The organism is Pseudomonas sp. B21-040, assembly GCF_024748695.1.
Taxonomy (GTDB): domain Bacteria; phylum Pseudomonadota; class Gammaproteobacteria; order Pseudomonadales; family Pseudomonadaceae; genus Aquipseudomonas.
In genome coordinates this window covers 175,172-232,181 of record NZ_CP087176.1, presented here as the reverse complement: position 1 = coordinate 232,181, position 57,010 = coordinate 175,172, and the positions used below count along the sequence as shown (strand labels likewise).

General features: G+C 58.7%; 52 protein-coding genes, 1 tRNA gene and 2 rRNA genes (2 of these 55 cut by a window edge). 23 read left to right on the top strand and 32 right to left on the bottom strand.

The features are described 5' to 3' along the window. Positions 1–505, top strand: partial view of a taurine ABC transporter permease TauC gene (gene tauC / locus LOY55_RS01070; RefSeq protein WP_077432247.1) — the 3' portion only. 329 nt of this gene lie to the left of the window's left edge; the window shows 505 of its 834 coding nt (coding positions 330–834); its start codon lies beyond the left edge, outside the window; its stop codon occupies positions 503–505. A 144-nt stretch (positions 506–649) separates the two neighbouring features. Further along, positions 650–1,492, top strand: coding sequence for a taurine dioxygenase (tauD, locus tag LOY55_RS01065; RefSeq protein ID WP_109785294.1), 843 nt, complete (start codon positions 650–652; stop codon positions 1,490–1,492). A gap of 132 nt (positions 1,493–1,624) precedes the next feature. Here tauD and mgrA read toward each other — a convergent pair whose 3' ends face one another. The 4 genes from mgrA to LOY55_RS01045 all read right to left on the bottom strand — a co-directional run bounded on the left by mgrA (position 1,625) and on the right by LOY55_RS01045 (position 4,460). Beyond that, entirely contained in the window at positions 1,625–2,662 is a 1,038-nt protein-coding gene (mgrA, locus tag LOY55_RS01060) for an L-glyceraldehyde 3-phosphate reductase (RefSeq protein ID WP_223523135.1), read from the bottom strand. A 135-nt stretch (positions 2,663–2,797) separates the two neighbouring features. Further along, on the bottom strand, positions 2,798–3,262 hold the full coding sequence (locus LOY55_RS01055; RefSeq protein WP_177412223.1) for a type II toxin-antitoxin system HicB family antitoxin: 465 nt from the start codon (positions 3,260–3,262) through the stop codon (positions 2,798–2,800). Further along, the gene (locus LOY55_RS01050) at positions 3,259–3,441 is read right to left on the bottom strand and encodes a type II toxin-antitoxin system HicA family toxin (RefSeq protein ID WP_046031318.1); all 183 of its coding nucleotides are present in this window, start codon (positions 3,439–3,441) and stop codon (positions 3,259–3,261) included. The genes LOY55_RS01055 and LOY55_RS01050 overlap by 4 nt, the downstream gene beginning before the upstream one ends. 128 nt (positions 3,442–3,569) lie before the next feature. Continuing rightward, positions 3,570–4,460, bottom strand: coding sequence for a LysR family transcriptional regulator (locus LOY55_RS01045; protein WP_223523133.1), 891 nt, complete (start codon positions 4,458–4,460; stop codon positions 3,570–3,572). Positions 4,461–4,582: 122 nt separating this feature from the next. Here LOY55_RS01045 and LOY55_RS01040 point away from each other — a divergent pair, with 122 nt between their 5' ends. Continuing rightward, positions 4,583–5,317, top strand: coding sequence for an SDR family oxidoreductase (locus tag LOY55_RS01040; protein WP_223523131.1), 735 nt, complete (start codon positions 4,583–4,585; stop codon positions 5,315–5,317). 73 nt (positions 5,318–5,390) lie between these two features. Next, on the top strand, positions 5,391–5,651 hold the full coding sequence (locus LOY55_RS01035) for a hypothetical protein (protein ID WP_046031321.1): 261 nt from the start codon (positions 5,391–5,393) through the stop codon (positions 5,649–5,651). A gap of 27 nt (positions 5,652–5,678) precedes the next feature. Here LOY55_RS01035 and betT read toward each other — a convergent pair whose 3' ends face one another. Beyond that, positions 5,679–7,640, bottom strand: coding sequence for a choline transporter BetT (gene betT / locus LOY55_RS01030; protein WP_223523169.1), 1,962 nt, complete (start codon positions 7,638–7,640; stop codon positions 5,679–5,681). Between the two features lie 373 nt (positions 7,641–8,013). Further along, positions 8,014–8,940 carry a serine O-acetyltransferase EpsC gene (gene epsC, locus LOY55_RS01025; RefSeq protein WP_046031323.1) on the bottom strand — a complete coding sequence of 309 codons (927 nt, stop codon included), beginning with the start codon at positions 8,938–8,940 and terminating at the stop codon, positions 8,014–8,016. Positions 8,941–9,132: 192 nt separating this feature from the next. Between epsC and LOY55_RS01020 the strand changes: the two genes are divergently transcribed. From LOY55_RS01020 to LOY55_RS00960, 13 genes are all read left to right on the top strand, one after another. Beyond that, the gene (locus tag LOY55_RS01020; RefSeq protein ID WP_046031324.1) at positions 9,133–10,125 is read left to right on the top strand and encodes a D-cysteine desulfhydrase; all 993 of its coding nucleotides are present in this window, start codon (positions 9,133–9,135) and stop codon (positions 10,123–10,125) included. Positions 10,126–10,440: 315 nt separating this feature from the next. Then, positions 10,441–11,241, top strand: a complete 801-nt coding sequence (gene tcyJ, locus LOY55_RS01015; RefSeq protein WP_223523127.1) for a cystine ABC transporter substrate-binding protein — start codon at positions 10,441–10,443, stop codon at positions 11,239–11,241. Further along, positions 11,241–11,906: a cystine ABC transporter permease gene (tcyL, locus tag LOY55_RS01010; protein WP_046031326.1), complete on the top strand. Its 666-nt coding sequence runs from the start codon at positions 11,241–11,243 to the stop codon at positions 11,904–11,906. Before tcyJ ends, tcyL begins: the two co-directional genes overlap by 1 nt. Positions 11,907–11,910: 4 nt before the next feature. Then, positions 11,911–12,666 (top strand): L-cystine ABC transporter ATP-binding protein TcyN, encoded by a 756-nt coding sequence (gene tcyN / locus LOY55_RS01005; RefSeq protein ID WP_077432246.1) that lies wholly within the window; start codon positions 11,911–11,913, stop codon positions 12,664–12,666. 480 nt (positions 12,667–13,146) lie between these two features. Next, positions 13,147–13,911, top strand: a complete 765-nt coding sequence (locus LOY55_RS01000) for a hypothetical protein (RefSeq protein ID WP_077432245.1) — start codon at positions 13,147–13,149, stop codon at positions 13,909–13,911. Positions 13,912–14,336: 425 nt separating this feature from the next. Continuing rightward, on the top strand, positions 14,337–15,578 hold the full coding sequence (locus tag LOY55_RS00995; RefSeq protein WP_046031329.1) for an SfnB family sulfur acquisition oxidoreductase: 1,242 nt from the start codon (positions 14,337–14,339) through the stop codon (positions 15,576–15,578). 40 nt (positions 15,579–15,618) lie between these two features. Next, positions 15,619–16,812 carry an SfnB family sulfur acquisition oxidoreductase gene (locus tag LOY55_RS00990; RefSeq protein WP_223523125.1) on the top strand — a complete coding sequence of 398 codons (1,194 nt, stop codon included), beginning with the start codon at positions 15,619–15,621 and terminating at the stop codon, positions 16,810–16,812. Further along, positions 16,812–18,170: an LLM class flavin-dependent oxidoreductase gene (locus LOY55_RS00985; protein WP_223523123.1), complete on the top strand. Its 1,359-nt coding sequence runs from the start codon at positions 16,812–16,814 to the stop codon at positions 18,168–18,170. Before LOY55_RS00990 ends, LOY55_RS00985 begins: the two co-directional genes overlap by 1 nt. Positions 18,171–18,312: 142 nt before the next feature. After that, positions 18,313–19,122 carry a MetQ/NlpA family ABC transporter substrate-binding protein gene (locus tag LOY55_RS00980; protein WP_109785287.1) on the top strand — a complete coding sequence of 270 codons (810 nt, stop codon included), beginning with the start codon at positions 18,313–18,315 and terminating at the stop codon, positions 19,120–19,122. Positions 19,123–19,124: 2 nt separating this feature from the next. Beyond that, on the top strand, positions 19,125–20,246 hold the full coding sequence (locus LOY55_RS00975) for a methionine ABC transporter ATP-binding protein (protein ID WP_223523121.1): 1,122 nt from the start codon (positions 19,125–19,127) through the stop codon (positions 20,244–20,246). Then, positions 20,236–20,880, top strand: a complete 645-nt coding sequence (locus LOY55_RS00970; protein ID WP_046031334.1) for a methionine ABC transporter permease — start codon at positions 20,236–20,238, stop codon at positions 20,878–20,880. Before LOY55_RS00975 ends, LOY55_RS00970 begins: the two co-directional genes overlap by 11 nt. Before the next feature lie 520 nt (positions 20,881–21,400). After that, positions 21,401–21,757, top strand: coding sequence for a DUF6124 family protein (locus LOY55_RS00965; protein ID WP_046031335.1), 357 nt, complete (start codon positions 21,401–21,403; stop codon positions 21,755–21,757). 114 nt (positions 21,758–21,871) lie between these two features. After that, positions 21,872–22,501, top strand: a complete 630-nt coding sequence (locus LOY55_RS00960; RefSeq protein ID WP_223523119.1) for a bifunctional 2-polyprenyl-6-hydroxyphenol methylase/3-demethylubiquinol 3-O-methyltransferase UbiG — start codon at positions 21,872–21,874, stop codon at positions 22,499–22,501. A 112-nt stretch (positions 22,502–22,613) separates the two neighbouring features. On the opposite strand, the gene LOY55_RS00955 is transcribed toward LOY55_RS00960, so the two are convergent. Genes LOY55_RS00955 through LOY55_RS00945 form a run of 3 tightly spaced genes read right to left on the bottom strand, consistent with a single transcriptional unit; the run spans position 22,614 to position 27,837 of the window. Further along, the gene (locus LOY55_RS00955; RefSeq protein WP_046031337.1) at positions 22,614–25,664 is read right to left on the bottom strand and encodes an efflux RND transporter permease subunit; all 3,051 of its coding nucleotides are present in this window, start codon (positions 25,662–25,664) and stop codon (positions 22,614–22,616) included. After that, the gene (locus tag LOY55_RS00950) at positions 25,661–26,737 is read right to left on the bottom strand and encodes an efflux RND transporter periplasmic adaptor subunit (protein ID WP_109785284.1); all 1,077 of its coding nucleotides are present in this window, start codon (positions 26,735–26,737) and stop codon (positions 25,661–25,663) included. Before LOY55_RS00950 ends, LOY55_RS00955 begins: the two co-directional genes overlap by 4 nt. After that, the gene (locus LOY55_RS00945) at positions 26,734–27,837 is read right to left on the bottom strand and encodes an efflux RND transporter periplasmic adaptor subunit (protein ID WP_046031339.1); all 1,104 of its coding nucleotides are present in this window, start codon (positions 27,835–27,837) and stop codon (positions 26,734–26,736) included. Before LOY55_RS00945 ends, LOY55_RS00950 begins: the two co-directional genes overlap by 4 nt. Positions 27,838–28,015: 178 nt before the next feature. Between LOY55_RS00945 and LOY55_RS00940 the strand changes: the two genes are divergently transcribed. Further along, complete coding sequence (locus LOY55_RS00940; protein WP_223523117.1) at positions 28,016–29,212, top strand: AAA family ATPase; 1,197 nt, start codon at positions 28,016–28,018, stop codon at positions 29,210–29,212. A 97-nt stretch (positions 29,213–29,309) separates the two neighbouring features. Here LOY55_RS00940 and LOY55_RS00935 read toward each other — a convergent pair whose 3' ends face one another. The 8 genes from LOY55_RS00935 to LOY55_RS00900 form a co-directional block, all read right to left on the bottom strand. Continuing rightward, positions 29,310–30,176, bottom strand: coding sequence for a transporter substrate-binding domain-containing protein (locus LOY55_RS00935; protein WP_223523115.1), 867 nt, complete (start codon positions 30,174–30,176; stop codon positions 29,310–29,312). Next, the gene (locus LOY55_RS00930) at positions 30,173–30,955 is read right to left on the bottom strand and encodes an amino acid ABC transporter ATP-binding protein (protein WP_046031342.1); all 783 of its coding nucleotides are present in this window, start codon (positions 30,953–30,955) and stop codon (positions 30,173–30,175) included. The genes LOY55_RS00935 and LOY55_RS00930 overlap by 4 nt, the downstream gene beginning before the upstream one ends. Next, complete coding sequence (locus tag LOY55_RS00925; RefSeq protein WP_046031343.1) at positions 30,952–31,611, bottom strand: amino acid ABC transporter permease; 660 nt, start codon at positions 31,609–31,611, stop codon at positions 30,952–30,954. Before LOY55_RS00925 ends, LOY55_RS00930 begins: the two co-directional genes overlap by 4 nt. Then, the gene (locus LOY55_RS00920; protein ID WP_046031344.1) at positions 31,592–32,257 is read right to left on the bottom strand and encodes an amino acid ABC transporter permease; all 666 of its coding nucleotides are present in this window, start codon (positions 32,255–32,257) and stop codon (positions 31,592–31,594) included. Before LOY55_RS00920 ends, LOY55_RS00925 begins: the two co-directional genes overlap by 20 nt. 560 nt (positions 32,258–32,817) lie before the next feature. Further along, a complete protein-coding gene (locus LOY55_RS00915) occupies positions 32,818–33,615 on the bottom strand; it encodes a MetQ/NlpA family ABC transporter substrate-binding protein (RefSeq protein WP_109785280.1) in 798 nt (265 codons plus the stop codon). A gap of 147 nt (positions 33,616–33,762) precedes the next feature. Then, positions 33,763–34,707, bottom strand: a complete 945-nt coding sequence (locus LOY55_RS00910) for a sigma 54-interacting transcriptional regulator (RefSeq protein WP_109785279.1) — start codon at positions 34,705–34,707, stop codon at positions 33,763–33,765. Positions 34,708–34,766: 59 nt separating this feature from the next. After that, complete coding sequence (locus LOY55_RS00905; protein ID WP_046031347.1) at positions 34,767–35,348, bottom strand: alpha/beta hydrolase; 582 nt, start codon at positions 35,346–35,348, stop codon at positions 34,767–34,769. A gap of 394 nt (positions 35,349–35,742) precedes the next feature. Further along, on the bottom strand, positions 35,743–36,816 hold the full coding sequence (locus LOY55_RS00900) for a fatty acid desaturase (protein WP_223523113.1): 1,074 nt from the start codon (positions 36,814–36,816) through the stop codon (positions 35,743–35,745). Positions 36,817–36,916: 100 nt separating this feature from the next. On the opposite strand from LOY55_RS00900, the gene LOY55_RS00895 reads away from it, so the two are divergent. After that, positions 36,917–37,921: an AraC family transcriptional regulator gene (locus LOY55_RS00895; protein ID WP_046031349.1), complete on the top strand. Its 1,005-nt coding sequence runs from the start codon at positions 36,917–36,919 to the stop codon at positions 37,919–37,921. On the opposite strand, the gene LOY55_RS00890 is transcribed toward LOY55_RS00895, so the two are convergent. From LOY55_RS00890 to LOY55_RS00875, 4 genes are all read right to left on the bottom strand, one after another. Continuing rightward, entirely contained in the window at positions 37,922–38,593 is a 672-nt protein-coding gene (locus LOY55_RS00890) for a HipA N-terminal domain-containing protein (protein ID WP_223523111.1), read from the bottom strand. Then, complete coding sequence (locus LOY55_RS00885; protein WP_109785276.1) at positions 38,586–38,834, bottom strand: helix-turn-helix domain-containing protein; 249 nt, start codon at positions 38,832–38,834, stop codon at positions 38,586–38,588. Before LOY55_RS00885 ends, LOY55_RS00890 begins: the two co-directional genes overlap by 8 nt. A 111-nt stretch (positions 38,835–38,945) precedes the next feature. Further along, positions 38,946–39,311 carry a response regulator gene (locus LOY55_RS00880; protein ID WP_046031352.1) on the bottom strand — a complete coding sequence of 122 codons (366 nt, stop codon included), beginning with the start codon at positions 39,309–39,311 and terminating at the stop codon, positions 38,946–38,948. 70 nt (positions 39,312–39,381) lie between these two features. Further along, positions 39,382–40,068, bottom strand: coding sequence for a Crp/Fnr family transcriptional regulator (locus LOY55_RS00875; protein ID WP_223523109.1), 687 nt, complete (start codon positions 40,066–40,068; stop codon positions 39,382–39,384). Positions 40,069–40,149: 81 nt separating this feature from the next. Between LOY55_RS00875 and LOY55_RS00870 the strand changes: the two genes are divergently transcribed. Next, positions 40,150–40,668 (top strand): DUF962 domain-containing protein, encoded by a 519-nt coding sequence (locus LOY55_RS00870; protein WP_046031354.1) that lies wholly within the window; start codon positions 40,150–40,152, stop codon positions 40,666–40,668. A gap of 104 nt (positions 40,669–40,772) precedes the next feature. Here the strand turns inward: LOY55_RS00870 and LOY55_RS00865 are convergent, their stop codons facing one another. The 6 genes from LOY55_RS00865 to dibA form a co-directional block, all read right to left on the bottom strand. Continuing rightward, positions 40,773–41,762 (bottom strand): sulfate/molybdate ABC transporter ATP-binding protein, encoded by a 990-nt coding sequence (locus LOY55_RS00865; protein WP_046031355.1) that lies wholly within the window; start codon positions 41,760–41,762, stop codon positions 40,773–40,775. 3 nt (positions 41,763–41,765) lie between these two features. After that, the gene (cysW, locus tag LOY55_RS00860) at positions 41,766–42,638 is read right to left on the bottom strand and encodes a sulfate ABC transporter permease subunit CysW (RefSeq protein WP_046031356.1); all 873 of its coding nucleotides are present in this window, start codon (positions 42,636–42,638) and stop codon (positions 41,766–41,768) included. A 13-nt stretch (positions 42,639–42,651) separates the two neighbouring features. Beyond that, entirely contained in the window at positions 42,652–43,470 is an 819-nt protein-coding gene (gene cysT / locus LOY55_RS00855) for a sulfate ABC transporter permease subunit CysT (RefSeq protein WP_033058556.1), read from the bottom strand. A 69-nt stretch (positions 43,471–43,539) separates the two neighbouring features. Further along, entirely contained in the window at positions 43,540–44,553 is a 1,014-nt protein-coding gene (locus LOY55_RS00850; RefSeq protein ID WP_109785274.1) for a sulfate ABC transporter substrate-binding protein, read from the bottom strand. 69 nt (positions 44,554–44,622) lie between these two features. Beyond that, positions 44,623–44,802 carry a sulfur starvation response protein OscA gene (gene oscA / locus LOY55_RS00845; RefSeq protein WP_046031358.1) on the bottom strand — a complete coding sequence of 60 codons (180 nt, stop codon included), beginning with the start codon at positions 44,800–44,802 and terminating at the stop codon, positions 44,623–44,625. Positions 44,803–45,078: 276 nt separating this feature from the next. Further along, positions 45,079–46,998, bottom strand: a complete 1,920-nt coding sequence (gene dibA / locus LOY55_RS00840) for a phosphodiesterase DibA (RefSeq protein WP_223523107.1) — start codon at positions 46,996–46,998, stop codon at positions 45,079–45,081. 147 nt (positions 46,999–47,145) lie between these two features. On the opposite strand from dibA, the gene desA reads away from it, so the two are divergent. Both desA and LOY55_RS00830 read left to right on the top strand, forming a co-directional pair. After that, on the top strand, positions 47,146–48,330 hold the full coding sequence (gene desA / locus LOY55_RS00835; RefSeq protein ID WP_046031360.1) for a delta-9 fatty acid desaturase DesA: 1,185 nt from the start codon (positions 47,146–47,148) through the stop codon (positions 48,328–48,330). A gap of 148 nt (positions 48,331–48,478) precedes the next feature. Continuing rightward, a complete protein-coding gene (locus LOY55_RS00830; protein ID WP_046031361.1) occupies positions 48,479–49,468 on the top strand; it encodes a sensor domain-containing diguanylate cyclase in 990 nt (329 codons plus the stop codon). 32 nt (positions 49,469–49,500) lie between these two features. Here the strand turns inward: LOY55_RS00830 and LOY55_RS00825 are convergent, their stop codons facing one another. The 3 genes from LOY55_RS00825 to gabD all read right to left on the bottom strand — a co-directional run bounded on the left by LOY55_RS00825 (position 49,501) and on the right by gabD (position 53,757). Next, entirely contained in the window at positions 49,501–50,715 is a 1,215-nt protein-coding gene (locus tag LOY55_RS00825) for a response regulator (RefSeq protein ID WP_223523106.1), read from the bottom strand. 138 nt (positions 50,716–50,853) lie between these two features. Beyond that, on the bottom strand, positions 50,854–52,131 hold the full coding sequence (gabT, locus tag LOY55_RS00820; protein ID WP_046031363.1) for a 4-aminobutyrate--2-oxoglutarate transaminase: 1,278 nt from the start codon (positions 52,129–52,131) through the stop codon (positions 50,854–50,856). A gap of 183 nt (positions 52,132–52,314) precedes the next feature. Next, positions 52,315–53,757 (bottom strand): NADP-dependent succinate-semialdehyde dehydrogenase, encoded by a 1,443-nt coding sequence (gabD, locus tag LOY55_RS00815; protein WP_109785271.1) that lies wholly within the window; start codon positions 53,755–53,757, stop codon positions 52,315–52,317. Positions 53,758–54,104: 347 nt separating this feature from the next. Between gabD and LOY55_RS00810 the strand changes: the two genes are divergently transcribed. Next, positions 54,105–54,181, top strand: a tRNA-Arg gene (locus tag LOY55_RS00810). A 406-nt stretch (positions 54,182–54,587) separates the two neighbouring features. Here LOY55_RS00810 and rrf read toward each other — a convergent pair. Then, a 5S ribosomal RNA gene (gene rrf / locus LOY55_RS00805) occupies positions 54,588–54,703 on the bottom strand. A 152-nt stretch (positions 54,704–54,855) separates the two neighbouring features. Next, positions 54,856–57,010 (bottom strand): 23S ribosomal RNA (locus LOY55_RS00800) (it continues 737 nt past the right edge of the window).

Here is a 57,010-nt window from a genome sequence, read left to right as displayed (position 1 = left end):
CCGCATCGCTCGCGGCATTCTCGATCCGCTGATCGAGTTCTACCGCCCGATTCCACCGTTGGCGTATCTGCCGCTGATCGTGATCTGGTGCGGCATCGGTGAGTTGTCGAAAGTCTTGCTGATCTACCTGGCGATTTTCGCCCCGATTGCCATCGCTACCGCGACCGGTGTGCGCACTGTCGACCCAGCCAAGTTGCGTGCAGCGCAGTCGCTGGGTGCAACCCGCGCGCAGTTGATTCGTCATGTGATTCTGCCGAGTGCCTTGCCGGATATTCTGACCGGCGTGCGCATTGGCCTGGGCGTGGGTTGGTCGACCCTGGTCGCCGCCGAATTGATCGCCGCCACTAGCGGTTTGGGCTTCATGGTGCAGTCGGCCGCGCAGTTCCTGGTCACCGATGTGGTGGTGCTGGGGATTCTGGTGATTGCCCTGATCGCCTTCGCCATGGAAATGGGCCTGCGCGCCCTGCAACGCAAACTGGTGCCGTGGCATGGCCAGGCCCATTGAAAATCGCCTTTTGAAAACCCTTGCAGGAGTGAGCCTGCTCGCGATTGCAGAGTGTCAGACAACGATGTTGTGAATGACACACCGCTATCGCGAGCAGGCTCACTCCTACAAATGCTCGACACCACGAATTTGAAGAGAACCACCATGAGCTACCTGACCATCGTCCCCCTCAGTTCTGCCCTCGGTGCGCAAATCAGCGGCGTCGATACCAGCCAGCCACTGAACCTGGAACAGCGCGATGCCATTGAGCAAGCGCTGCTCAAGCATCAAGTGCTGTTCTTCCGCGACCAGCCGATCACGCCGCAGCAGCAGGCACGATTCGCCGCCCATTTCGGCGACCTGCACATTCACCCGATCTACCCCAACGTACCGGAACAACCGGAAGTGTTGATCCTCGACACTGCCGTCACCGACGTGCGCGACAACGCGATCTGGCACACCGATGTGACCTTCCTGCCGACCCCGGCCATGGGCGCAGTACTCAGCGCCAAGTTGCTGCCGGAGTTTGGCGGTGACACGTTGTGGGCCAGTGGGATTGCGGCGTATGAAGCATTGTCCGCGCCGATGAAGTCCTTGCTCGAAGGGCTGACCGCCACCCACGATTTCACCCGTTCGTTCCCGCTTGAGCGTTATGGCAATACGCCCGAAGCGCTGGCCCAGTGGGAAGAGGCACGACGCAAGAATCCGCCCTTGTCGCACCCGGTCATTCGTACACACCCGGTGAGCGGGCGGCGCTCGTTGTTCGTCAATGAAGGGTTCACGTCGAAGATCAACGAACTGTCGGACACCGAGAGCGAAGCGGTTCTGAAGTTCTTGTTCGCCCATGCCACACGGCCGGAATTTACCATTCGCTGGCGCTGGCAGAAGGATGATGTGGCGTTCTGGGATAACCGCGTGACCCAGCATTACGCGGTGGATGACTACCGCCCGGCGCGGCGGGTGATGCAGCGGGCGACGGTGTTGGGGGATGTGCCGTTTTTCCGGTAACCCCTGAAACCCGATCATTCCCACGCTCTGCGTGGGAATGCAGCCCGGGACGCTCCGCGTCCCCTCCAAAGCCGAACGCGGAGCGTCCGCTGAGACATTCCCACGCGGAGCGTGGGAACGATCAGTGCTCGCTCACTCAGCAGTTGAAGGCTTCTCCCAAAGATTGATCCCACCCTCTTGGGCGAACCGATCAATCTCCGCCAGTTCTTCCGCGCTGAAGCTCAACTTTTTCAACGCCCCGACGTTCTCGATAATCTGCTCCGGCCGGCTAGCACCGATCAACGCCGAGGTCACCCGAGGGTCGCGCAATGTCCAGGCCAACGCCAATTGCGCCAGACTTTGCCCACGACGCCTGGCGATTTCATTGAGCCCACGCACATGGGCGATGTTGGCTTCGGACAGGTGCGACGACTGCAACGAACCACCCCCCGGACGATTGACCCGCGCATCCTTCGGAATGCCGTTGAGGTATTTGTCGGTCAACAGGCCCTGCGCCAATGGGGTGAAAGCAATCACGCCGGTGCCGAGTTCGTCGGTGACTTCCAGCAGGTCCTTTTCCACCCAACGGTTGAGCAGGTTGTACGCCGGCTGATGAATCAGCAGCGGCACTTTCCACTCTTTCAACAGCGCCGCCATCTCACGGGTTTTCACCCCGGAATAGGACGAGATGCCGATGTACAACGCCTTGCCTTGTTGTACAGCGGTCGCCAGTGCACTGGCGGTTTCTTCCAGTGGTGTGTCCGGGTCAAAGCGGTGCGAGTAGAAAATGTCCACATAGTCCAGGCCCAGCCGTTGCAGGCTCTGATCCAGGCTGGCCAGCACGTATTTGCGCGAACCACCGCCCTGCCCGTAAGGACCGGGCCACATGTCCCAGCCAGCCTTGCTGGAGATGATCAGCTCATCGCGATACTGCTTGAAGTCTTCACGTAGCAATCGGCCGAAATTGATCTCGGCACTGCCGTACGGCGGGCCGTAGTTGTTGGCCAGGTCGAAGTGATTGATGCCCAGGTCGAACGCCGTGCGCAACAACGAACGCTGGGTGTCGATCGGCGTACTGTCGCCGAAGTTGTGCCACAGTCCCAGGGACAACGCCGGCAGCACCAGACCGCTGCGCCCCACGCGGCGGTAAGGGATGGAGTCGTAGCGGTTTTCGGCAGCGGTGTAGGTCATCGAATCCTCTCTTGTCGGTCTTGAATGTGGTATCGACTGCTTCGCAAGCGGCCAAGCATACGCCCGGACAAGCGCCGATAAACCTCGGACTCGAGAAAATGCTGAAACGTTTCACATATTTCGATTCATAAACGTTTACGCCGACAATTCTCTCAGCGCAGCAGCCGCCAAAAATCCCGATCTTGAGCTATATCGCCGGTCGCGGCTGACTGTCTGGTCGATACGCTCAAGCAACTGTTCAGGCAACGTGGCATTGAAGCGCACTGATTTGCCGAAATAAGGCGTGATATCAAACTCGACCACTCCCCACACACCGCCCGCGTAATCCGGGTTATCGAGGTGAGCATCGATTTCACGCACCTGCGGCAGCGGATCACCATCGGCCACCAGACCTTCATAGTGCAAAGACAACGCTTCTTTTACGTTTTCAAATGCCTGCGCCACAGTACCGCCTGCGGAGAAGCAGCCCGGTACGTCCGGGATAATCACTCCGTATTCTGAGTCGGCATCCTTATGCAGAACGACCGGGAATTTCATTTCGGTAAGTCCTTCCTGTGATGTGGCCTCATCGAGGCTCGCGTTTCCGACGTCGGGCCTCATTTCAGACCCGCCTGTTTCAATATGCTGTTGATCGTCCCTTTTGGAAGATCCGAATCAGGGTGCTTGATCGTTACCCTGCCTGACTTATACAAATGCTTGTACTGATGGTGGCTGCCTTTTACGGCCACCAGATACCAACCATCCTCCTCGATCATCCTGATCATTTCCCGACTTCGCATCACCTTCGTCCTTGTGGGCAGCATCTGCCGAGCACATTACGCGATGACCGCAAGACTTATACACACGATACACACTCTGATAAATATTAGCGGAATGCAAGCCGGTCAGAGTGGCCGTAGACCACCGGCTACCCCGCCCCCGCAAACACCTCCCCCAACCAATCCACAAACACCCGGACCCGTGGCGACATGTGTCGGTTGTGCGGATACAACACGGAGACCGGCATCGCCGGTGGCGGCATGTCGGTGAGGACTTCCTGTATCAGTCCTTGGGCAATCTGCGTTTCCATCCGGTAATGCGGGCACTGGATCAATCCCAATCCGGCAATCGCCGAGGCGGCGTAGATTTCCGCGCCGAACACTGAAAGCGCGCCGTCAATGGCGACTTCCTTGATCTCGCCGTCCACTCTGAATTCGAACGGAAACAGCTTGCCCGTGGTGCGCGAAACGTAGTTCACCGCACGGTGATGCTTGAGGTCTTCGAGGGTTTTCGGTTCGCCGTATTTGCGTAAGTACGCGGGGCTGGCGCAGGTGATCTGGCGCAGGTTGGCGATGCGTTTACCGACCAGCGCCGAATCCGTCAGCGTACCCGCGCGCAGCACGCAGTCGACGCCTTCGGCAATCAAGTCGACAAAGCGGTCGGATTCGCTGATGGACAGGTCGATGTCCGGGTAGCGCTCCATGAATTGCGGCAAGGCGGGGATCACAAAATTTTTAGCCAGCGTGCCGTGCAGGTCGACCCGTAATCGGCCTTTCGGCGCGCAACCGCGAAACGCCAGCTCGGCCTCTTCCAGCTCCGCCAACAGTTGCACGCAGCGCAAGTAGTACGCCTCGCCGTCCAGGGTCGCACGCACCTTGCGCGTACTGCGCTCCAGCAACCGTGTGCCGAGCCAGGCTTCGAACTGGTTCAGGGTGTGAGTCAACGTTGCGCGGGGCAGGTTCAAGTCTTCGGCCGCCAGGGTGAAGCTGCCGCGCTCGTAGATCCGCACGAACACCTTCATCGCTTTGACTTGATCCACGTGAGCCTCCGATTGTTGGCGATTATTGAACAGTCAAGGCAACTCTCGTGCATTTATCGGCCTGAGTAAACATGTGAAATTGGCCTCACACCCAGCAACCCACCTCATCAGGATTCAACGCCATGACTCACCAAAAAGTTGCCATCGTCACCGGCGCCTCGCGCGGCATCGGCGCAGTGATCGCCAAACAACTGGCCAGCGACGGTTTTGCCGTCGCCATCAATTACGCCAGCAGCGCCACTGAAGCCTCAAGGCTGGTTGTGGAATTGCGTCAGGCCGGTCATCAAGCCATAGCGATCAAGGCTGATGTAGCCAGCGCCGACGACGTGCGCCGGATGTTCGACGAGACTGAAGCGCAATTGGGCAAGGTCGATGTGCTGATCAACAACGCTGGCATCCTCAAGGTCATGCCCTTGGCGCAGCACACGGATGAACTGTTCGAGCAGACCTTCAACATCCACGCGCGCGGCACGTTCAACACCTTGCGCGAAGCGGCGACGCGCCTGAACGGTGGCGGACGGATCATCAACTTTTCCAGCAGCACCGTCGGCCTTAACTTGCCGGGTTACGCGGTGTACATCGCCAGCAAAGCGGCGGTGGAGTCGCTGACCCAAGTGTTTGCCAAGGAAATGCGCGGGCGCAACATCACCGTCAATGCCGTGGCACCGGGACCGGTGGCCACCGAGTTGTTTTTGCAGGGCAAGAGTGAGGAACAGATTCAGAGCTTCGCCAAGATGCCGCCGCTGGAGCGCTTGGGTCAGCCGGAGGACATTGCCCGGGTGGTGTCGTTTCTGGCGGGGCCGGATTCGGGCTGGGTCAACGGGCAGATTTTGCGGGCCAATGGTGGGTTGGTTTAACTAAGCTCACACTGACACTACTGCTCGCGATAGCGGTTTATCAGGCGACACACAACGACCAGGTGAGCTCACCATGCACACAGCAATCATCATCACCTTCGGCCTGGCCCTCCTCGCCCTGATGCTGTTCATCGGCGAAAAAATCGGCTTCAGCCGCCAGACACTGATCTACAGCTTTGTGATCCTGTGGCTGGCGCTGACGGTGATCAACGGTGCCGTTGGCGTGGTCACGGCCGGCCAGCCCTTGAGTTCAGAGCTGGTGATCGGCACGGTGGTGTTCAGTGTGCCGGTGGCGGCGTTAGTGCTGTTCATGGTGATGAGCGCCGAGGCCTGATAAAGCCCCGGCGCCTGTCCGTCTGGATCAACGCACCAAGTGCAGGAATTGCAGGTGCCGTTCGTACTGATCGAGGATGTCGTTGATGATCTGGTCCTTGGTGTAACCCACCAGATCGTAGTCCTGGCTGCCCTCGCTCAAATGCACTTCGGCCCGGTAATAACGCCGGTTGTTGATTTGCTTGGACCCCATGCCGCCTCGGGCGAAAGACGGTGTGAAATAACCGCGCATCTGCACCTGATAGATAAACGGATGCTGTTCACCGTGACCGATTTCCAGGCTGACGCTGTCGTTGACCGGGTCCGGTTGCGTAATCACGTTCAAACCCTTTTCGACAAACACCGCCGACACTTCCTCGATCGCCGGCCGCACCGTCGTATCCAGAAAACGATACACCTCATCGCGCGACGGGAAGTGCACCGCCTGGCTCAAACGCTGTCGCCAGCCACCCTTGCCACGCCTTGACCCGGAAACCGGTGCCAGCGAATGCAGTTGCGCGATCTGCTTCTGGGATTCCAGGTAGAACGCCTTGTGCAGCCCCCACATCATCAATAGCAAGATCAACGAAAACGGCAGCGAGGTCAGCACCACTGCTGACTTCAACGCATCGATGCTGCCGGAGAACAACAGCGCGCTGGTCACCAATGCCGTCATCGCGCCCCAGAACACCCGCAGCCATTTCGGCCCGTCTTCATCCGGGTTGCCGCCCTTGGCGGACAACGTCGACAGCACCACGGTGCCGGAGTCGGCCGAGGTGACGAAGAATACGAAGCTGATGAACACCGTGACGGCAATCACGGTTTTGCTCCACGGGTAGGTTTCCAGTAGCAAATAAAGCGTCATTGACGGGTTGTCGATGGCCGACATGCCGAGCGCGCTCATGCCGTGGTTGAGCACTTGATCGATGGCACTGTTGCCGAAGATCGACATCCACGCCAGGGTGAAACCAAGCGGAATCAGCAGCACGCCGAAGACAAATTCACGGATGGTGCGGCCACGGGAAATCCGCGCGATGAACAGGCCCACGAACGGCGACCATGCGATCCACCAGGCCCAGTAAAACACCGTCCAGCCACCGAGCCAGTCGCTGGGTTTGTCGTAGGCGTACAGGTCGAAACTCTTCATCGGCAAGGCGCCGAGGTAGTCGCCCAGGTTCTGGATCAGCGTGTTGAGCAAGTGCTGCGTGGGGCCGGCGAACAACACGAACAGCAGCAGCGCGCAGGCCAGCAGCATGTTGATGTCGGACATCACCCGCACGCCTTTATCGACGCCGGAGACCGCAACGATGATCGCGGCGCCCATCATCAGCGTGATCAGGCCGACCTGAATCCACTGGGTGTGGGCAATGCCAAACAGGTAGTCCAGCCCTGAGTTGAGGTGCAGTACGCCGAAGCCCATGTCGGCGCCAAGACCGAACACCGTGGCGATGATGCCGAAGCCGTCTACCGCGTAACCGATGGGACCGTTGATGCGCTTGCCGATCAGCGGATACAACGCCGAACGCAAGGCCAGCGGCAGGTTATGCCGATAGGCGAAGTAGGCCAGCGCCATGCCGACGAAAGCAAACACACCCCAGCCGTGCAGGCCCCAGTGCAGAAACAGAATTTGCATCGCCTGACGCGCCGCGTCCGCCGTACCGGCCTCGCCTTGTGGCGGCTGGAGCATGTGGGTCAGCGGTTCGGACACGCAAAAGAAAAACAGCGTGATGCTGATCCCGGCGGCGAACAGCATGCCGGCCCAGGACAGGTAACTGAATTCGGGTTCGTCGTGGTCGGCACCAAGCTTTATCTTGCCGCAGCCGGACAAGGCTGTGACCACCACGAAGACCAGATACAGGGTCATCGCGAGCATGTAATACCAGCCGACCGTGTTGGCCGCCCAGTTTTGCGCCGCCAGCAACCAGGCACCGGCCTGTTCGGGCATGGCGATGACGACGATGCCGAACAACAGAATGAAGCTCGCCGAGAAGTAAAAAACCGGCGGATTCATGCGGATCAAACCGCTGGGAGGGAGGGACGATGCACTCATGAAACGTGCACCGCGAAGGGATTGAACATGGCTGTAGAAATCGGACTCAGCAAAGGCAAGCCTCCTGTTGTGAGCGGGCAGCGAGCTACCGGTTTAACTTGAATGAACGTTCAAGTTAAACATGGATAGGCTGCTAAGGACTAATCGCAAGGCTCGGCGGTACTGTTCGTACGCTAGCTCAAGGAGGGGTAAGAGGAGGGTTTTTGAGGATGATCGTTCCCACGCTCTGCGTGGGAATGCATCCCGTGACGCTCCGCGTCACTTTTACGAACTGGAACGCGGAGCGTCCCTTGAGGCATTCCCACGCAGAGCGTGGGAACGATCCGCTGTAGGTTTATTTCTGCGTCCCGTCATCGTGTTGAAGATTGGCCTGTGTCAGGTTGCAGCCCGCCGGCACGCTGCGGGTCAGCCAGACGTTGCCACCGATTGTCGAGCCTTTGCCAATCGTGATCCGCCCCAGAATCGTCGCCCCGGCATAGATGACCACGTCATCTTCAACAATCGGGTGCCGCGGATGGCCCTTCTGCAATTGACCGTCCTCATCGGACGGGAAGCGCTTGGCGCCCAGGGTGACCGCCTGATAAATCCGCACGCGCTCACCAATAATCGCGGTTTCGCCGATCACCACGCCGGTCCCGTGATCGATAAAGAAGCTGCGACCGATCTGCGCCCCAGGGTGAATGTCGATACCGGTGGCCGAGTGGGCGATTTCCGAGCTGATCCGCGCCAGCAACGGCAAACCGGCGCGATACAAATGGTGGGCCAGGCGATGGTGAATCACCGCCAGAATGCCCGGATAGCACAGCAACACTTCATCGACACTGCGCGCCGCCGGGTCGCCGTGATAGGCCGCCAGCACATCGGTATCCAGCAAACTGCGCAGCCCCGGCAAGGCGAGCGCGAAGTCCTGAATGATCTGAATGGTCTTGGCTTCGATGTCAGAGTCGGCCTGCTGACTGTGGCGGGCGGCATAGCGCAATTCGAGTCGAGCCTGAGCCAGCAGCGCATTCAACGCCACATCAAGGGTGTGGCCAACGTAGAAGTCTTCACTCTCTTCGCGCAAATCCACCGGCCCCAACCGCATCGGGAACAACGCCCCGCACAGCGCTTCAAGAATGTCCGCCATGGCCGCCCGCGAAGGCAATTCGCGACCGCCCTGCTCTGTGCTGGCGCGGCCATTTTGTGCGCGCCACTGATCACGCGCCGCGCGCAGTTGGCTGACGATGGTCTGCAGTTGCCAATGACTGGAACGCTCGCTCACGGTAAAAAACTCCTCACAGGCGGCCGGACAGTCTGGCCGCATTAACGGCGATTACTTTACGGCAAGGTCTTGAGGTCGAATTAAGAACCAATTGTGCAGAGCTCAGAATCTTTGGCTATAAGCGATTGGCGGTTGCCCAGGCAAATGGGCGTGCCTATAGTCCTGACAATCTTTCTGCGCCAGTACGGACCCATGATCAAACAACAGCTCGCTCGCTTTAACCGTCTCGATTTACTCGGCCACCCCACTGCCCTGGAAAAACTTGAACGCTTGTCGACCTGGCTGGGCCGCGATGTGTACGTCAAACGCGATGACCTGACGCCACTGGCCATGGGCGGCAACAAGCTGCGCAAGCTCGAATACCTCGCCGCCGATGCCCTGGCACAAGGCGCCGACACGCTCATCACCGCGGGGGCGCTGCAATCCAACCATGTGCGCCAGACCGCCGCCATTGCCGCCAAACTGGGCCTGGGTTGCGTTGCGCTGCTGGAAAACCCGCTGGGCACCGACGACGCCAACTACATCGGTAACGGCAATCGTCTGTTGCTGGACCTGTTCGATGCCAAGGTCGAGTTGGTCGAAAACCTCGACAACGCCGATGAGCAATTGGAGGCATTGGCCACACGACTGCGCAATAACGGCAAAAATCCTTATCTGGTGCCGATAGGCGGCTCGAATGCGCTGGGCGCATTGGGTTACGTGCGGGCCGGCCTGGAACTGGCCGAACAGATCAAGGACACCGGGCTACAATTTGCTGCCGTGGTCCTGGCCTCCGGCAGCGCCGGCACCCACAGCGGTTTGGCGTTGGCGCTGAGTGAAGCACTGCCGGATTTGCCAGTGATTGGTGTCACGGTTTCCCGTAGCGATGAAGACCAGCGCCCGAAGGTGCAGGGCCTGGCCGAGCGTACCGCCGAGTTGTTGGGCGTGAAGTTGCCGGCGAGCTTCAAGGTCGAGTTGTGGGACGAGTATTTCGCACCGCGCTATGGCGAGCCGAATGCCGGGACACTGGCAGCGGTGAAGCTACTGGCCAGTCAGGAAGGTTTGCTGCTCGACCCGGTGTATACCGGTAAGGCCATGGCCGGGTTGCTGGACGGCATCGGTCGCCAGCGATTCGATGAAGGACCGATTATCTTTTTGCACACCGGTGGGGCTCCGGCGTTGTTTGCCTACAAGGATTTTCTCTAACCGAGACGCTGACTGATCGCTCCCTCGCCCTGCGTGGGAGTGCAGCCCGTGACGCTCTGCGTCACTGGACGCGGAGCGTCCCTTGAGGCGTTCCCACGTGGAGCGTGGGAACGATCCAATCTTATATGCAATTTAAGAATATAAAATACAGCATTGAGTATTTTAAATTCTATAGGCGTCATCATATAGTCACGCCGCAGGCGAATTTGTAGCAAGACGCATATGCTGCTTTAGGGCAGGATATTGCAGTCGTTCAATTCCCGAATTTGCCAACTTTCCTAATGCGTCTTCCATAAGAAAACACAGGGGCTTGTCATGAATTTTTCCGCACTACGTCGTAACCTGCTGGTAGGTTCACTGGGCCTGGCGCTGAGCGCTGGTCTGCTGGGGCAAGCAGTTGCCGGTGAGCAACTGCAAAAAATCAAAGACGCTGGCGTTATCAACGTCGGCCTGGAAGGCACTTACCCACCGTTCAGCTTCGTCGACGCCGACGGCAAACTGTCCGGCTTCGAAGTCGAATTCTCCGAAGCCCTGGCCAAAGAGCTGGGCGTGAAGGTCAAGCTGCAACCCACCAAATGGGACGGCATCCTCGCGGCGCTGGAATCCAAGCGTCTGGACGCCGTCATCAACCAGGTGACCATCTCTGAAGAGCGCAAGAAGAAGTACGACTTCTCCGAGCCGTACACCGTTTCCGGGATTCAGGCGCTGGTGCTGACGAAGAAGGCCGCCGAGCTGAACATCAAGTCCGCCGCTGACCTGGCTGGCAAGAAAGTCGGCGTTGGCCTGGGCACCAACTACGAAGAGTGGGTGAAAACCAATGTGCCAAAGGCTGACATCCGCACCTACGAAGATGACCCAACCAAGTTCCAGGACCTGCGTGTCGGGCGCATCGACGTCATTCTGATCGACCGTCTGGCCGCTCTGGAGTACGCCAAGAAAGCCAAGGACACCTCCGCCGCCGGCGACGCGTTCTCTCGCCAGGAAGCCGGCATCGCCCTGCGCAAAGGCGAACCTGAGTTGCTGGCCGCTGTGAACAAGGCCATCGACAAACTGCGCGCCGACGGCACCCTGAAAAAGCTCTCGGAAAAATACTTCAACGCTGACGTCACTCAATAATGGAAGAAGCTTTCCAACTCGCACTGGATTCCGTGCCCTTTCTACTCAAGGGCGCGTACTACACAGTGATCCTCAGCCTGGGCGGAATGTTTTTCGGCCTGCTGATGGGTTTCGGCCTGGCACTGATGCGCCTGTCGCGCTTCAAGCTGGTGAGCTGGATTGCCCGCATCTACGTGTCGTTCTTTCGCGGCACGCCGTTGCTGGTGCAACTGTTCGTGATCTATTACGGCTTGCCGCAATTGGGCATCGAACTTGATCCGCTGCCAGCGGCCCTGATCGGCTTCTCGCTGAACATGGCCGCCTATGCCTGCGAAATCCTGCGTGCCGCGATCAGCTCCATCGAGCGCGGCCAATGGGAAGCCGCCGCGAGTATCGGCATGACCCGTGCGCAAACCCTGCGCCGGGCCATCCTGCCGCAGGCGATGCGCACGGCCTTGCCGCCGTTGGGCAACAGCTTCATTTCGCTGGTCAAGGACACGGCGCTGGCCGCTACCATCCAGGTGCCGGAACTGTTCCGTCAGGCGCAGCTGATTACCGCCCGCACCTTTGAAATTTTCACCATGTATCTTGCCGCCGCGCTGATCTACTGGGTTCTGGCCACGGTGCTGTCGCACCTCCAAAACCAGTTGGAAGCACGGGTCAATCGGCACGACCAGGAGTCCTGACCCAATGATTGTCGTGGAAAAACTGACAAAGCAGTTCAAGGGTCAAGTGGTGCTCAATGGCATCGATCTGGAAGTGAAGGAAGGCGAGGTCGTGGCGATCATCGGGCCCAGTGGCTCGGGTAAAACCACGTTCCTGCGTTGCCTGAATTTTCTGGAAGAGCCGAGCAGCGGCCGGATCAAGGTCGGTGATATCGAGATCGATGGCAGCCGTCCACTGAACCAGCAGCAAGGCCTGGTGCGACGCTTGCGTCAACACGTGGGTTTCGTGTTCCAGAACTTCAACCTGTTCCCGCATCGCACTGCGCTGGAAAACGTCATCGAAGGCCCGATCATCGTCAAGAAGATCCCGCAGGCCGAAGCCATTGCCCTGGGCAAAAAGCTCTTGGCCAAGGTGGGGCTGGCGGGCAAGGAAGATGCTTACCCGCGACGCCTTTCCGGGGGTCAGCAACAGCGTGTGGCGATTGCCCGTGCGCTGGCGATGGAACCGGAAGTGATCCTGTTCGATGAGCCGACCTCGGCGCTCGATCCGGAACTGGTCGGTGAAGTGTTGGCGACCATCCGCGGCCTGGCCGAGGAGAAGCGCACCATGGTCATCGTCACTCACGAAATGGGCTTTGCCCGGGACGTGGCCAATCGCGTGGTGTTTTTCGACAAGGGCGTGATCGTCGAGCAAGGCGAATCAAAAGCGTTGTTTGCCAACCCGAAAGAAGAACGGACAAAACAGTTCCTCAGCAAGTTTCTGAACAACGCCCACTCCTGAGTCGCGCTTAACTACTTGTTAACTTCCATGGATGGAAGTAACAACTACCCCAGCGACAACCCCCTTCTAAGCTACTTTTCCAGCTCATACTTTAGATAATTCATCCAACGCTTTGTGCGGTACATATATATGTCCTGCAACAGATCTTTCCCGCCTGGAGTTCGTTTATATCGACGCTGCGACTTTTGACCTTTGCCCGCCCTCACACGCCTTTAAACCGTGGTCATATTCGACGAAGCGCTGACGCTTATTAACTTCACCACGTAGGATTATTCTGAATAACAAGTTATCCAGCACTTAACTAGCCAGCTCTATTGACACCTATTCAAGCGCACTCTTATCTAGTCACCAACAGGCGCCAACTTTCGCACTCAATCATTATTTAACGGCCCAATAATGAGCCGTTATGTTGCTGGGTAATGCACGCCTTTTGATCTTTCAGAAACGGAACTTCGCTGCAAGGCTTCAAGGAGAAACCCCATGACAAGCACTTCGAACACACCCGAACTTGCGGCCCCAACCCTGGCGCAATCGCACAAGGCCGGCGTCAACATGATCTCGGCGGCTCACCTCATGATCGACATCGCACCCTACTCCCGCATGGACGCAGGCGACCTTATCGAACTGTTCTGGAACAACTGCTACGTCGCCTCCAGGGTGCTGACTGCCGACGACAGCGGCAACGTGATCAGCCTGCGAGTGCCGCAAAGTTTCATCGCTAACGGCTGCGCACGCATCCACTACAAGGTCATGCAGGTCGGGCAAGACCCGGCGTTGTCACCGGCCACCCGCGTCCAGATCAAACTGGATGGCCCTGGCGGCCCGCACTCCGCCCAGGGCGGCGACGAAAACCAAAACCTTGCACCCGTCGGCATCCCCGAGACTATCCGCCGCCAAGGAGTCAATCCGAATCAGATCAAACGCGGCGTCCCGTTGACCATCGAGCCTTACCTGAACATGGCCATCGACGACGAAATCACCCTGCGCTGGGGCGATGTGCGCATGGACCTGCCCCGGCTCAAGGCGGACGAAGTAGGCCAGCCGATTCAGGTGTGGGTGCCGCCGGCGATCATTCTCGAAGCGGGTGAAGACCTGCGGCTGGAAGTGACGTATTGCATCCTCGACCACGTGGGCAATAACTCACGCTGGGCGCCACCGCGCTGGCTGAAGATCGGCTGCGCAAATCCGTATTTGAAGGTGCCGCCCAAGGACATGTTGATGGCCGCTGAACCCCGAAAACGCTGATCTCTCTGTGGCACTGGGCGATCTCGATCCTGTAGCAGCTGGCGAAGCCTGCGTCGGCCGGTCCGCGCTCGGGCGTAGCAGTCGTTAAATCAAACAATGCGGTCATTCTGGTTGATCGCGGACTCAGATTTACGACTGCTGCGCCCGAGCGCGGACCGGCCGACGCAAGCTTCGCCAGCTGCTACAGGGGTATGCGCACACTCATCAAATGGGTGTATGCCACCCCTTCTATGTATATTCCTAAAAGTTAGTTTATTAATTTTTTATACACGCTTAGGGTATATGCACCGGACCACCGGACATTCTTGTTTTTATTCGTCGCCACCACGCGGCGATCCCATGAGATGTGAGGTAGGTATGGTCCGGAACACAATCACCCCAGTGCAGATCGCCAGGGCATTGCGTGCAGCCAAGGAGCGGCACTGATGTCCAGTCTGGCAGAAGCCCACGTTCAGAGTGATCTGGACATCGCCCCGTTGTTGTTGCCCGCACAGGTCCTGCGCAACGATGCTCAAGCCATCGAAGCCGCCCATGAGCTGGCGCAAGTCGCCCGTCTGCACGCGGCCAAACGTGACCGGCAGCGCAAGTTGCCCTGGTCGGAAATCGAACAGTTCACCCGCAGCGGATTGGGCAGCATTGCCATCCCGCGTGAATACGGTGGCCCACAGGTTTCGTTCGTCACCCTGGCCGAAGTCTTCGCGATCATTTCCGCAGCAGACCCGGCACTGGGACAGATCCCGCAAAACCAGTTCGGCATTCTCAACCTGGTGCTCGGCAGCGCCACTGAAGCGCAGAAAAAGCAGCTGTTCAAAAGCGTGCTCGACGGCTGGCGCATCGGCAATGCAGGGCCTGAACGCGGCACTAAAAACACCCTGGAGCTCAAGGCGCGCATTACCGCCGACGGCGACGGCTTTGTCCTCAATGGCCAGAAGTTTTACTCCACGGGCGCGCTGTTCGCCCACTGGGTCGCAGTCAAGGCGCTGAACGATGACGGCAAACAAGTGCTGGCCTTCGTCCGTCGCGGCACCCCGGGGCTGCGCATCGTTGATGACTGGTCGGGCTTCGGTCAGCGCACCACTGCCAGCGGCACTATTTTGCTCAACAACGTGCGGGTCGATGCCGAGCTGGTGGTGGATAACTGGAAGATCAACGATAAGCCGAATATTCAGGGCGCCGTGTCGCAACTGATTCAAGCCGCCATCGACGCCGGGATTGCCCGGGGCGCCATCGATGATGCCATCGACTTCGTGAAAACCCGCGCCCGTCCGTGGATCGACGCCAAGGTCGAACGGGCCAGCGATGACCTGTATGTGATCGCGGACATCGGCAAGTTGAAAATCGAGCTGCACGCCGCCGAAGCGTTGCTGCGCAAGGCCGGGCAAGTGCTTGACCAGGTCAACGCCGCCCCCCTCACCCCCGAGTCTGCCGCCCGCGCTTCGATTGCCGTGGCCGAAGCCAAAGTGCTGACCACCGAGATCTCGCTGCTGGCCAGCGAAAAGCTTTTCGAACTGGCCGGCAGCCGCGCCACCCTCGCCGAATTCAACCTCGACCGCCACTGGCGCAACGCCCGCGTGCACACGCTGCACGACCCCGTGCGCTGGAAATATCACGCCGTCGGCACCTATCACCTCAACGGCACCTTGCCGGCGCGGCATTCCTGGATCTGACGACCAGCACCCTTTTTTGACCAGATCTCTGGAGAAACACATGACTTATTCTCACCACGTCGCGGTCATCACCAGCGACGAGCAAGCCCTGGTCGTCGCCAGCGATCTGGCCGAAGACTTCAAACGCGACAGTGCCCTGCGCGACCGCGAACGCCGACTGCCGCACCCGGAACTGGAAGTGTTTTCCCGCTCGGGCCTGTGGGGCATCAGCGTGCCAAAGGAGTACGGCGGCGCCGGGGTTTCCAACGTGACGCTGGCCAAGGTGATCGCGTTGATTGCCCAGGCTGACGGCTCGCTCGGGCAAATCCCGCAGAATCATTTTTATGCCCTCGAAGTGCTGCGCGTGAACGGCAGCCATGCGCAGAAAAAACGCTTGTACGCCGAGGTATTGGCCGGCCAGCGCTTCGGCAATGCGCTCGCCGAGCTCGGCACAAAAACCGCGCACGAGCGCATCACCAGCCTCAAGCGTGACGGCGACGGTTATCGCATCAGCGGTCGCAAGTTCTACGCGACCGGCGCCATTTACGCGCAACGCATTCCCACTTCGGTGGTGGATGAAAACGGCGTGCAGCAACTGGCGTTCGTCCCGCGCGATAGCCAAGGCCTGACGGTCATCGACGATTGGAGCGGCTTTGGCCAACGCACCACCGGCAGCGGCTCGGTGGTGTTCGAAGACGTGCATGTGGCGGCCGAAGACGTGATCCCGTTTCAAAGCGCGTTCGAGCGCCCGACCACCGTCGGCCCGTTGGCACAGATTCTTCACGCGGCCATCGACACCGGTATTGCCCGCGCGGCGGATGAAGATGCGCTGCATTTTGTCCGGACCAAAACCCGGCCATGGATCGACGCCACCCACGAAAAAGCCACTGAGGACCCACTGACCCTCAAAAGCTTCGGCCACTTGAGCATTCGCTTGCATGCGGCTGAAGCCCTGCTGGAACGCTCCGGCGAATTTCTCGACAGAGCTCAAGCCGACACCAACGCCGAGACCGTCGCCGCCGCATCGATTGCCGTTGCCGAAGCCCGGGCCCTCAGCACTGAAATCTCCCTCGCCGCCGGCAGCACGTTGTTCGAACTGGCCGGCAGCCAGGCCACCCTGATCGAGCATGGGCTGGATCGGCACTGGCGCAACGCGCGCGTGCACACCTTGCACGACCCGGTGCGCTGGAAGTACCACGCGGTGGGCAACTACTACCTCAACGATGAAAACCCGCCACTGCGGGGGACCATTTGATGGCCAGCGCGAAAAAGAAAATCCTGCTCAACGCGTTCAACATGAACTGCATCGGGCACATCAACCATGGCCTGTGGACGCACCCACGGGACAATTCCACGCAATACAAGACGATCGAATACTGGACGGAGCTGGCGCAATTGCTGGAGCGCGGGCTGTTCGACGGATTGTTCATCGCCGACATCGTCGGCGTGTACGACGTCTACCAGAACTCGGTGGAGGTGCCGCTCAAGGAGTCGATCCAACTGCCGGTCAACGACCCGCTGCTGCTGGTGTCGGCCATGGCGGCGGTAACCAGAAACCTCGGCTTCGGCCTGACCGCCAACCTCACTTACGAACCGCCGTACCTGTTCGCCCGGCGCATGTCGACGCTCGATCACCTGAGCCGCGGCCGGGTCGGCTGGAACATCGTCACCGGCTACCTCGACAGCGCCGCCAAGGCCATGGGCCTGAGCGAGCAGGTGGAACACGACCGTCGTTATGACCAGGCCGATGAATACCTGGAGGTGCTCTACAAACTCTGGGAAGGCAGTTGGGAAAACGGCGCGGTGCTCAACGACCGCGAGCAGCGGATCTATGCCCAACCGGACAAAGTGCACAAGGTCGAGCACAAGGGCGAGTTCTATCAGGTCGAGGGTTATCACCTGTGCGAGCCGTCGCCACAACGTACACCGGTACTGTTTCAGGCCGGCAGTTCGGATCGCGGTTTGCTGTTCGCCGGTCGGCATGCCGAGTGCGTGTTCATCAGTGGCCAGAACAAACCGTCGACCAAAATCCAGGTGGACAAGGTGCGCGCCAGCGCCGTCGAGGCCGGGCGCAAACCCGAGGACATCAAGGTGTTCATGGGGCTGAACGTGATTGTCGGCGCCACCGAGGAACTCGCCTGGGCCAAGCACGCCGAGTACCTGAGCTACGCCAGTGCCGAGGCTGGCGTGGCGCATTTCTCGGCGTCTACCGGCATCGATTTTTCCGAGTACGCCATCGACGAACCGATCCAGTACGTGAAGAGCAACGCGATTCAGTCGGCGACCAAAAACCTGCAAAACAACGATTGGACCCGGCGCAAATTGCTGGAGCAACACGCACTCGGTGGCCGCTATATCACGCTGGTGGGTTCGCCTGAACAAGTGGCGGATGAACTGGAATCGTGGATCGCCGAAACCGGTCTGGACGGCTTCAACCTGACACGGATTGTCACGCCGGAAAGCTATGTGGATTTCATTGAGCTGGTGATCCCGGAGCTGCAACGCCGCGGGTCGTACAAGACCGCTTATGACGAGGGCAGCTTGCGCGAAAAACTGTTTCACGCAGAGGCGCTTTTGCCTGAGCAACACACTGGCTCGGCGTTTCGCCGCTAAAAGCATCGCGGGCAAGCCTTGCTCCTACAGATTCAGGGGGGCCTTTTTTATGGGCCACACCCATACCTGTAGGAGCAAAGCTTGCTCGCGATGAGGCCCTACCAAACACCACAAACTTAATGCACTGACTGGATAACTCATCATGAAAAAGTACGACCTCTCCCACCCAGTCAAAGCACTGGCTCTGGCCCTCGGCCTCTTCAGCTCCATTACCTTCGCCGCCGACGCGCCATTGAAAATCGGCACCACCGCCGCCTTCGCCATCCCCTTGGAGGCCGCCGTCGAAGAAGCCAAAAAACAAGGCCTGCAAGTCGATTTGGTGGAGTTCAGCGACTGGATCGCCCCCAACGTCAGCCTGGCGGCTGGCGACATCGACGTGAACTATTTCCAGCACGTCCCGTTCCTGGAAAACGCCAAGGCCGCCTCGGGTTTTGACCTGGTGCCGTTCGCACCGGGGATCATCAACAACGTCGGCCTCTACTCGAAGAAATACAAAAGTTTCGAGGAGCTCCCGCAAGGCGCCAGCGTCGCCATCGCCAACGACCCGATCAACAGCGGTCGCGGTCTGCAACTGCTGGCCAAGGCAGGGCTGATCACGCTCAAACCGGGCGTGGGCTACAAGGCCACCGAAGACGACATCATCGCCAATCCGAAGAACATCAAAATCCTGCAAGTCGAAGCCGTGCAACTGGTGCGCGCCTACGACGATGCGGATCTGGTCCAGGGCTACCCGGCCTACATCCGTCTGGCGAAGACGTTCGATGCCGGCTCTGCGCTGCTGTTCGACGGCCTCGACCACAAGGAATACGTGATCCAGTTCGTGATCCAGCCCAAGAGTAAAACCGACCCGCGCCTGATCAAATTCGTCGACATTTATCAGCATTCACCGGCCGTTCGTGCCGCACTGGACAAGGCTCACGGCAAGCTCTATCAAGCTGGCTGGGAAAGCTGAGGATGACGGCCGCCACCCAACGGCGACTGGAGATTCCAGAGCCCCATAACGCTATACAAACCGAACTGCACCCGGACCTGAACCGCGCCCACGTGCGTTTCATTGGCCTGGGCAAAACCTACGACGGCCAACAAGGCCCGGTGGCGGCACTGCACGGCATCGACCTGGCGATACAGCGCGGCGAAGTGTTTGGCATCATCGGCCGCAGCGGCGCCGGCAAATCGTCGTTGATCCGCACCATCAACCGTCTGGAACAACCGAGCAGCGGTCGCGTATTGATCGATCAGGTGGACATCGGCGAGTTCGATGAAGACCGTCTGGTGGCGCTGCGTCGGCGCATTGGCATGATCTTCCAGCACTTCAACCTGATGTCAGCCAAAACGGTGTGGCAGAACGTCGAGTTGCCGCTGAAAGTCGCCGGTGTGCCCAAGGACAAACGCGAGCAGAAGGTTCGTGAACTGCTGGAACTGGTGGGCCTGCAAGGCAAACACCAGGCCTACCCGGCGCAGCTGTCCGGCGGGCAGAAACAGCGCGTCGGCATCGCCCGTGCGCTGGTGCATGACCCGGCGATTTTGCTGTGCGACGAAGCCACTTCGGCGCTGGACCCGGAGACCACCCAATCGATCCTCGGCCTGTTGCGCGAGATCAATCAGCGTCTGGGTTTGACCATCGTTTTGATCACTCACGAAATGGCGGTGATCCGCGATATTTGCGACCGCGTCGTGGTGCTCGAGCACGGGAAGATCGTCGAGCAGGGGCCTGTGTGGGAAGTGTTCGGCGATCCGCAGCACGAGGTCAGCAAAACGCTGCTGGCGCCGCTGCAACACGCCTTGCCGGAGGAATTGCACAGTCGCTTGCGAGCGCAATCGCAGAGCCCGGATGCCGCTGTGGTGCTGCGTTTGCAGTTCACCGGCAGCGCCAGCGATGAGCCGGATCTGGCGGCATTATTCGCCGCCCTCGGCGGACGGGTGAAGTTGCTGCAGGGTGGCGTGGAACGGATTCAGGGGCATGCGCTGGGGCAGTTGTTGTTGGCGGTGAGCGGCTCACCGTTCGATGCCGAAGACCTGCGCCAGCGCGCCAGCCAATGGGCGCAACAGGTGGAGGTGCTGGGTTATGTGGTTTGATCGCTTGCTGCAAGGCTTCATCGACACCTTCCTGATGGTCGGCGTATCGTCATTGATCGCGCTGCTGGTGGGCATTCCGCTGGCGGTGTTTCTGGTCACCAGTTCCAAGGGTGGCATCTACGAAGCGCCGACGCTGAACCGCGCGTTGGGCGCATTCGTGAACCTGTTCCGCTCGATTCCGTTTTTGATTTTGATGGTAGCGCTGATTCCGTTTACCCGGCTCATTGTCGGCACGACGTATGGCGTCTGGGCGGCGGTGGTTCCACTGACCATTGCCGCGACGCCATTCTTTGCGCGCATCGCCGAAGTCAGTTTGCGTGAGGTCGATTTCGGCTTGATCGAAGCGGCGCAGGCGATGGGGTGCCGGCGTTGGCACATTGTCTGGCATGTGCTGCTGCCCGAGGCGCTGCCGGGGATTGTCGGCGGTTTCACGATTACGCTGGTGACGATGATCAACTCGTCGGCCATGGCCGGGGCGATTGGTGCCGGCGGATTGGGCGACATCGCGTATCGGTATGGCTATCAGCGATTCGACAGCCAGATCATGCTGACGGTGATTGTGTTGCTGGTGGTGTTGGTGGCGGTGATTCAGTTGGGCGGGGATCGATTGGCGCGGGGGCTCAACAAGCGTTAAGCCGCGACACACTTTGTAGCAGCTGGCGAAGCCTGCGTTCGGCTGCGAAGCAGTCGTAAACCCTGCTTGCAGAGTCTTCCTGAAACACCGCGAACACTGATTTCACGACTGCTGCGCAGCCGAACGCAGGCTTCGCCAGCTGCTACAGGTTGCATTGCGGCTTGGCTGATCGGGGAAGTTTTCGTACAGGAAAATCAGAGCTTCCGAAGGTCCGTTCCCTTTCCTTTGCAGGACATTTCCTAGATCATTCCGCTCGCTTGCGCCTGTCAATTTCCGTGGCTAGTCTCGGTCCGTCACTGCTCATCAGTGATCGGGTTTAGTCGCCCGGATCTCTCTAGGCGCACAGCGCCACCTCATTTCAGGTGTTCTCATTTCCTGAAAGCTATGGTGGCTGTGCGCAGGGCACCTTCGGGTGCGCCGGTATGCCTGGAGGCCGGTCGACTAACCTGCGTGCAGCCGCCACCCCTGCTCGTTTAGTCGCGATTACGGTTGGCTCCAATTAGCTCTAGGAGTTTTACCAATGAAGAAATCCGTACCCGATCCACCTCCCGAAACCTCTACCCACGAAACCGCCACTGAAGCCCCGCCCAGGGATCGATCAGCGCTCTACCGTGCCATTGATTTCTACCTCACTGGCGACCAACCTTCACCGCCCGATGAGCTGCGCTTCTACAACGTCAGCAAAGACGTGAGTTTCGAAGACACCCAGCTCTATGTTGCCGATCTGCTGCGCTGTGCTTCGGTGACGGCGTATCAATGTGGCGATCACCTCAAAGGGGCGGACCGCGCCATGGTGTTTTCGGTCTGGCATTTGCTGGAGATTGCCAAAGCCATGGTGGATCGCTCGATTGATTGCCTGGGGATGAAGCAGGGCTGAGTTATTGGTTGTCAGTGATACCGCCATCGCGAGCTTGCTCGCGATTGGCTGCGAAGCAGCCACCGGCTTCATGGCGTATATTCGGCAAACCCTAATTGCCCGTGCAGCCCGACCATGAAGCAGACGCCCACCGACCTTGAGCAGATCACCGCCACCACCCTCGGCCACTACAACTCGGTGGCCGAGGACTTTCGCGAGGGCACTCGCGATCACGATGTCAGCCAGAACATCGATGCCCTGTTGCGGCATATTCAAGGCGAGGCGCCGTTCGACATTCTTGATTTTGGCTGCGGCCCGGGCCGTGACCTGCAAACCTTCACACGCATGGGCCATAGCGCCGTCGGCCTCGACGGCTCAGAAAAACTGGCGCAGATGGCACGCGAGGACAGCGGTTGTGAGGTCTGGCAGCAGGACTTCCTGAAGCTTGATTTACCGGCCGAACGCTTCGACGGAATTTTTGCCAATGCGGTGTTGTTTCACATCCCGCGCCAGGAATTACCACGGGTGTTGAAGCAACTGCGCGGGGCGTTGAAACCGGGTGGGGTGTTGTTCAGTTCCAATCCTCGCGGGGAGAATCAGGAGGGCTGGAACGGGCCGCGTTATGGGTCGTATCACGACCTTGCGGCTTGGCAGCAGTTACTGACCGAGGCGGGGTTTGTGGAGCTGGAGCATTACTACCGGCCAGCAGGGCTGCCGCGGGAGCGGCAGCCTTGGTTGGCGAGTGTCTGGCGTAAGCCTGTGTAGTCAGTTCGGACGCCTTCGCGGGCAAGCCCGCTCCCACAGGGTACGCGGTCACTGTGGGGGCGGCGGTGCGACGATTCGACTTGCCCGCGATTAGAGCGCGAAGCGCTCGCCTTTAAGCCACCTCTTTCTTCGGCTCGCGAATTTTGTACCAGGCCACATAAAGCGCCGGCAAAAACAGCAGCGTCAGCAAGGTTGCGATGACAATCCCGCCGATCATCGCGTAGGCCATCGGCCCCCAGAACACTTCCCGGGCAATCGGAATCATCCCCAGGCTCGCCGCCGCCGCCGTCAGCAGGATCGGCCGACGTCGATGCTCGGTGGCCTCGACCACCGCGTCCCACGGCGCATAGCCCTTCTTCTCGTATTCGTCGATCTGGGTCACCAGAATCACCGAGTTACGGATGATGATGCCGATCAGCGCCAAAATCCCAAGGATCGCCACAAAGCCCATCGGCGTGCCTGTCGGCACCAGCGCGATCACCACGCCGATCAGGCCCAACGGCGCGACGCTGGCCACCAGGAACAGCTTCTGCACGCTGTGCAACTGGATCATCAGGAAGGTCGCCATCAAGAACAGCATCAGCGGCACAACCTTGGCAATCGGCCCCTGGGCCTTGCCGCTTTCCTCCACCGTACCGCCGGTGGCGACTTTGTAGCCCGCCGGCAACTTGGCAGCGAAGGCGTCGATGGACGGCTTGAGGATCTTCACCAGGTCCGTCGGCTGGATCTCGTCGCGTATCGCCGCCTTGATGGTGATGGTCGGCAGACGATCGCGACGCCACACCAGCGGCTGCTCCAGCTCGTAGCGCACGGTGGCAAACGCCAACAGCGGAATCGACGTGCCGTTCGGCGAGACGATCTGCAAGTTCTGCAGGGTTTCCGGCGTACCACGTTCGGAATCCACTGCACGCCCGACCACATTGATCAGATAGATGTCGTCATCGACCTGGGTCACCGCCTGGCCGCTGACGATGCCGTTCATCAGGTTGGCCACGTCTTCGGAAGACAGCCCCAACTGCCGCGCCTTGTCTTGGGCAATGTCGATGCGCAGCACTTTGCCCGGTTCGTTCCAGTCGTAGATGATCTCGCCAATGTGCGGGTTCTTGTCCAGTTCGGAGGCCAGGTCGATGGCGTGCCGGCGAACCTGGTCGATGTCTTTGCCGCTGATCCGGTACTGGATCGGACGCCCTACCGGCGGGCCCATTTCCAGTGCCTGGACATAACCGCCGATGCCGACGAAGTCATTGCGCAAGCGCTCACGAAGCTTCTGCATCATGGCCTCACGGGTCTTGCCTTTGCTGACGATCACCAACTGCGCATAGAACGGGTTTTGCAGTTGTTGGTCCAGAGGCAGATAGAAACGGATCGCGCCCTGACCGATGTAGGTGCTCCAGCGCACGATGTCCGGATCGTCCTTGAGCGTGGCTTCGAGACGATCGACGGCCCGGCGGGTTTCGTCGATCGAGGCGTTTTGCGGCAGGTTCAGGTCGACCAGGATTTCCGGGCGATCCGAAGACGGGAAGAACTGGTTCTGCACAAAACGCATGCAAAACAACGCCAGCACAAAACACAGCACAGTGATGCCGATGGCCCACCAGCGATTGCGCATGCACCACAGCAGCCCGCCATTGAACGCCTTGCCGATGCGCCCGGGTTCGCCTTCATGGGGTTTCACGTTGGCACTGAGAATGTGCACGCCGAGCACCGGTGCAAACAGTACCGCCACCACCCACGACACCAGCATTGCGCAGGCAATCACCGCAAACAGCGTGTAGGTGTACTCACCCGCGGAACTGGCGTTCAAGCCGATCGGCACGAACCCCGCCACCGTTACCAGCGTACCGGTCAACATCGGGAACGCCGTGGAGGTGTAGGCGAACGTGGCGGCTTGCTCCTTGGTGTCGCCCAACTCAAGGCGCGTGACCATCATCTCCACGGTGATCATCGCGTCGTCCACCATCAGGCCGAGGGAAATGATCAGTGCGCCAAGGGAGATCCGCTGCATGGTAATGCCGCTGTACTCCATGAACACGAAGACCAACGCCAGCACCAACGGGATCGAGCACGCCACCACCAGCCCGGCACGCACACCGAGGCTGATGAAGCTAACCACCAGCACGATGATCACCGCTTCGAACAGCGCACGGGTAAAGCCGCCGACGGCCTCTTCCACCACCACGGCCTGATCCGAGACGTTGTAGATGCCAACACCCACCGGCAGGTCGGCGGTCAGTTGTTCGATACGCTCGTGCAAGGCCTTGCCGAACGCCTGGACGTTGCCACCCGTCTGCATGGCAATCGCCAGGCCGATGGCCTGTTTGCCGTTGAAGCGAAATTCCGGCGAGGCCGGGTCGACATAGCCGCGACTGATTTCGGCAATGTCGGCCAGACGATAGTAGCGGTCGTTGAGCTTGAGGTTGACCTCGGCCAGGTCTTTCTCCGAAGCGAACTTCCCTGAAGTGCGCACCGAAATCCGCTCCGGCCCGGCCTCTATGACACCTGCCGGGGTCACGGCGTTCTGGGTTTGCAGGCTCTGCACCACCTGACGCTGATCGATGCCCAGCGCTGCGAGTTTGCGTGTGGAGAAATTCAGGTACAGCACTTCGTCCTGCTGGCCGACCATTTCGATCTTGCCCAGCCCCGGCACGCCGCGAATTTCCATGCGCGCCTGTTCCACGTAGTCGCGCAACTGACGCAAGGTCAGGCCGTCAGCGGTGAAGGCGTAGATCGACCCGAAGACGTCACCGAACTCGTCGTTGAACGACGGCCCCTGTATGCCTTGCGGGAACTGGTACTTGATGTCGTTGATCTTCTTGCGTACCTGGTACCAGATCTCCGGGATGTCCTTGGAATTGGTAGTGTCGCGCAAGTACACGTACACCGTGGACTCGCCCGGCCGTGTGTAGCTTTTCACGTAGTCGAGGGAGTCGAGCTCTTCGAGTTTTTTCTCGATCCGGTCAGTGATCTGCTTGAGCGTTTCCTCCTGGGTCGCGCCCGGCCATTTGCTCTGGATCACCATGGTTTTGATGGTGAACGAAGGGTCTTCTTCGCGCCCCAGGTTGAAGTACGAGAACACACCCATCAGCAACGCGACGAACATCAGATACCAGACGAACGACTGATGCTTGAGGGCCCATTCCGAGAGATTGAAAGGCCCTTTCATTGACTGTCCTCGTCGAATTTCACTGGTTGCCCCGGTTTGAGGCTGTTTACGCCGGCCGTGATGACGCGCTCGCCGTTCTTGACGCCGCCGGCCAGCACCACGGTGCTGTCGGTACGGCTGATGACCTTGACGTCCCTGGGTGCCACGGTCTTTTTCTGTGTATCAATCACCCAGATGCGGGGTTTGCCGTCGACCTCCTGCAACGAGGTGAGAGGCAGTTCGATGCGCGGCTTGATCGCCGAACTCAGGGTGACGCTGATCGCGGTGCCCAAACGAAAGCCTTCCGGCGTTTCAGCGAGGGTCAGGCGAGCACGACGGGTGCGCGTGGCACTCTGCGCCTGGGGTTCGATTTCGCGGATGATCGCGGTGGTGTTGGTGTTCGGGTCGAGTTGGGCGGCGACCTGAAACACCACATCCTCGGGCAGTTGATCGACCAATGTATCGGGCAGATCAATCACCGCTTCCTTGATGTCAGGTTGCGCCAGGGTCACCACTTGCTGGCCGGCGGAGACTACCTGGCCGGCCTCGGCGTTCCATGCGGTGACCACGGCTTTATGGTCGGAGCGCAACTCGGTGTAGCCGAGTTGATCCTGGCTCTGGCTGACCGTCGCCTGAGCTTGATCGAGGGAGGCCTGGGTGGTTTTCAGATCGGTCAGGGCGGCGTCCAGCTGCGCTTGCGCACCCACTCCGCGATCAAACAGGGCCTGCTGGCGCGACGCACTGGCTTTGGCATTGATCAATTGCGCGAAGATTTTCGCCAGGTCGCCCTGAGCCGAACGCAACTGGTTTTGCTGATCAGAAGGATCAAGGGTCGCGAGCAATGTGCCCTTCTCGACCTCGGCCCCGACATCGACGTTACGACTGGCGATGCGCCCGCCCACCCGAAAACCGGTATTGCTTTCGTAACGCGCCTGGATACTGCCGGCAAACCGGCCCAGATCCTCTTCGTTCAAGGCCTTGACCTTGACGGACAGCACGGGACGTACCGGCTGCGGTGGCGGTTCGTTTTTGGAACAGGCGCTCAGCACCAGCCCAAGGGACAATCCAAGGGGCAATGCCCAAAAAGGCTTCATGGCTTGGCTCCCCAACTCAGATCCTTGTAAGTATTTTCGGCAATCTCGACTTCCATGCCCGGGTGCAACAACTGCCCTCCGGCGATGATGACTTTGTCGCCCTCGTTGAGGCCTTTACTGATAATGACCCTGCCGGTCAGGTAGCGTAAAACGGTGACCGAGTGCAATTGGGCCTGGCCTTTGTCGTCGACCAACCAGACAGCAGGCTCACTGATGTTTTTGGTCAGGGCCGACCATGGCAACTCAATCGCAGACTTGCCCGAACCTCTGGCCGTGGCGCTCACCACCGAACCCAGTTGCATCCCGGCGGGCAGGCTGTCGAGGCCAACCTTGACCTGCACGGTGCCGGACTGGGCGGACACCGCCGGGGTCACTTCGCGCACGGTGCCGGTGGTTTTGATCTCGGGGTTATCGAGCAGACTGAGGACAATGGTTTGATCCGTCGGCTTCTCGGCCAGTAGCGATTCATAGACATTGAACACCGCATCTCGATCGCCATCGCGAGCCAGGCTGAAAACCGGCATTGTCGCCTGCACCACCTGGCCGACTTCAGCCTGACGTGCGGTGATGATGCCGGGCGCTTCGGCGATCAGTGCGGTGTAGCTCAGTTGATCGCGGGCATTGGCCAGCTGCGCCTGGGCCGCGCTCAATGCGCTCTGACTGCTGCGCAACGCTGCCTGCGCCGAGTCATATTCGCTCTGGCTGGTGTAGCCCTTGGGCAGGAGTTTTTGCTGGCGCACGAACGCCGCCGCATTCTGCTTGACCAGCGCCTGTTGGGCGGCCACTTGGGCCTGGGCCGAATCGACATTGGTCTGCAAGTCCTTGGGATCGAGGCGCGCCAGCACTTGCTTGGCGGTCACCCGATCACCGACATCCACCGTACGCTGGATGATTTTGCCGCCGACGCGGAAGGACAGCTCGGTCTGGACACGGGCCTGAATGTCACCCGTCAGCGTCACCGAGGCCGCGTAATCCGACGGTTTGACCACTTGTACGAATACCCTTGGCAGGTACTCCTGAATCGGTTTTTTCTCGTCGCATGCCGTCAGCAGCATTGCGACACTCAAGGCCATGATGACTTTCAATCCGGGAACCGCCATGCAAACTCCTTGGCCTTTTTTATGAACAACACGACAGAGAGCTTAGAACAATGTCGTGACCTTGCACGCCCGACTTATGAAGAAAAAAGTTGTCATGATTTACCCTAAAACACTTGCCATAGACGCCTGCGCGCACCCGACAATGCCCGCCTATTGAACCCGCCCAAGGAACCGGCACATGCTCAACACCCTCGCGGTGGCCAATTACCGCTCGATCAATAAATTGGTCATCCCACTGGGCCGCTTGAACCTGATTACCGGTCCGAATGGCAGCGGTAAATCCAATCTATACCGCGCACTGCGCCTGCTGGCGGAAACCGCTCAGGGTGGCGTGGTCAATGCGCTGGCCCGTGAGGGTGGGCTGGACTCGACCTTCTGGGCCGGGCCGGAAAACATCACCCGACGCATGCGCAATGGTGAAGTCCCGGTCGAGGCAACGGTGAGACAAGGCGTCAAACGACTGCGTCTGGGGTTTGCCGGTGAGGATTTCAGCTATTCGATCAGCCTCGGGCTGCCCGATTCCAACGGCCACTTCATGCTGCCCGAACACCCTCTGCCTATTCCGTCGCGATTCAGCCTGGACCCGCAAATCAAGCGTGAATGCGTCTGGGCCGGGCCAATCTATCGGCCGGCCAGCCTGCTGGTGGATCGCAACGGCCCGATGATCCGCGCCAGAGCCAATCGCAGCTGGGACGTGCTGGCCCAACACACGCCGAATTTCGACAGCCTGTTCGATCAGGTCGGCAGCTTGCGTTCTTCGCCGGAGGTCCTGGAATTACGCGAGTTCATCCGTCGCTGGCGCTTCTACGATCACTTTCGCAGTGACGCCGACGCGCCCGTGCGTCAACCGCAACTCGGCACCCGCACGCCCGTGTTGCACCACGACGGGCGCGACCTGGCGGCCGCCTTGCAGACCATCATTGAAATCGGCGACCCCGAGGCGCTGCGAACCGCGATCAGCGACGCCTTTCCCGGTGCGAGACTGCACATCGCGCCGTTGCAAGGCGGACGGTTTTCCATCGAGTTTTATCAGGAAGGGTTGTTGCGGCCGTTATCGGCCGCCGAATTGTCGGACGGGACGCTGCGTTATTTGCTGCTCGTCGCCGCGCTGCTGACGCCACGCCCACCCACGTTGATGGTGCTGAACGAGCCGGAAACCAGTCTGCATCCGGATCTGTTGCCGGCCTTGGCACGTTTGATTATCCGGGCCTCGGAGCAGTGCCAGGTGTGGGTGGTGTCTCATGCGCGGCGGTTGATTTCAGCGTTGCAGGAAGACCCGGAATGCAATTGCATCGTGCTGGAGAAAAACCTCGGCCAGACCGGCATTGTCGGCCAGCGAATGCTCGATGAGCCGGCGTGGAACTGGCCGGATTGAGGCTGCCCCCCCGCCCTGCGGCGTGGGAGCTCGCTCCCGCTTGATCGTTCCCACGCTCTGCGTGGGAACGATCAGTGCTCCTGCGTAGAAACGATCATCAGCCCTGCCACTTCCCGCCCTCGACAATCACACTCTCAGGCTTGGTGTCATCGCTCAGTTCCTTGCGCACGTACTGGTCGTACAGCTTGAGCAAATACTTCTCCTCACCCAGTTTCACCAACTCGGTATTCACCCAGTCTCGCAGCTCGATATTGCCCTTCTTCACCGCTGGCGCGATCGGTGCCTCAGCGCCCAGTGTCTGGGTCAATACGCGGTAGCCAGGGTTTTGCTTGGCCCAGCTGAACAGCACCAGATTGTCCTGCGCATAGGCATCACCGCGACCATTGGCCAGGGCTTGCAGGGATTCGGAGTTCTTCTCGAACTTCAGCAGTTTCCAGTCCGGGTGATTCTTGGTCAGCCAGATGTCCGCCGTCGTACCGGTGGTGACGATGGTGGTGCGCGTCGCCAGGTCATCGAGGTTTTTCACCGTGCTGGCTTGTGGCACCAAAGCCTGTACCGCGACTTTCAGGTTCGGGTTGGTGAATTCCACTGCTTCCTTGCGCTCCGGGGTGACGGTCATGTTGGCCAGGATCAGATCGACCTTGTCACTTTGCAGAAACGGAATCCGGCTGGCCGGCTCCACCGCGACGAACTCGACTTTGTTTTCATCGCCCAACAAATCCTTGGCGAATTGACGACCGATGTCCGTATCGAAACCCACGTAGCGCCCGGCCTCATTGACGAAACCGAACGGCGGCTTATCGGTGAAGACGCCAACGATCAGTTTGTCCCGGGCTTTGATTTTTTCCAGGTAACTGCCACTGGTGGCGACCGGCTTGGCGGGCTCCTCGGATTTGTTGCAACCGGCCAGTAACGCGAGGCCGAACAATGACAGTAGCAAGCGTGAAGTCTTGGCAGTTTTCATAGCAGTTCCAGTTCCTTTGTTTGAGTCGTTTTGGGTAGTGCGGCGACGTAGGAGAACTTCTCCAGGAACTGCTGCGCTCGTGCGGTTTGCGGGTTCGTAAAGAAAATCTCGGGAGGGTTTTGCTCAAGGATTCGCCCGGCATCCATGAACACGATGCGGTCCGCCACAGCGCGGGCGAAGGCCATTTCGTGGGTGACGATCAACAGCGTCATGCCTTCGCGGGCCAGGCCTTGAATGACGTCCAGAACCTCCTTGACCATTTCCGGGTCGAGGGCGGCGGTGACTTCGTCGAAGAGCATGACCTGAGGGTTCATGCACAGCGAACGGAGGATGGCGATGCGTTGCTGCTGGCCACCGGAGAGCTGACGCGGGAATGCGTCGCGCTTGTCCGCCAGGCCCACGCGCGCCAGCAAGGCTTCGGCCTGGTCACGGGCCTCACGGCGGTCGCGCTTCTGCACTTTCAGCGGGCCGAGCAACAGGTTGTCGAGCACGCTCATGTGCGGGAACAAGTGATAGCTCTGGAACACCATGCCGATCTGTTGGCGTACTTCGCGCCAGTCGGTGCCCTTGCCCAGCAGTTCGCGGCCGGCCAGTTGCAGGCTGCCACTGTGCGCGACCTCCAGTCCGTTGAGACAGCGCAGCAGGGTACTTTTGCCACAACCGCTGGGGCCCAGGATGACGATGACTTCGCCCGCCTTAACCTGTAAGTCGATGCCATTGAGCACCTGCTGTGCGCCGAAGAACTTGTTGAAACCCTTGAACTCGATCAGTGCGTTCATGCTTGCGTCCAGCGCCGCTCCAGCACGCGCGAGGCGGCCGAGAGCGGGTAGCAGATGAAAAAGAAAAACAGGAAAAGTGCGCCGTAGATCAGCACCGATTCGTAAGTGCGTTCGATGATCTGCTGGCCGACCTTGATCACATCCACCACACCGATCAGCACCGCCAGGGAGCTGGTTTTGATGATGCGCGTGTAGACGTTGATGGTCGGCGGTGTCATGCGTTTCAACGCTTGCGGCAGCAGCACGTAGCCGTAGAGTTGCACGCCGTTCAAGCCAATCGACAACCCGGCTTCACGCTGCCCGCGTGGCAATGAATGCAACGCGCCGCGCACCACTTCGCCGACTTCACTGGCGCCCCACAACGACAACACCAACACCGCGCACCAGAAGCTCGGAATGCTCAAGCCGAAGAAAATCGGCAAGCCAAAGAACAGCAAATACAGCCAGACCAGCACCGGGATCGCCCGGAACAATTCCAGGTACACCCGCAGGATCGCGTTCAGCCATGTCGAATTCAGCGTACGCAACACGCCATAGAGCACGCCGCCGACGGTGCTGATGGCGATGCTCAGGAAGGAAATCGACAAGGTTTGCGCCGCGCCCTTGCCCAGTTGCGGCAACGACACCCAGAGCAACTCAAGACCCGAACTGGCCATGCTGGAGCCTCCTTTCCAGACGGCTGAGCAACAGCGACAGCGGCAGAAACAGCAACACGCAAATCAGCGTCAGCACGGTGAGCATTTCGTAGGTTTTGTAATACAGCGCGATGTAGCTTTTGGTGGTGTAGAGAATCTCTGGCACGGCCACCGCCGAGACCACGGTGGTTTCCTTGAGCAGGAAAATGAAATTGGCGAACAGCGACGGCAGGCTGAGGATTCCGGCTTGCGGCAGGATCACATAGCGCAGCAATTGCCCTTGGGACAGGCCGATGGATCGGCCGGATTCGAGTTGCGCCTGGGGCACGGCATCCACGCCGGCGCGCAGCACTTCGGTGAGGTACGCACCGCCAAGGAAGGTCATGGTGATGATCGCCGCGGCAAAGCCCGACACCTTGATGCCCAGCGCCGGCAAGGCAAAGTAGACGAAGAACAGTTGGATCAGCAGCGGCGTGTTGCGGGCAAGCTCGACATACAGGCCGACGAGGCGCTGCAAGTAAGGCGTGCGGAACACCAGAATGGTCGCGTTGACCAACGCCACCAACAGCGAAGTACCGATGGCAATAAAGCCGACCTGCAGCGTCACGCCCACGGCCTTGAGAAACGCCGGCAGGGTGCTGAGGATAAACGCGTAATCGAAAGTCATTGAACGTCCTGTACGCCGCTCGGTAAGCGACGGTGATGCACTCCATGGGCAGGGGATAACTGCCCGGCGGATATCGACTTTAAAGGTATAAAAACCATAATTTAAATACCGATAAAGCATATTGATATCACGCAAAAAACTATCTGCGGATTTGCTGTGGCAACGGAAGACGACTATTTTCCTTTGCACTGTAGGAGGGATCTTTTTTTCACATTGCCCCTCCAAGGACGTACAGCTTTTGGCCAGACTCCCCCGGCCGAACCATCACAAGGAAGAGAAAATGGCTGACGTAAAAGTGCCGCAGCGACTGGATCCGCAGGACATCGTGAAGTTATTGGTAGCGTTGCGCAGGGCGTTGAAGGCCGGGGTGGCCTGAACGATCGAGAGGTGGGCAGTTGTTGATCGTTCCCACGCTCTGCGTGGGAATGTAGCCCGTGACGCTCCGCGTCACTGGACGCAGAGCGTCCCTAGAGGCATTCCCACGCGGAGCGTGGGAACGATCACGCCGACGCTGCATCAGCCGTCGGCGTTTGAAACCTTGAAAGGGTTTACGTCGCGAATCAGAACGCTGGCAGAACGGCGCCGCTGTACTTCTTCTCGATGAAGGCTTTCACTTCAGGGCTGGTCAGGGCCTTGGCCAGTTTCTGGATGGCATCGCTGTTCTTGTTGTCCTCACGGGCAACCAGGAAGTTCACGTAAGGCGAATCGGCGCCTTCGATCACCAGTGCATCCTTGGTCGGGTTCAACTTGGCTTCCAGCGCGTAGTTGGTGTTGATCATGTCCAGATCAACCTGATCCAGCACACGCGGGAGCATGGCCGATTCCAGTTCCTTGAACTTGAAGTTGTGCGGGTTCTTGGCGATGTCTTTCGGGGTCGCCAGGGCGTTCTTCGGGTCTTTCAACTCGATCAGGCCAGCCTTCTGCAGCAGGATCAGCGCACGGCCGCTGTTGCTGCCTTCGTTCGGGATGGCAATGGTCGCACCGTCTGGCAGTTCGGCCAGGGTTTTGTATTTCTTCGAGTAGCCACCGAACGGTTCAACGTGAACACCTTGCACGGTCACCAGGTACTTGGCTTTGTCGTCCTTGTACTTACCTTCGTTGAAGCTATTGAGGTATGGCAGAGTCTGGAAGTAGTTGGCATCCAGGCGCTTTTCGCCAACCTGTACGTTCGGCTGAACGTAGTCGGTGAAGACTTTGATTTCCAGGTCCACGCCTTCTTTGGCGAGGGTTGGCTTGATCAGCTCCAGAATCTCGGCGTGTGGAACCGGGGTAGCCGCAACTACCAGTTTCTCGCCAGCCTGGGCCAGGCCCGCAGTCAGGGCAGCCGCCAGAGCGGTGAACAACAGAACCTTTTTCATGCAGTGTCCTTATCGAAAATCACGGTCGTCATCGACGACGGCTAAATACAAGTGCCAGTGAAGTGCTATCGCTGGCGTGACGCGGACAATACCGGGATTTTTTATTCCCGAATAATATCTTTTATTCACTTTCATATTCCATTTTGCTCATACAGATCCGTGCAGCGTCTGCGTCAGGCTTTCCAGCAAACGCTTAAGCGCGGAACGCTCGGCTGCGCTGCCGTTTTCAATCAGTTGAGCCGCTTGCTGTTCGATCTGCGCCAGCGATTCTGGCGCTTCCGGCAAATTCAAATGCTCCGGCAAAATCTCGTCGCCGGTGCTCACCAACAATGCAAAGTGAATGATGTTTTCCAGCTCTCGGGTATTTCCCGGCCAACTGTGCCGCTCCAGCACACGCTGCGCGGTTTCACTGATCAACGGCACCGGCAGATCGAGGCGCTGGCTGTAGATGCCGAGGAAATACTCGGCCAGCGGCAGAATATCGCCCACGCGGTCACGCAATGCCGGCAGCTCCAGATGACCTTCGCTGAGGTAGTGATAAAGCCGCTCGTGGAATTTCCCGGCGGCTACGGCCTGGGCCAGATCTATGCTGGTCGCGGCGACCAGGCGCACGTCCACCGGGCTCGGTTGATGTGCGCCGACGCGGATGACTTCGTGGTTCTCAAGTGCGGACAACAATTTGATCTGAATCGGCAGCGGCAAATCGCCGATTTCATCCAGATAGAGCGTGCCGCCATTGGCCGAGCCGAACCACCCGGCGCGGCTGCTGGCCGAACCGCTGAAGCTGCCGGCGGCATAGCCGAACAATTCGGCATCGGCGTAAGTCGGGCTGATCGCGCCGCAATTGACCGACACGAACAAGCCGCCGCGATCACTGGCGCGATGGATATGACGCGCCAGCAATTCCTTGCCGGTGCCGGTTTCACCGCGGATCAATACCGAGATCGAACGCGGGGCCAGCGCTTCCAGTTCCTGGCGCAATTGCCGCGAACGCGGATCGACGAACACCAGCGCTTTGGCGCGGATGCTCAGGGGACTTTTTTCTGCATCGGGGAAGGTCAGCAGCGGCTGACCGAAGGCTTCAAAACTCATGGCAGACTCCCGCCCAAGGCCGCCGGGAGACGGGTAGGCGTTTTAAAAAAAATAAGGGTTCAAGCGCGGCGCAAGGCGTGGTGTTCCATTCGGTTTTGCAGGCGATAGAGGTACGCAAACCCCTGCTCCCAGCGCTGGTGACCCGACTTCACATTGATATGTCCGGCACCCGATAAAATCCCCGCCTCGGCACCCCAGTTGCGCGCCAGCTCAAGGGCTCGCGACGCACTGACGGCGTTGTCGTTGTCGGAGCTGACGACCTGGCTTGGAAACGGCAACAGGTCAGTGGGAATCGGCGCGAAGTTGCGCAAGGCCGGCGCGCACGCCGGGCGTTCGACATCGGCCGGCGCGACCAGCAAGGCCCCGCGAACCTGACGTAGAAATTGCACGGGGGCAGCCGCTGCCCAGTGGGCGACGGTGATGCAACCCAGGCTATGAGCGATCAGGATCACCGGCGTGCTGTCGGCGACTATCGCCTCGGCCAGCGCCGCGACCCAGTCTTCACGACGCGGCGTCAGCCAGTCGGCCTGCTCCACCCGCGCGCTGTTCGGCAGGCTGTTCTGCCAGTGGCTTTGCCAATGATCTTCCGGCGATCCTTGCCAGCCCGGCACAATCAGGTAGCGAATTGATTCGTTGCGCATGGGGAACTCTCCTGCAGCGTGTCTGTTCGTGGTCGAGTATAGGGAGGAGAGTTATATTCGTTAAGGAATAAGAAGCTATTTATTAATGCATTTATAGAATATGCAGGTTACCAAGAATGGGTCGGCATTTTTCCTGGGCAAAAAAAAGGGCCGCACCCTGCCAAGGAGACGGCCCCGGAAACTCAAAAACCTGTGAAGCGATGATTGTTCGAAACGGTTATCTAATAAAGGAATATTTAATTACTTTATTAGACCCATAAAGAATATGCGTTCAGCGATTCGTGGAACACCCAGCCTCCCTGCTGGTGTCTTAACGTATCGCTCGTTTGGGTCAGATTGATGACGAACGCCAATGCCATCGCTTGTTGCGTGTTTGAATTTCCGATCACAGCCATTACACCTGAGCGGCACGCACCTCTCGCGGCTGCACAGCTTCTTTGCGTGTAAACCGGTTGGCCCGGGCGAATGTGCCGAAATCATTGAACCGCACGCCCATCTCGCGCATCACTTTATGCGCGACCGGCACGGTCATCTGGCGAATGTAAAACGGTTCTTTCACGACAAAGTGATGGATGCCGTGGCTGCTGCCGAAGTTGAAGCAGAACGCCTGCAAGGGCCACAGCCATGCAGCGTTCAGCACTTGGGTTTGCTGAATGACGTTCCCCGGTTCCACGTCACCGTAGTAGTGCATGTTCGAGCTGATGAAGTGCAGGCAGAACGTGCGCAAGACATTCGGGCCGATAATCAACACCGCCGCGATGTCGATCACCTGCATCACCGACAACGTGGTCGCTGACCACTCGATAGGCGCGCCCATCAAAGACGCGATTCCGTTGGCCGCATGGAAGCCGAGAAACACGTACCACGCGCCCCAATGCAGCAGCGCCAGCGGTGCGTAGACCTTCACCGTGCGGTAGAGGATGCTGAATTTTTGCGCCCAGGTCTTGGCCCGTAGCATGCGGATAAACGACGACATGATGTTGTCGCCGATCATCAACAGTCGCGCAACACCCCAAGGCTCGCCGTTGGTGATGGCACGTTCTTCCATGTCGGCTTCAGTGCCGGACACCTTGTGGTGATTGAGGTGCAGATGACGACGGATCCATGGATTGATCGTGCTCGGCCGCGCCAGCCACACGAGCCCCATCATCAGGTTGTGCGGCACCCGCTGTTTGCGAAAGTACATGCTGTGAATCAGGTCGTGTTCCAGCTCGTGGGTCAACGAAGCAAAAAACGCGTTGAGCAACAGGCAGGCCCACCAGGCCATGTGCCCGGTCATGTAGAGGGCCGCCGACCCGATCATCCCGGTCAGGGCGAACGCCAGAATGCCTGCGCCGAGGGCGTCCTGGTGATTGAGTATCGGATAGCGTTGACGCAATTCGACGCCCTTGGCCAGCACCACTTCACGAATATGTGCTGATCGCTGCGCTGCATTCAGTCGTTGGGGACTTGCAGAAGTACCGTGCATGCTTCCATCCTCTGGTTATTGATGTTCGCATCCTGCCTTGTGACTGTTTACAAGGTGGTAGCCGTGAACGCCAACCTGTTGACCGGAAGCGCCAATCAGCATGACTGAACCGACCTCCCTTGCCAGCTGGACCCGCGCCCTGCGCAAGCAGCTCGATGCCCTGGGCCTCGACAGCACCGCCCTGTGCCACCAGGCGGGGCTCGACCCGCAATTGATGGACGACCCGAACGCTCGTTACCCGTTGTCCAGCACCACACGCCTGTGGGAAATCGCGGTGCAGGTCAGTGGCGATCCGGCGATTGGCTTGCGCGTGTCGCGCTTCGTCAGCCCCACCACGTTTCATGCGCTCGGTTATGCGCTGGTGGCCAGCGGCAGTTTGCGCGAGGTGTTCGAACGCATCGTGCGCTATCACCAAGTGGTCAGCGATGCCCTGGAACTGGAGCTGACCCGTGCCGAAGATTGCTACCGTTTTCGCCTGAAAATTCCGCCCGGCAACCCCGCACCCGCATTCGAAGCCATCGACGCTTTCGCGGCGATTTATGTGCGCACCTGCCGCAATCGTCTGGGCCGCGATTACGCCCCACTGGCGGTGTACCTGCGCCGCCCGGAACCGGCAGATTCACATCAATGGCACAAGGTGTTCCGTTCGCCGGTGTACTTCGGCGCCGATGAAGACCGACTGGAATTTGCCCTCGTCGACTTCGACAGTCACCTGGACGACGCCAACCCGGAGCTGGCCGAGCACAACGAAACCGTGCTCAAGCGAACGCTGGCGCAGCTAAAGCCGCTGACCTGGGAGCGCAAGGTGCGCGATGCCATTGAAGAACAATTACCGGAAGGCGAACCCAGCGCCGAACACATCGCCAAGGCCCTGCACCTGAGCTTGCGCAGCCTGCAACGGCACCTGGCGGACGAAGGTTGCCGGTTCGATACGCTGCTCAATGAAAGTCGCGAAAACCTGGCGCTGTTGCACCTGCGCGACCCGCAGTGTTCGTTGAGTGAAGTCAGTTACCTGTTGGGCTTTGCCGATACCAGCAGTTTCAGCCGCGCGTTCAAGCGTTGGACTGGAATGACGCCGGGGCAGTTTCGGGATGGGTTGCGCTGATCAGCCTTTGACCAGACTGCGCGCAACGCCTGCTTCCCACTGGTCCAACATCCCGGCGCCAACCTCGGCAAATGCGCTGTTTGCCTTGATGTGGTTGCGCATCTCGATCATCGCCAAATCCATCCCATGGACGACTTGTTGCAGCAGTTCGTTGCAACGCCCTTCGGTCAAGTTGCAGGCCGAGCGGCCAAAGCGCATCAGCACTTTGGGCTGCACGCCGGAAACACCGGAATATTGGCCATAGGTATCCATGAGGTCGTCGAACAAGCCTTGCGTGCCATCGTCAATCAACAGGTCTGCAAGACTGGTTTCGGGAGGCCGGTCGGGCACATTCTGCTCCGGTGTAATGCCTACTCGCCCAAGCTGGTGGGGACCGACAATAGACAGCAGAGAAAAATCGTCAAATCCTCGAACTGCCTTACTGAAACGACGAGTCAACTCGTCGCGCAAAGCGCCTTCAGGCAAATTCATTTCAAAAAGCGGCGGCACGCCTCGCTCCCACGAGTAACTTTCGAGGCGAACCGGCATCGTCAACGAGACGGCGTTTTCTTCCTGCGTCTCTATCGCATAAGCAAACACAGTGTCGCTGCGAACCTGGCCTCGGCCGAGGTTTCCGACTGCGGTATCGCTGACATTGATTTGCAGCCTGTCCCTTTCCTGCGGTTCATCCATGGAAGTTCACCTTCTTGAGACTGTCGAGCGTGGGGCGCTTCGACTGCAGCGGCACGGCGGTCAGTTCATAACCGAAGCCGTTGAGGATCGCTTCGACCTTGCGCAAACCAATTTCAGAGACGGTATTGTTCTCTATGCCCGAGATCGTAGAACGGCTCATGCCGTACTGCTCTGCCAGCGCCTGCTGGGAGAGCTTTCGCTCTTTGCGTAGCGAACGGATTAGATCACCAAGATTTTTCATACGCCAACCTGCATTCCATACAGTGCAAAAACTACTAACTTGTGTTTATGCATTGTATTTAGTGCAGTTCAGGCACAAAGCTCAGCTCAAATTTTAACCAACCGACAACCATCAGCGCCCGCGATCGCGCCGCAACAACTTGCGCACGCGCGCTACCAGCTCACTCATGGCGAACGGCTTGAGCAAGTAATCATCCTCATGCAACTCCAGGCCGCGCAGACGATCCTCGATGCCGTCCTTTGTGGTGAGGAGCAACACGGGCGTCTCGCCGAGCTTGCGGATCTGTTGCAGCAACTGCCAACCGTTGAGTCCCGGCAGCATCACGTCGAGGATGATCAGCTCGTACTCACCAGACTCGATAAAGCGCCGGCCGTCCATTCCGTTGAGCGCCACATCAACCGAATAACTCGCCTCACTCAGGCCTTTGGCCAGAAGTGCGGCGGTTTCGGGTTCGTCTTCCACTAACAGTACACGCATGGCACACCTCGATAATCGTCATCACAGGCTAGGCGCCTTCGCAGACAAAGCCCACCGATAACGTCGGGTTTCAAACAATCGCCAGCGCCCGCAGCCGCTCAGCGTCCAGAATCTCGATTTCGCCGTACCTCAGATCCAGAATCCCCTGCCCCTGCAACTCCTTGAGAATCTGATTGGTCGTTTGGCGCGACAGCGACAACATCGACGCCAATTGCTCCTGTGGCAGTTGCAGCACACGGCGAGGCGGGGTGATTTCGCCGTAACCGGCAGCGATCATCAGCAAGCGATGCGCCAGCCGTGCCGGCGCCGGCATCAGGCTCAATTGTTCGAGGTTGATGAAGGTCATGCGCAGTTTTTGGCTCATCAGCAACGCCAGTTGCCGCCAATACTGCGGTTGCTCATCGAGCAACTTCAGCAGTACCGCTTGCGGGATGTGCAGCAACACGCACTGGCCCACGCCGAACGCATCGTGAGTGCGCGGCTGTGCGTCGAACAGGCAGATTTCGCCGAACCAATGCGGTGGTTCCACCAGGCTCAGCAAGGCCTCCTTGCCCTGCTCGCTCACCGCGCCAATGCGCACCGATCCTTCGAGGACCGCGTACAGCCCGCACGGCGGATCGCCACGCTTGAACAGCAGTTGCCCCGCTCCCAGCCGTCGCGCCCGGGCAACCGCCAGCAGACTATGCTGGAAAGAAACGGGTAGATGACTGAACCACTGCCCCGTCATGAGGGTTGAACGCCAGTCCTGCATATCCATGAAAACTCCTAGACTGTCGCCTGGCTGACAGAGCGAAAAATGGCCCCGGGGCATGATCGATCACCCTACAGGAGAACAATAATGAAAAGCCTCGTCGACCACCTCAGTCAATACGCCGCCTACCACCGAGACCCGCGCAACATTGCCAGCCACTTTATCGGTATTCCGCTGATCGTGGTGGCAGTCGCAGTGCTGCTGTCGCGGCCGCAATGGGCCGGAGGCTGGCTTTCACCCGCGGTGCTGGTATCGCTGGCGTCGGCGTGGTTTTACCTGCGCCTGGAGTTGCGCCTCGGGGTGTTGATGACTGTGTTGCTGGCACTGTCCGTTTGGGCGGGGCAAACGCTGGCGCAGCAAAGCACGCTGGTCTGGCTGGTGAGCGGCATCGGCATGTTTGTGATCGGCTGGGCGATTCAGTTTGTCGGCCATCACTATGAAGGGCGTAAACCGGCGTTTGTCGACGACGTGACCGGGTTGATTGTCGGGCCGTTGTTTGTGGTGGCGGAGCTGGCGTTTTTGCTGGGGCTGCGGCATGACCTCAAAGAGCAGATCGAGGCGCGAGCCGGGGGTGTACGAATCAATCCGAATCGCGCTGCGGCCTAAGGCGCCATCGCTAGCAAGCTCGCTCCCACATTGGATCTATGGCGTGCATAGAACTCCTGTGGGAGCGAGCTTGCTCCGGGCGGCGCTCCGACGATGCTTTTGCTTTAGAGGTTGGCGAGTTTCTGCCAGACCTTGGGCTTGAAGAACAGCGTCTCGCCCTTCGCCAACCCGGTCAGGCTGTCATGGTCTTTCACCACTTCAGCTTCAATCAGTTCGACCTGGCCTTCGACCTTCAACGTCACCCGAGTCGTCGCGCCCAACGGACGAATGTCGCGCACTTCAGCCGCGTGGTGATCTTCCAGCTCATGACGTGACAGCGACACCTCGTGAGGACGGAACAGCACGTGATGGTCCTCCCCCAGATGCAGCCGGTTCGAGTCGCCGAGGAAGTGATAGACGAAATCGCTGGCCGGGTTTTCGTAGACGTCGCCCGGTGAGCCGATCTGCTCGATCACCCCTTTGTTCATCACTACGATGCGGTCGGCCACTTCCATCGCTTCTTCCTGGTCGTGGGTCACGAAAACGGAGGTCAGGTTGATGTCTTCGTGCAGACGCGCGAGCCAGCGGCGCAGCTCTTTGCGGACCTTGGCGTCGAGAGCACCGAACGGTTCGTCGAGCAGCAGGACTTTCGGTTCCACCGCCAGGGCGCGGGCCAGGGCGATGCGTTGGCGCTGGCCACCGGAGAGCTGTTCCGGATAACGATCCGACAGCCAATCCAGTTGCACCATGTTCAGCAATTCGTGGACTTTCACCGCGATCTGGCTTTCGCTCGGGCGCTGGTTTTTCGGCTTCATGCGCAAGCCGAATGCGACGTTGTCGAACACCGTCATGTGGCGGAACAAGGCGTAGTGCTGGAACACAAAACCGACGTTGCGATCACGCACGTCATGGCCGGACACGTCTTCACCGTGGAACACGATGTTGCCCTGATCCGGGGTTTCCAGCCCGGCGATGATCCGCAGCAGCGTGGTCTTGCCGCAGCCGGACGGGCCGAGCAGCGCTACGAGTTCGCCGCTCTGAATGTCCAGGCTGATGTTGTCCAGCGCCTTGAACGCGTTGAAATTCTTGCTGACATTACGCACTTCGATCGACATGAATTATTCCTCCGCGGCGCTGGCGCGCAGGCGGTTAATACGGTTTTCGCTCCACTGCTTGAGCAGCAGGATGAAGAGCGCCAGGATCAGCAACAGGCTCGCCACGGCGAACGCGGCCACGTGGTTGTATTCGTTGTAGAGGATCTCGACGTGCAACGGCAAGGTGTTGGTCACCCCGCGAATGTGCCCGGAAACCACCGACACCGCACCGAACTCACCCATCGCCCGCGCGGTACACAGCACCACGCCGTAGATCAGGCCCCATTTGATATTGGGCACGGTGACGTGCCAGAACATCTGCCAGCCATTGGCGCCCAGCAGGCGCGCGGCCTCCTCCTCCTGAGTGCCTTGTTCCTGCATTAACGGGATCAACTCGCGAGCCACGAACGGCACGGTGACGAAAATCGTCGCCAACACGATGCCCGGCAATGCGAAGACGATCTGGATGTCGTGATCCTGCAGCCACGGCCCGAACAGGCCCTGGGCACCGAACATCAACACGTAAACCAGACCGGCGATCACCGGTGAGACCGAGAACGGCAGGTCGATCAGCGTCACCAGCATGCTCTTGCCGCGGAACGAGTACTTGCTCACGCACCAGGCGGCGCTGACACCGAACACCAGGTTCAGCGGCACGGAAATCAACACGGCGATCACCGTGAGTTTCAGCGCCGACAGCGCGTCCGGTTCAAAAATCGCGGTGAAAAACGCACCGAGGCCAAGCTTCAGGCCCTGGGACACCACGATGAACAGCGGCAACAGCAGAAACAGCGCAAAAATCAGCCAGCCAAGACCGATCAGGATTCTTCGCGAGGTGGCACTGCCACGGCGCGCAGCGTTGGCCGAAGAGGCGGCAGCAATAGACGATTGGGACATGGTTCGCGCCTCCTTATGGGGTTTCGATGCGACGTTGCAGCAGGTTGATCAGCAGCAACAGGACGAAAGAAACCACCAGCATCAGTACACCAATGGACGTGGCGCCGGTGTAATCGTACTGGTCGAGTTTGACCATGATCAGCAGCGGCAGGATCTCGGTCTTCATCGGCATGTTGCCGGCGATGAAAATCACCGAGCCGTACTCGCCGACCCCGCGGGCAAAGGCCAAAGCGAAGCCGGTCAGCCACGCAGGCAACAACGCGGGCACCAGGATATGGCGGAAAACCTGCAACGGTTTTGCACCGAGGCACGCCGCCGCTTCTTCCACTTCACGGGGAATATCGGCCAATACCGGCTGTACGGTACGTACTACGAATGGAAGTGTCACAAAAGTGAGGGCAAGGGTGATGCCCAGGGGGGTGTACGCGATCTTGAAACCCAGATCCGCCGCAAACTGACCCACCAAACCGGTGGGGGTGTACAACGCAGTCAGTGCGATACCGGCCACCGCAGTCGGCAAAGCGAAGGGCAAGTCGATCATTGCGTCGATGACTTTGCGCCCTGGGAAGGTATAGCGCACCAGTACCCAGGCGAGCAGCGTGCCGATGATGCCGTTGATGATCGCGGCATAGAGCGCGGTGCCGAAGCTCAGCTTCAACGCCGCCAGCACCCGTGGCGCCGAGATAATTGCCCAGAACTGATCCCAGGTGAGTTGAGCGGCGTGGACGAACATCGCCGCCAGTGGAATGAGCACAATCAGGCTGAGGTACACCAAGGTGTAGCCCAGCGTCAGCCCGAAGCCGGGTATGACGGGGGAGATACGACGCGACATAAAAGTCCTTGGTTGAGAACGCGCAAAGCCCCGACGGTTAAATCGGGGCTCGTTGATGGCTATTTAAGACTACTGCGCCTGGTAAATCTGGTCGAACACGCCACCATCGTTGAAGAACTTCGGTTGCGCGGTTTTCCAGCCGCCAAAGTCTTTGTCGATGGATACCAGCTCCAGTGTCGGGAACTGCTTGGCGTATTTGGCGGCCACGTCTTTGTCACGAGGACGATAGAAGTTTTTCGCCGCGATTTCCTGGCCTGCCGGGCTGTACAGATGCTTGAGGTATGCTTCGGCGATCTGCTCGTTACCCTTTTTCTCGGCGTTTTTGTCGACCACGGCCACTGGAGGCTCCGCGAGGATCGACAGCGAAGGCACGACAATCTCGAACTTGTCGGCACCACCGTCTTCTTTCAGGGCCAGGAAGGCTTCGTTTTCCCAGGCCAGCAACACGTCGCCCTGACCGTTGTTGACGAAGGTGATGGTCGAGCCACGAGCACCGGTATCCAGCACCGGAACGTGCTTGAACAGCGTCTGGATGTAGTCTTTGGCTTTACCTTCGTCACCGCCATTGGCTTTCAGGCCGTAGGCCCAGGCTGCGAGGAAGTTCCAGCGTGCACCGCCGGAGGTTTTCGGGTTCGGGGTGATGACCGATACGTCATTTTTGACCAGGTCGCCCCAGTCCTTGATGCCTTTGGGGTTGCCCTTGCGCACCAGGAACACAATGGTCGAGGTGTACGGCGTGCTCGCTTCCGGCAGACGCGTCTGCCAGTCGGCCGGCAGGGTCTTGCCGAGTTTGGCGATTTCGTCGATGTCGCCGGCCAGGGCCAGGGTCACGACGTCAGCGCGCAGACCGTCAATGACAGCGCGACCCTGTTTGCCCGAACCACCGTGGGATTGCTGGATCTTCACGTTGTCGCCTGCGTGATCCTTCTGCCAGAACTTGATGAACTCGGCGTTGTAGTCCTGATACAGCTCACGCGTCGGGTCGTACGACACGTTCAGCAGTTCGTAATCCTTGGCGACTGCGGAACCCGCAAAAAGGGCACTGGCCAGGGCGGCCAAAGCAAAATGACGAATCGACGACATGGTGAAAGCTCCTGGAATTCTGATTGTGTTGGCTTTTTTATGGAGTGCTGGAAGCGGGTCGCCGATTTCTCAGCTCGGCTTGCTCGGGTTCTGCAAACGGAATTTCTCTTTGCGTTCGATCTGGACGACCTGGGCGTTGTGCACGGTGATCTCCACCGCCCCAAAGCGCAGATCGCGCAACGCGCTCTGGATCTCACGCAAAATGGTTGCTTCGTCTTGGCCATCAACACTACGTAGGGATGCGCTCATGGTGCTGCTCCTTCAACTGAGAGGTTGCCTGGCAGTGGCGGCAATGCTTGCGGCGTGAGACCAATAGTAGAGAGGCGCGGTTATTCTTAAAAAGACTATTTAAGAATGTTTATATAACCAGAAAATATTATTTGGCGGGACGGGGGGTTACGGCGTGTTGATCGTTTCCATGCCCTGCGCAGGAATGCATTCGATGACGCTCTGCGTCATGGTTTTGCGGCAACGCGGAGCGTCCCGGGCGGCATTCCCACGCAGAGCGTAGGAACGATCGCGGGCTTATCGAATAACCGGCGCACACATCCAATCCAGTTGCTCAGCCGGCACCGGTCGCCCAAACCAGTAGCCTTGCCCCAGATCGCAGTCATGCTCCAGCAGGAAACCGGCCTGCTCAAGCTGCTCGATCCCCTCGGCATGCACCTGCATTCCCATGCTCTGCGCCAAGGCAATGATCACCCGCACAATGGCCACGTCATCCTCATCCCAGGGCAAACCTGCAACAAATCCCTGGTCGATCTTGAGCTTCTGCACTGGCAATCGCTTGAGGCGCAGCAGCGACGAATAGCCAGTGCCGAAATCGTCGATGGCCAACCGCACACCCAACTCACGCAGGCGATGCATCTGCTCCAGCGCCTCCTCCGGATCATCCATCACTGCGCTTTCAGTGACTTCCAGTTCGAGATACTTCGGGTCAAGGCCCGTCGCATCAAGCACCCGAACTACTTGCTGATACAGCTCACGCCGGGCAAACAGTCGAGATGAAACATTCACCGCGACAAACGACAACGCCACACCCGCCGCTTGCCACTGGCACATTTGCTCACAGGCTTGCTTCAAGACCCAGGCATCGATCTCGGCAATCAGCCCGATACGCTCGGCGACGGGGATAAATTCTGCCGGCGACACCAGCCCGCGCTGCGGATGTTCCCAACGCACCAACGCTTCCACCCCTAGCAGACGGCTGGTCTTGAGGTCATGCACGGGTTGGTAATGGACGCGCAACTCCTGCTGCTGCAGGGCGCGCCGCAATTCAAACGCTATTTCCACGCGCTGCTGGGCATGGGCCGTCAATTCTTCGGTGTAAAGCGCGTAACCATCGCGCCCTGCACTCTTGGCCTTGAACAGCGCTGAGTCGGCGTTGCGCAACATTTGCTCGGCACTCAAGGCATCACCGGGAAACTGACTGATGCCGACACTGGTGTTGATAAAAAGTCGATGCCCGTCGATATAGAAGGGCTCGCGCAGACCATCGATGACCCGCTGAGCCAACGTCGCCGCCTGCGCCACTTGCGGACAGTTTTCGGCGAGCACCGCAAACTCGTCACCGCCCAGGCGCGCCAGCGTGATTCCCGGGCCGAACAGGGCTTTCAAGTGCTCGGCCACGGCTTTTAGCAACTGATCACCCACGGTGTGCCCGAGACTGTCGTTGATCATCTTGAAGTGATCGAGGTCGATCATCAGCAACGCGCAACTCCGTTTGTGGATTTGCGCCGACGCCAGTGCCTGTTCGACACGGTCGGTGAACAACAGCCGATTGGGCAAATCGGTCAGCGGGTCGTGGTGAGCCAGGTGTTTGAGCTCATGCTCGGAGTTTTTGATCGCACTGATATCGGAAAACACCGCAACGTAATGACTGTGCCGCCCCTGATCGTCATGAATGATGCGGATGGTTTGCCATTGCGGGTAGATTTCACCGCTTTTGCGGCGGTTCCAGATTTCCCCGCTCCACTCGCCAGTGCTGTGGAGGGCTGCAAACATCGACCGGTAAAACGACGGTGGATGATGGCCCGATTTGAACAGACTGGGTTGTTGGCCCAGCACTTCATTCTGCTGATAACCGGTGATCGCCATGAAGGCCCGATTTACATGGACAATCCGTCCGTTTCTATCGGTGACCAGAACACCCTCACGCGTGCAATCGAACACGGCTGCGGCCTGGCGCAAGCGCTCCCGGTCGGCATGCCGCTCGCGCAGTTTGGCGCCGATCCCCAGACACTGGAACAGCCGGGCCCGGGCAACGAAGATCAACCCTGCGCTGAGCACCACCCAGACATAGCCGTTGATCAGTTGCCATCGCAATAACTCAGCAGAGCTATCGAAGAAACTGTTCAATAAATAGCCGCTGAACGCCATCCAGGCGACTGAAATCAACAGATAAAGCAGCGCTGTACGCAGGGCATCGCGATAGGTGGCAGACATTGGGCCGTCCATGTCCCTACAGTAGGGTTGGAATTATAGGTTGAAGACACATCCAGCCACTCTTATCTGAAAGGGCGACTGGTTTTATCCGTGGGCTTAGTGATAATGCAACGGCTGTTTTTTTCTTTATCGAGGGCCCTATAGCCTATGTGGTACGAAGGTTTTCTCGGCTTGTCGCCTTGGTCTCTGGTCGCAGTCACTCTGTTGATGACCCACGTCACGATTGTTGGCGTTACGGTCTATTTGCATCGTTATTCAGCCCATCGCTCGCTTGAGCTCAATGCCGGCCTGAAACATTTCTTCCGCTTCTGGTTGTGGCTGACCACTGCACAGAACACCCGCGAGTGGACGGCCATCCACCGCAAGCACCACGCCAAATGCGAAACCGTCGATGACCCGCACAGCCCGGTCATCAAGGGGCTTTCCACCGTTCTGCGCAAAGGCGCCGAGCTGTACCGCGCCGAAGCGGAAAACCCCGAGACCCTGCGCATCTACGGCAAGAACTGCCCCGAGGACTGGATCGAACGCAACCTCTACAGCCGTTATCCGCTGTTGGGTGTGGCGATCATGGGCGTCATCGACTTGCTGCTGTTCGGCACCATCGGCATCACCATCTGGGCCATCCAGATGATGTGGATCCCGGTGTGGGCCGCCGGTGTGGTCAACGGCCTTGGTCATGCCATCGGCTACCGCAACTTCGAATGCCGCGATGCGGCGACCAACTTGGTGCCTTGGGGCATCCTGATCGGCGGCGAAGAACTGCATAACAATCATCACACCTACCCTAACTCGGCAAAATTGTCGGTGAAGAAGTGGGAGTTCGACCTTGGTTGGGCCTGGATCCAGGTCTTCAGTTTCTTTCGTCTGGCCAAAGTCCAGCGTGTTGCACCGATCGCCCACCGGGTTGAAGGCAAAGGCAACCTGGACATGGACACCGCCATGGCGATCCTCAATAACCGCTTCCAGATCATGGCCCAGTACCGCAAATTGGTTATCGCGCCACTGGTCAAGCAAGAGCTGGAAAAGGTTGATCACTCGGTCCGCCATCAATTCCACCGCGCCAAGCGCCTGCTTTCGCGGGAAACCAGCTTGCTGGATGAAAAACACCACGTTCGCATCCAGACCATGCTCGAGCACAGCCAGGCGCTGAAGGTAATTTACGAGAAACGCCTGGCCTTGCAGCAGATCTGGGTCAAGACCAGCTCAAATGGTCATGACATGCTCGCTGCCATCAAGGACTGGGTGCATGAAGCCGAGGCCAGCGGCATTCAATCGCTGCGCGACTTTGCCGACCAGTTGAAAACCTATTCCCTGCGCCCTTCCGCTGCCTGATGCCGTTGATCGGTGCGCCCCCGCTCGCGGGCGCACCCTTCGGAACTTAGCTCTAAATCCCCTATCTCAAAGACACTTCGCCCCCCGGCGAGCTTCGCTGTAGCCGCTTTCGAACCTGGAGCGGCGCAGTACTTTGAGATTTGTCTCGATGGTCCATAAAAACCCGCACGACTCATCCTTTGCGCAATCGCCAGACACGGCTCAAACCCTGATGGCGCTGATGCATGCCCAAAGCGAAGTGGCGCGACTGAGCGAGCGCGAACAGCTGTTCAGCTCGCTGCTGGTGAGCGTCAATGCGGTGCTCTGGGCATTCAATTGGGAAACGCGTCAGGTGCTCTATGTCAGCCCGGCCTATGAGCGGATTTTCGGCCGCAGCGCCGGGAAATTGTTGTCCGACTGTAACGAATGGCGCGACAGCATTTACCCCGACGATCTGGACTATGCGCAGCAAAGCCTGGCCGAAGTACTGGTCAAAGGCGCCGTTGAAGATCGCGAATACCGCATCATCGATGCTGACGGACAGGTTCGCTGGCTCAGCGACAAATGCTTTATCAACCGACAGGCCGAACCCGGGCAACCGGTCATCATCGTGGGCATTGCCGAAGACATCACCGAAAAAAAGCGGATGGACGCCGAGCTGCAACGTTTGGCCACCACCGACGTGCTGACGCAAAGCAGTAACCGCCGGCACTTCTTCGAATGCGCGCAACGAGAGTTTGCACTCGCACGCAAGCAAGGGACGCCGCTGGCGTTCCTGTTGCTGGACATCGATGATTTCAAAGTAGTCAACGACACATACGGTCATCCGAAAGGTGACACGGTGCTGCAACAGATCGCCGAAAGCGGGCGCGGGGCATTGCGCCGTGGGGATGTGTTCGGGCGAATTGGTGGCGAAGAATTCGCGGCGGTGTTCCCCGGCTGCGCGCCCGACACGGCCATGCAAGTGGCCGAACGTCTGCAACGGCAGATTCAACAATTGAGCTTCAGTCATGACGACCAGACGTTCGGCATCACCGTCAGCCAGGGCTTGACCAGCCTCACCGAAGCCGACGAAAGCCTCGACAGCCTGTTCTCACGGGCGGATGCGGCGATGTATGAGGCCAAGCGACAAGGCAAAAACCGGATTGTTTCCAGCTAGCAGGCCAATCACCAACCCCCTTAGTGTATGGCTTACTTTTTGCGCAAACGCATCAGCTCCGGCAAGCCAATCTTGAGCAACCGCGCCGTGCGGCTCCTGGCTAGCGCCTCAATGCCCTCGTGCTCCGTCAGACGCGCCAATTGCGCCGCCATGTTCATCACTAGCGCTTCGCGAGAGTAAACCCCGCCACCGAGCTGATAGACCGCCGCAATCAGTTCTCGCAACTCCAGCGGCAGCCGCCAGCGAGTGCGCAGTGCCGAACCGTAGGCTGCACCGAACTCGGCGAGCGCATCACCCACCTCTTCCCACTCATCCAACTCACCCCCGGCCTGCTTCCATTCCTGCAAACACTTGAGCAATGCCAGGTCGCCAAGTCGATGCAACAAACCTGCGCAATAACAACGCTCTTGATCCAGATCCAGCAAGCGCGCCAGCGTCCGGGCGTATTCGGCGGTATGCAGCGACAACTCCCAATAACGCTCGGCATAATCCGCCAGGAACGGATCGCTCAGTCGGGCACTGCGCTTGAGGGTCAGCCCCAGAATGAGGTTCATGCTTTGCCCCGTCCCCAATCGGTGCAACGCTTGAGACAGGGTTTGAACCGCTGCCCCCAGATGATGGCCTGCGCTATTGGCGGCGGCGATCAATACCGCGGTGATCTGAGGGTCGGTACGGATTTCAGCTTCGAGTCGGGTCAGGTCCAGTCGCTGGGGGGTGAGGCTGCGCTTGACCGCCACTTGTACGTCAGTCATCAACGGTGCGCCATCCGCCAGCTCCCGACGACGCTCCAGATACACCGACAACGTCATGCCTTGTGCCAGCACCGGTATCGCGCAGGACACTTCCTCACCGACATTCAGCAGCAACTCCTCCAGGCGGTGGGTCAGGTTTTCCATGTCCAGGGGTTTGGTCAAGTAAGCGGTGGGCGCCAGGGGCAAGGCTTCATGCACACTCGCGCTGTCATTGCGGCTGCTCATCAGAATGAAGGGCAGCAATGGATTGCGCTTGCGCTGGCGCACATTGCGCAACACATTCAGGCCATCGACGCCGGGTAACTCCCAGTCGACGATGACCAGGTCATACGGCACGTCCGCCAGCAGTTCCAACGCCTGCTGACCATCGGCGCACAGGTCCAGCCGCGCGTCGCAGCGCACATTCAGCAACACCTGTTTGAGCAAATCGCGAGACCAAGGGTCAGCCTCGGCAATCAACACTCTCGGTACAGCGGGCAAATCAACGGCACTCATGCAATACGCTCCCTCGCAATGCATGAACCTTAGTCAACACTGACTGCCCGATACATAACAAATGCACTCAATGTGTTTCAAGAAGCGTAAAAAAACCCGCCTAAGCGGGTTTTTTGTCGATCAGGTCACACAAGGTGATTACAGCTCGGAGAAGCACTCTTCGATGATCGCCAGACCTTTGTCCAGTTGCTCGTCCGGCGAAGTCAGCGGTACCAGGACGCGCAGAACGTTGCCGTAGGTGCCGCAGGACAGCAGGATCAGGCCCTTGTCGCGAGCCTTGGCCACAACCGACGCTACCGCAGCAGCATTTGGCTTGTGGCTGTCGCCGTTTTCAAACAGCTCAACAGCGATCATTGCACCCAGGGCGCGGACTTCACCGATAACCGGGTACTTGGCCTGGATGGCTTTCAAGCCAGTGACCAGACGCTCGCCGACAGCCTTGCAGCGGTCCAGCAGGTGTTCTTCTTCGAACACTTCCATCACGGCCAGGGCCGCAGCGCAAGCGATCGGGCTACCGGCGTAGGTGCCACCCAGGCCGCCTGGAGCGATGGCGTCCATGTATTCGGCCTTGCCGCATACACCCGCCAGCGGGAAGCCGCCTGCGATGGACTTGGCGAACGTGGTCAGGTCGGCAGCAACGCCCATCTGTTCCATGGCGAAGAAGGTGCCGGTACGGCCAGCGCCAGTCTGTACTTCGTCAGCGATCAGCAGGATGCCGTGCTGGTCGCACAGAGCACGCAGACGCTTCATGAATTCTTTAGGCGCAACGTAGAAACCACCTTCGCCCTGCACTGGCTCGATGATGATTGCAGCGATGTCACGCGGTTCAGCATCGTTCTTGAAAATGCGTTCGATGCTGGCGATCGAATCGTCGATGCTCACACCGTGCAGTTCGTTCGGGTACAGGGCGCGGAACACGCCGCCTGGCATCAGGCCCATGCCGGCGGAATAAGGCACGACTTTACCGGTCAGGCCCAAGGTCATCATGGTGCGACCGTGGTAAGCGCCGGTGAAGGCGATCACGCCGGCACGGCCAGTGGCGGCACGGGCGATTTTCACGGCGTTTTCTACGGCTTCGGAACCCGTGGTCACCAGCAGGGTTTTCTTGTCGAAATCACCTGGGACCTTGGCGTTGATTTTTTCGCACACTTCTACGTACGGCTCGTAGGCCAGAACCTGGAAGCAAGTGTGGGTCAGCTTGTTCAGCTGCTCGGTTACGGCGGCGATGATTTTCGGGTGCACGTGACCGGTGTTCAGCACAGCGATACCGCCGGCGAAGTCGATGAACTCACGACCTTCAACGTCGGTCACGGTAGCGTTCTTCGCGGACTCGGCGAAGATCGGGTGAATCTGGCCTACACCACGTGGAACAGCAGCGGTACGGCGGGCCATCAAAGAAGCGTTAGTCTTGCTCATACAGTCCTCATTCACCGCTCATCGGGCGGCGTGGTTCAAGGATTAAGTGGCGGGGAGCAACGGCAACAGCATGCGATGATCGACTGTCACTACGTTCCCGGCCACCGAGAATAATGCGATTTGAAACGCACAAAGGGTCAGCGCTCTCGTGCCCTTTGTGCTTGAAGCAATGCCTTGCCGGGCTTAGATGCCCAGGCAGAGGTATTTGATTTCCAGGTAATCTTCGATGCCGTACTTGGAGCCTTCACGGCCCAGGCCCGAGGCCTTGATGCCACCGAACGGCGCGACTTCGTTGGAGATCAACCCGGTGTTGACGCCGACCATGCCGTATTCCAGGGCTTCAGCCACACGGAACACACGGCCCAGGTCGCGAGCATAGAAGTACGAAGCCAGACCGAACTCGGTGTCGTTGGACATCGCAATCACTTCGGCTTCGTCTTTGAAGCGGAACAGCGGTGCCAATGGACCGAAGGTTTCTTCTTTGGCCACTGCAGCGTTTTTCGGCACGTTGGTCAGGATGGTCGGCTCGAAGAAGTTGCCTTCCATGACCTTGCCACCCGCCAGAACGGTTGCGCCTTTGCTGATTGCGTCAGCAATGTGCTCTTGTACCTTGGCCACGGCTTTTTCATCGATCAGCGGGCCAGTGGTGGTGCCGGCTTCCAGACCGTTGCCGATCTTGAGTTTGGCCACGGCCACTTTCAGCTTCTCGGCGAATGCGTCGTAGACCGAGTCCTGGATGTACAGACGGTTGGCGCAGACGCAGGTCTGGCCGTTGTTGCGGTATTTGGAAATGATCGCGCCTTCGACGGCCTTATCCAGGTCCGCGTCGTCAAACACGATGAACGGCGCGTTGCCGCCCAGTTCCAGGGACACTTTCTTGATGTCCTTGGCGCATTCAGCCATCAGCTGACGACCGATTTCGGTCGAGCCGGTGAAGGACAGTTTGCGTACGATCGGGTTGCTGGTCAGCTCGCTACCGATGTCGCCGGCGCTGCCGGAAACAACGCTGAACACACCGGCTGGAATGCCGGCACGCTGAGCCAGTTCAGCCAGAGCGAATGCGGAGAACGGGGTTTGCGAAGCAGGCTTGAGCACCATGGTGCAACCGGCAGCCAGTGCTGGGCCGGCTTTACGGGTGATCATCGCGGCCGGGAAGTTCCACGGGGTGATGGCAGCGGTCACGCCGATTGGCTGCTTGATCACGATCAGGCGCTTGTCTGGCTGGTGGCCAGGAATCACGTCACCGTAGATGCGCTTGGCTTCTTCAGCGAACCACTCGATAAAGGAAGCAGCGTAAACGATTTCGCCCTTGGCTTCGGCCAATGGCTTGCCCTGCTCGAGGGTCATCAGGCGAGCCAGGTCGTCCTGGTTTTCGATAATCAGCTCGAACCAGCGGCGCAGCTTGTTCGCGCGGTCCTTGGCGGTCAGTGCACGCCAGGCCGGCAGCGCTTTGTCAGCGGCTTCGATGGCACGACGGGTCTCGGCGGCACCCATTTTCGGCACAGTGCCCAGAATTTCGCCCGTTGCCGGGTTGTTCACTTTGATCGTCTGACCATTGTCTGCGTCGACCCAAGCGCCATCGATAAAGGCTTGCTGGCGGAACAACTGGGTGTCTTTAAGCTGCATGTCGGCTTTCCTTAACAGCACCGCGGCAGGCGCGGAGCAAATTATGATTGTAGAAAGGCGCCCTTAGGCTGCCGTCAGGGAAATCATTCACTGGGCTGAAGCACATAAATAGCGCACCGATGGATATCGTGCGGTTCAGCACCCAGACAAGAGCGTTTGAAATCTCAAACGAATCCTAGGATCAAAGGGGGTAAAGGACAATAGCCTGTTCGAAAAAAAGAACGAAAACGCCGCATTTGCGTTATTTTTCGGATCAACGTAGCAAACACACGTTACGCTTTCAAAAAACACAAGCGATTCAGCAGCATGGACGCCCGCTACACATATGAGTATCATGGCGCCCGCTTGCACCAGTAGCTCAGCTGGATAGAGTACTGCCCTCCGAAGGCAGGGGTCGTGGGTTCGAATCCCGCCTGGTGCACCATACGTTGAAACGAGAAAGCCTCAGTCCTTAGGGTCTGGGGCTTTTTTGTGGGTGATGGTCTGCTATTCCTAATCCCGGGGCATCTTGGGCGGCGCATGCCTGAGGCGTGTGATCATGCCCTGAAGCACAGGCAAATCAGCCTGCCAGGCCTACCGGGCGGCCTGTAAGCTCCCCAGAAGCTTTATGGCCAGGTCTTCGGCGAATCAGGCTCTTCGTTCCTCGCCCAATAACACGGCACGCTAAGGCGCGCTCAAGCGGCGTTTTGGACTAGCGCAAGCTATTCGTAAAGCCTTGATCGAGCATGAGGCCTGAGTATTCATGCTTGAAGCAGATCACCTGGGTACGAACTTTCCTGCGGGCAAAACAAAACCCCAACTGCTTTCGCAATTGGGGTTTCGGAATTTAATCTTGACGATGACCTACTCTCACATGGGGAAACCCCACACTACCATCGGCGATGCATCGTTTCACTGCTGAGTTCGGGATGGGATCAGGTGGTTCCAATGCTCTATGGTCGTCAAGAAATTCGGTAGCCAGGTCGTGCTCTCTTGCAAGATCACGCTCCAGCGAATGGGTATGTAATAGATTTGTGTGTTTCGAATTTTCGACAATGTATCGTCTTCACACACCGCAATCTGATGCTCTCTCGAGTAGTCAAATTGCTTGGGTGTTATATGGTCAAGCCTCACGGGCAATTAGTATTGGTTAGCTCAACGCCTCACAGCGCTTACACACCCAACCTATCAACGTCGTAGTCTTCGACGGCCCTTCAGGGGACTCAAGGTCCCAGTGAGATCTCATCTTGAGGCTAGTTTCCCGCTTAGATGCTTTCAGCGGTTATCTATTCCGAACATAGCTACCCGGCAATGCCACTGGCGTGACAACCGGAACACCAGAGGTTCGTCCACTCCGGTCCTCTCGTACTAGGAGCAGCCCCTCTCAAATCTCAAACGTCCACGGCAGATAGGGACCGAACTGTCTCACGACGTTCTAAACCCAGCTCGCGTACCACTTTAAATGGCGAACAGCCATACCCTTGGGACCGGCTTCAGCCCCAGGATGTGATGAGCCGACATCGAGGTGCCAAACACCGCCGTCGATATGAACTCTTGGGCGGTATCAGCCTGTTATCCCCGGAGTACCTTTTATCCGTTGAGCGATGGCCCTTCCATACAGAACCACCGGATCACTAAGACCTACTTTCGTACCTGCTCGACGTGTCTGTCTCGCAGTCAAGCGCGCTTTTGCCTTTATACTCTACGACCGATTTCCGACCGGTCTGAGCGCACCTTCGTACTCCTCCGTTACTCTTTAGGAGGAGACCGCCCCAGTCAAACTACCCACCATACACTGTCCTCGATCCGGATAACGGACCTGAGTTAGAACCTCAAAGTTGCCAGGGTGGTATTTCAAGGTTGGCTCCACGCGAACTGGCGTCCACGCTTCAAAGCCTCCCACCTATCCTACACAAGCAAATTCAAAGTCCAGTGCAAAGCTATAGTAAAGGTTCACGGGGTCTTTCCGTCTAGCCGCGGATACACTGCATCTTCACAGCGATTTCAATTTCACTGAGTCTCGGGTGGAGACAGCGCCGCCATCGTTACGCCATTCGTGCAGGTCGGAACTTACCCGACAAGGAATTTCGCTACCTTAGGACCGTTATAGTTACGGCCGCCGTTTACCGGGGCTTCGATCAAGAGCTTCGCGTTAGCTAACCCCATCAATTAACCTTCCGGCACCGGGCAGGCGTCACACCCTATACGTCCACTTTCGTGTTTGCAGAGTGCTGTGTTTTTAATAAACAGTCGCAGCGGCCTGGTATCTTCGACCGGCATGGGCTTACGCAGTAAATGCTTCACCCTCACCGGCGCACCTTCTCCCGAAGTTACGGTGCCATTTTGCCTAGTTCCTTCACCCGAGTTCTCTCAAGCGCCTTGGTATTCTCTACCCAACCACCTGTGTCGGTTTGGGGTACGGTTCCTGGTTACCTGAAGCTTAGAAGCTTTTCTTGGAAGCATGGCATCAACCACTTCGTGTACTAAAAGTACACTCGTCATCAGCTCTCGGCCTTAGAATCCCGGATTTACCTAAGATTCCAGCCTACCACCTTAAACTTGGACAACCAACGCCAAGCTGGCCTAGCCTTCTCCGTCCCTCCATCGCAATAACCAGAAGTACAGGAATATTAACCTGTTTTCCATCGACTACGCTTTTCAGCCTCGCCTTAGGGACCGACTAACCCTGCGTCGATTAACGTTGCGCAGGAAACCTTGGTCTTTCGGCGTGGGTGTTTTTCACACCCATTGTCGTTACTCATGTCAGCATTCGCACTTCTGATACCTCCAGCAAGCTTCTCAACTCACCTTCACAGGCTTACAGAACGCTCCTCTACCGCATCACCTAAGTGATACCCGTAGCTTCGGTGTATGGTTTGAGCCCCGTTACATCTTCCGCGCAGGCCGACTCGACTAGTGAGCTATTACGCTTTCTTTAAAGGGTGGCTGCTTCTAAGCCAACCTCCTAGCTGTCTAAGCCTTCCCACATCGTTTCCCACTTAACCATAACTTTGGGACCTTAGCTGACGGTCTGGGTTGTTTCCCTTTTCACGACGGACGTTAGCACCCGCCGTGTGTCTCCCATGCTCGGCACTTGTAGGTATTCGGAGTTTGCATCGGTTTGGTAAGTCGGGATGACCCCCTAGCCGAAACAGTGCTCTACCCCCTACAGTGATACATGAGGCGCTACCTAAATAGCTTTCGAGGAGAACCAGCTATCTCCGAGCTTGATTAGCCTTTCACTCCGATCCACAGGTCATCCGCTAACTTTTCA

Excerpts from the sequence above, each read along its gene's own strand:
- cysT (WP_033058556.1), bottom strand. The coding sequence starts at position 43,470 with ATGTCGCGTCGTATCTCCCCCGTCATACCCGGCTTCGGGCTGACGCTG.
- LOY55_RS00980 (WP_109785287.1), top strand. The coding sequence starts at position 18,313 with ATGAAAAAGTACGACCTCTCCCACCCAGTCAAAGCACTGGCTCTGGCC.
- LOY55_RS00995 (WP_046031329.1), top strand. The coding sequence starts at position 14,337 with ATGTCCAGTCTGGCAGAAGCCCACGTTCAGAGTGATCTGGACATCGCC.
- LOY55_RS00850 (WP_109785274.1), bottom strand. The coding sequence starts at position 44,553 with ATGTCGTCGATTCGTCATTTTGCTTTGGCCGCCCTGGCCAGTGCCCTT.
- LOY55_RS00890 (WP_223523111.1), bottom strand. The coding sequence starts at position 38,593 with ATGGATGAACCGCAGGAAAGGGACAGGCTGCAAATCAATGTCAGCGAT.
- LOY55_RS00910 (WP_109785279.1), bottom strand. The coding sequence starts at position 34,707 with ATGAGTTTTGAAGCCTTCGGTCAGCCGCTGCTGACCTTCCCCGATGCA.
- LOY55_RS00975 (WP_223523121.1), top strand. The coding sequence starts at position 19,125 with ATGACGGCCGCCACCCAACGGCGACTGGAGATTCCAGAGCCCCATAAC.
- LOY55_RS00920 (WP_046031344.1), bottom strand. The coding sequence starts at position 32,257 with ATGACTTTCGATTACGCGTTTATCCTCAGCACCCTGCCGGCGTTTCTC.
- gabD (WP_109785271.1), bottom strand. The coding sequence starts at position 53,757 with ATGCAGCTTAAAGACACCCAGTTGTTCCGCCAGCAAGCCTTTATCGAT.
- LOY55_RS00870 (WP_046031354.1), top strand. The coding sequence starts at position 40,150 with ATGAAAAGCCTCGTCGACCACCTCAGTCAATACGCCGCCTACCACCGA.
- LOY55_RS00865 (WP_046031355.1), bottom strand. The coding sequence starts at position 41,762 with ATGTCGATCGAAGTGCGTAATGTCAGCAAGAATTTCAACGCGTTCAAG.
- LOY55_RS00930 (WP_046031342.1), bottom strand. The coding sequence starts at position 30,955 with ATGAACGCACTGATCGAGTTCAAGGGTTTCAACAAGTTCTTCGGCGCA.
- LOY55_RS00985 (WP_223523123.1), top strand. The coding sequence starts at position 16,812 with ATGGCCAGCGCGAAAAAGAAAATCCTGCTCAACGCGTTCAACATGAAC.
- desA (WP_046031360.1), top strand. The coding sequence starts at position 47,146 with ATGTGGTACGAAGGTTTTCTCGGCTTGTCGCCTTGGTCTCTGGTCGCA.
- tcyJ (WP_223523127.1), top strand. The coding sequence starts at position 10,441 with ATGAATTTTTCCGCACTACGTCGTAACCTGCTGGTAGGTTCACTGGGC.
- betT (WP_223523169.1), bottom strand. The coding sequence starts at position 7,640 with ATGAATCCGCCGGTTTTTTACTTCTCGGCGAGCTTCATTCTGTTGTTC.
- tcyN (WP_077432246.1), top strand. The coding sequence starts at position 11,911 with ATGATTGTCGTGGAAAAACTGACAAAGCAGTTCAAGGGTCAAGTGGTG.
- LOY55_RS00905 (WP_046031347.1), bottom strand. The coding sequence starts at position 35,348 with ATGCGCAACGAATCAATTCGCTACCTGATTGTGCCGGGCTGGCAAGGA.
- LOY55_RS00900 (WP_223523113.1), bottom strand. The coding sequence starts at position 36,816 with ATGCACGGTACTTCTGCAAGTCCCCAACGACTGAATGCAGCGCAGCGA.
- LOY55_RS01040 (WP_223523131.1), top strand. The coding sequence starts at position 4,583 with ATGACTCACCAAAAAGTTGCCATCGTCACCGGCGCCTCGCGCGGCATC.
- LOY55_RS01050 (WP_046031318.1), bottom strand. The coding sequence starts at position 3,441 with ATGCGAAGTCGGGAAATGATCAGGATGATCGAGGAGGATGGTTGGTAT.
- LOY55_RS00935 (WP_223523115.1), bottom strand. The coding sequence starts at position 30,176 with ATGAAAACTGCCAAGACTTCACGCTTGCTACTGTCATTGTTCGGCCTC.
- LOY55_RS00950 (WP_109785284.1), bottom strand. The coding sequence starts at position 26,737 with ATGAAGCCTTTTTGGGCATTGCCCCTTGGATTGTCCCTTGGGCTGGTG.
- LOY55_RS00925 (WP_046031343.1), bottom strand. The coding sequence starts at position 31,611 with ATGGCCAGTTCGGGTCTTGAGTTGCTCTGGGTGTCGTTGCCGCAACTG.
- LOY55_RS00875 (WP_223523109.1), bottom strand. The coding sequence starts at position 40,068 with ATGGATATGCAGGACTGGCGTTCAACCCTCATGACGGGGCAGTGGTTC.
- LOY55_RS00965 (WP_046031335.1), top strand. The coding sequence starts at position 21,401 with ATGAAGAAATCCGTACCCGATCCACCTCCCGAAACCTCTACCCACGAA.
- LOY55_RS00990 (WP_223523125.1), top strand. The coding sequence starts at position 15,619 with ATGACTTATTCTCACCACGTCGCGGTCATCACCAGCGACGAGCAAGCC.
- LOY55_RS00945 (WP_046031339.1), bottom strand. The coding sequence starts at position 27,837 with ATGGCGGTTCCCGGATTGAAAGTCATCATGGCCTTGAGTGTCGCAATG.
- LOY55_RS01035 (WP_046031321.1), top strand. The coding sequence starts at position 5,391 with ATGCACACAGCAATCATCATCACCTTCGGCCTGGCCCTCCTCGCCCTG.
- tauD (WP_109785294.1), top strand. The coding sequence starts at position 650 with ATGAGCTACCTGACCATCGTCCCCCTCAGTTCTGCCCTCGGTGCGCAA.
- dibA (WP_223523107.1), bottom strand. The coding sequence starts at position 46,998 with ATGTCTGCCACCTATCGCGATGCCCTGCGTACAGCGCTGCTTTATCTG.
- LOY55_RS00940 (WP_223523117.1), top strand. The coding sequence starts at position 28,016 with ATGCTCAACACCCTCGCGGTGGCCAATTACCGCTCGATCAATAAATTG.
- LOY55_RS00885 (WP_109785276.1), bottom strand. The coding sequence starts at position 38,834 with ATGAAAAATCTTGGTGATCTAATCCGTTCGCTACGCAAAGAGCGAAAG.
- mgrA (WP_223523135.1), bottom strand. The coding sequence starts at position 2,662 with ATGACCTACACCGCTGCCGAAAACCGCTACGACTCCATCCCTTACCGC.
- LOY55_RS00880 (WP_046031352.1), bottom strand. The coding sequence starts at position 39,311 with ATGCGTGTACTGTTAGTGGAAGACGAACCCGAAACCGCCGCACTTCTG.
- LOY55_RS01055 (WP_177412223.1), bottom strand. The coding sequence starts at position 3,262 with ATGAGGCCCGACGTCGGAAACGCGAGCCTCGATGAGGCCACATCACAG.
- LOY55_RS00915 (WP_109785280.1), bottom strand. The coding sequence starts at position 33,615 with ATGAAAAAGGTTCTGTTGTTCACCGCTCTGGCGGCTGCCCTGACTGCG.
- LOY55_RS00830 (WP_046031361.1), top strand. The coding sequence starts at position 48,479 with ATGGTCCATAAAAACCCGCACGACTCATCCTTTGCGCAATCGCCAGAC.
- LOY55_RS00895 (WP_046031349.1), top strand. The coding sequence starts at position 36,917 with ATGACTGAACCGACCTCCCTTGCCAGCTGGACCCGCGCCCTGCGCAAG.
- tcyL (WP_046031326.1), top strand. The coding sequence starts at position 11,241 with ATGGAAGAAGCTTTCCAACTCGCACTGGATTCCGTGCCCTTTCTACTC.
- cysW (WP_046031356.1), bottom strand. The coding sequence starts at position 42,638 with ATGTCCCAATCGTCTATTGCTGCCGCCTCTTCGGCCAACGCTGCGCGC.
- LOY55_RS00955 (WP_046031337.1), bottom strand. The coding sequence starts at position 25,664 with ATGAAAGGGCCTTTCAATCTCTCGGAATGGGCCCTCAAGCATCAGTCG.
- oscA (WP_046031358.1), bottom strand. The coding sequence starts at position 44,802 with ATGAGCGCATCCCTACGTAGTGTTGATGGCCAAGACGAAGCAACCATT.
- LOY55_RS01020 (WP_046031324.1), top strand. The coding sequence starts at position 9,133 with ATGATCAAACAACAGCTCGCTCGCTTTAACCGTCTCGATTTACTCGGC.
- LOY55_RS00970 (WP_046031334.1), top strand. The coding sequence starts at position 20,236 with ATGTGGTTTGATCGCTTGCTGCAAGGCTTCATCGACACCTTCCTGATG.
- LOY55_RS01000 (WP_077432245.1), top strand. The coding sequence starts at position 13,147 with ATGACAAGCACTTCGAACACACCCGAACTTGCGGCCCCAACCCTGGCG.
- LOY55_RS00825 (WP_223523106.1), bottom strand. The coding sequence starts at position 50,715 with ATGAGTGCCGTTGATTTGCCCGCTGTACCGAGAGTGTTGATTGCCGAG.
- LOY55_RS00960 (WP_223523119.1), top strand. The coding sequence starts at position 21,872 with ATGAAGCAGACGCCCACCGACCTTGAGCAGATCACCGCCACCACCCTC.
- gabT (WP_046031363.1), bottom strand. The coding sequence starts at position 52,131 with ATGAGCAAGACTAACGCTTCTTTGATGGCCCGCCGTACCGCTGCTGTT.